At 63.3% G+C, this 54,769-nt stretch carries 59 protein-coding genes, 1 tRNA gene and 2 pseudogenes (1 of these 62 cut by a window edge); 20 read left to right on the top strand and 42 right to left on the bottom strand.

The annotated features are described in order from the left end of the window. On the top strand, positions 1-196 hold part of the coding region annotated (locus AYJ54_RS52990; protein ID WP_245329189.1) for a response regulator (this coding region is incomplete at its 5' end). 1,240 nt of the annotated region lie to the left of the window's left edge; 196 of 1,436 annotated nt are visible. A 13-nt stretch (positions 197-209) separates the two neighbouring features. Then, on the top strand, positions 210-1,700 hold the full coding sequence (locus tag AYJ54_RS33655) for an HWE histidine kinase domain-containing protein (RefSeq protein ID WP_063705936.1): 1,491 nt from the start codon (positions 210-212) through the stop codon (positions 1,698-1,700). On the opposite strand, the gene AYJ54_RS33650 is transcribed toward AYJ54_RS33655, so the two are convergent. Next, entirely contained in the window at positions 1,697-1,918 is a 222-nt protein-coding gene (locus tag AYJ54_RS33650) for a hypothetical protein (protein ID WP_063705934.1), read from the bottom strand. The two genes, AYJ54_RS33655 and AYJ54_RS33650, sit on opposite strands and share 4 nt — an antisense overlap. A 144-nt stretch (positions 1,919-2,062) precedes the next feature. On the opposite strand from AYJ54_RS33650, the gene AYJ54_RS33645 reads away from it, so the two are divergent. Together AYJ54_RS33645 and AYJ54_RS33640 are read left to right on the top strand one after the other, a co-directional pair. Continuing rightward, positions 2,063-2,320, top strand: coding sequence for a hypothetical protein (locus AYJ54_RS33645; protein ID WP_063705932.1), 258 nt, complete (start codon positions 2,063-2,065; stop codon positions 2,318-2,320). Positions 2,321-2,415: 95 nt separating this feature from the next. Next, the gene (locus AYJ54_RS33640) at positions 2,416-2,634 is read left to right on the top strand and encodes a hypothetical protein (protein WP_063705930.1); all 219 of its coding nucleotides are present in this window, start codon (positions 2,416-2,418) and stop codon (positions 2,632-2,634) included. Between the two features lie 73 nt (positions 2,635-2,707). Here AYJ54_RS33640 and AYJ54_RS33635 read toward each other — a convergent pair whose 3' ends face one another. The 3 genes from AYJ54_RS33635 to AYJ54_RS33625 are packed head-to-tail and all read right to left on the bottom strand — an operon-like array spanning position 2,708 to position 3,393. Then, positions 2,708-2,908, bottom strand: a complete 201-nt coding sequence (locus tag AYJ54_RS33635; protein ID WP_063705928.1) for a hypothetical protein — start codon at positions 2,906-2,908, stop codon at positions 2,708-2,710. Between the two features lie 35 nt (positions 2,909-2,943). Further along, the gene (locus AYJ54_RS33630) at positions 2,944-3,153 is read right to left on the bottom strand and encodes a hypothetical protein (RefSeq protein WP_063705927.1); all 210 of its coding nucleotides are present in this window, start codon (positions 3,151-3,153) and stop codon (positions 2,944-2,946) included. A gap of 18 nt (positions 3,154-3,171) precedes the next feature. After that, complete coding sequence (locus tag AYJ54_RS33625) at positions 3,172-3,393, bottom strand: hypothetical protein (protein ID WP_063705926.1); 222 nt, start codon at positions 3,391-3,393, stop codon at positions 3,172-3,174. 115 nt (positions 3,394-3,508) lie between these two features. On the opposite strand from AYJ54_RS33625, the gene AYJ54_RS33620 reads away from it, so the two are divergent. Continuing rightward, entirely contained in the window at positions 3,509-3,703 is a 195-nt protein-coding gene (locus tag AYJ54_RS33620; protein WP_063705925.1) for a DUF3072 domain-containing protein, read from the top strand. 84 nt (positions 3,704-3,787) lie between these two features. Continuing rightward, positions 3,788-4,039: a DUF6496 domain-containing protein gene (locus AYJ54_RS33615; protein WP_063705923.1), complete on the top strand. Its 252-nt coding sequence runs from the start codon at positions 3,788-3,790 to the stop codon at positions 4,037-4,039. 55 nt (positions 4,040-4,094) lie between these two features. Here the strand turns inward: AYJ54_RS33615 and AYJ54_RS33610 are convergent, their stop codons facing one another. Next, a complete protein-coding gene (locus tag AYJ54_RS33610) occupies positions 4,095-4,457 on the bottom strand; it encodes a hypothetical protein (protein WP_063705922.1) in 363 nt (120 codons plus the stop codon). 436 nt (positions 4,458-4,893) lie between these two features. On the opposite strand from AYJ54_RS33610, the gene AYJ54_RS33605 reads away from it, so the two are divergent. Then, entirely contained in the window at positions 4,894-5,085 is a 192-nt protein-coding gene (locus AYJ54_RS33605) for a hypothetical protein (RefSeq protein ID WP_063705920.1), read from the top strand. 70 nt (positions 5,086-5,155) lie between these two features. On the opposite strand, the gene AYJ54_RS33600 is transcribed toward AYJ54_RS33605, so the two are convergent. Next, positions 5,156-6,706, bottom strand: a complete 1,551-nt coding sequence (locus AYJ54_RS33600) for a Do family serine endopeptidase (RefSeq protein WP_063705918.1) — start codon at positions 6,704-6,706, stop codon at positions 5,156-5,158. Positions 6,707-6,909: 203 nt separating this feature from the next. Between AYJ54_RS33600 and AYJ54_RS33595 the strand changes: the two genes are divergently transcribed. Beyond that, the gene (locus AYJ54_RS33595; protein WP_063705916.1) at positions 6,910-7,746 is read left to right on the top strand and encodes a universal stress protein; all 837 of its coding nucleotides are present in this window, start codon (positions 6,910-6,912) and stop codon (positions 7,744-7,746) included. 22 nt (positions 7,747-7,768) lie between these two features. Here AYJ54_RS33595 and AYJ54_RS33590 read toward each other — a convergent pair whose 3' ends face one another. The 10 genes from AYJ54_RS33590 to AYJ54_RS33545 all read right to left on the bottom strand — a co-directional run bounded on the left by AYJ54_RS33590 (position 7,769) and on the right by AYJ54_RS33545 (position 18,066). Continuing rightward, entirely contained in the window at positions 7,769-7,981 is a 213-nt protein-coding gene (locus tag AYJ54_RS33590) for a hypothetical protein (protein WP_063705914.1), read from the bottom strand. A gap of 292 nt (positions 7,982-8,273) precedes the next feature. Beyond that, on the bottom strand, positions 8,274-9,011 hold the full coding sequence (rpe, locus tag AYJ54_RS33585) for a ribulose-phosphate 3-epimerase (RefSeq protein WP_063705912.1): 738 nt from the start codon (positions 9,009-9,011) through the stop codon (positions 8,274-8,276). Continuing rightward, a complete protein-coding gene (gene cbbX, locus AYJ54_RS33580) occupies positions 9,008-9,937 on the bottom strand; it encodes a CbbX protein (RefSeq protein WP_063706113.1) in 930 nt (309 codons plus the stop codon). Before cbbX ends, rpe begins: the two co-directional genes overlap by 4 nt. 103 nt (positions 9,938-10,040) lie before the next feature. After that, positions 10,041-10,448 carry a ribulose bisphosphate carboxylase small subunit gene (locus AYJ54_RS33575; RefSeq protein ID WP_063705910.1) on the bottom strand — a complete coding sequence of 136 codons (408 nt, stop codon included), beginning with the start codon at positions 10,446-10,448 and terminating at the stop codon, positions 10,041-10,043. An 11-nt stretch (positions 10,449-10,459) separates the two neighbouring features. Continuing rightward, positions 10,460-11,920 (bottom strand): form I ribulose bisphosphate carboxylase large subunit, encoded by a 1,461-nt coding sequence (locus tag AYJ54_RS33570; protein WP_063705908.1) that lies wholly within the window; start codon positions 11,918-11,920, stop codon positions 10,460-10,462. 40 nt (positions 11,921-11,960) lie between these two features. After that, the gene (fba, locus tag AYJ54_RS33565) at positions 11,961-13,046 is read right to left on the bottom strand and encodes a class II fructose-bisphosphate aldolase (RefSeq protein ID WP_063705906.1); all 1,086 of its coding nucleotides are present in this window, start codon (positions 13,044-13,046) and stop codon (positions 11,961-11,963) included. 31 nt (positions 13,047-13,077) lie between these two features. Next, complete coding sequence (gene gap, locus AYJ54_RS33560; protein WP_063705904.1) at positions 13,078-14,085, bottom strand: type I glyceraldehyde-3-phosphate dehydrogenase; 1,008 nt, start codon at positions 14,083-14,085, stop codon at positions 13,078-13,080. Then, a complete protein-coding gene (gene tkt / locus AYJ54_RS33555; protein ID WP_063705902.1) occupies positions 14,082-16,112 on the bottom strand; it encodes a transketolase in 2,031 nt (676 codons plus the stop codon). Before tkt ends, gap begins: the two co-directional genes overlap by 4 nt. A gap of 28 nt (positions 16,113-16,140) precedes the next feature. Further along, on the bottom strand, positions 16,141-17,016 hold the full coding sequence (locus AYJ54_RS33550) for a phosphoribulokinase (protein WP_063705900.1): 876 nt from the start codon (positions 17,014-17,016) through the stop codon (positions 16,141-16,143). Between the two features lie 12 nt (positions 17,017-17,028). Continuing rightward, positions 17,029-18,066, bottom strand: a complete 1,038-nt coding sequence (locus AYJ54_RS33545) for a class 1 fructose-bisphosphatase (RefSeq protein ID WP_063705898.1) — start codon at positions 18,064-18,066, stop codon at positions 17,029-17,031. 117 nt (positions 18,067-18,183) lie between these two features. Between AYJ54_RS33545 and AYJ54_RS33540 the strand changes: the two genes are divergently transcribed. After that, positions 18,184-19,161, top strand: a complete 978-nt coding sequence (locus AYJ54_RS33540) for a LysR family transcriptional regulator (protein WP_063705896.1) — start codon at positions 18,184-18,186, stop codon at positions 19,159-19,161. A gap of 150 nt (positions 19,162-19,311) precedes the next feature. On the opposite strand, the gene AYJ54_RS33535 is transcribed toward AYJ54_RS33540, so the two are convergent. The 5 genes from AYJ54_RS33535 to AYJ54_RS33515 form a co-directional block, all read right to left on the bottom strand. Beyond that, on the bottom strand, positions 19,312-19,509 hold the full coding sequence (locus AYJ54_RS33535) for a hypothetical protein (RefSeq protein ID WP_063706111.1): 198 nt from the start codon (positions 19,507-19,509) through the stop codon (positions 19,312-19,314). A 60-nt stretch (positions 19,510-19,569) separates the two neighbouring features. Next, complete coding sequence (locus AYJ54_RS33530; protein ID WP_245329188.1) at positions 19,570-20,067, bottom strand: DUF4118 domain-containing protein; 498 nt, start codon at positions 20,065-20,067, stop codon at positions 19,570-19,572. A gap of 141 nt (positions 20,068-20,208) precedes the next feature. Next, the gene (locus AYJ54_RS33525) at positions 20,209-21,405 is read right to left on the bottom strand and encodes an MFS transporter (RefSeq protein WP_063705895.1); all 1,197 of its coding nucleotides are present in this window, start codon (positions 21,403-21,405) and stop codon (positions 20,209-20,211) included. A 62-nt stretch (positions 21,406-21,467) separates the two neighbouring features. Beyond that, positions 21,468-22,088: a TetR/AcrR family transcriptional regulator gene (locus AYJ54_RS33520; protein ID WP_063705893.1), complete on the bottom strand. Its 621-nt coding sequence runs from the start codon at positions 22,086-22,088 to the stop codon at positions 21,468-21,470. Between the two features lie 151 nt (positions 22,089-22,239). Further along, complete coding sequence (locus AYJ54_RS33515) at positions 22,240-22,689, bottom strand: hypothetical protein (RefSeq protein ID WP_063705892.1); 450 nt, start codon at positions 22,687-22,689, stop codon at positions 22,240-22,242. 282 nt (positions 22,690-22,971) lie between these two features. Between AYJ54_RS33515 and AYJ54_RS33510 the strand changes: the two genes are divergently transcribed. Then, positions 22,972-23,298: a hypothetical protein gene (locus AYJ54_RS33510; protein ID WP_063705890.1), complete on the top strand. Its 327-nt coding sequence runs from the start codon at positions 22,972-22,974 to the stop codon at positions 23,296-23,298. A 189-nt stretch (positions 23,299-23,487) separates the two neighbouring features. Then, positions 23,488-23,649 (top strand): hypothetical protein, encoded by a 162-nt coding sequence (locus AYJ54_RS33505; protein WP_245329186.1) that lies wholly within the window; start codon positions 23,488-23,490, stop codon positions 23,647-23,649. A gap of 535 nt (positions 23,650-24,184) precedes the next feature. Here the strand turns inward: AYJ54_RS33505 and AYJ54_RS33500 are convergent. From AYJ54_RS33500 to AYJ54_RS33450, 11 genes are all read right to left on the bottom strand, one after another. Beyond that, on the bottom strand, positions 24,185-24,886 hold the full coding sequence (locus AYJ54_RS33500; RefSeq protein WP_063705886.1) for an SDR family NAD(P)-dependent oxidoreductase: 702 nt from the start codon (positions 24,884-24,886) through the stop codon (positions 24,185-24,187). A gap of 39 nt (positions 24,887-24,925) precedes the next feature. Next, the gene (locus AYJ54_RS33495) at positions 24,926-25,732 is read right to left on the bottom strand and encodes a glutathione S-transferase family protein (protein ID WP_063705884.1); all 807 of its coding nucleotides are present in this window, start codon (positions 25,730-25,732) and stop codon (positions 24,926-24,928) included. Between the two features lie 80 nt (positions 25,733-25,812). After that, positions 25,813-27,012 (bottom strand): ABC transporter substrate-binding protein, encoded by a 1,200-nt coding sequence (locus AYJ54_RS33490; RefSeq protein ID WP_063706109.1) that lies wholly within the window; start codon positions 27,010-27,012, stop codon positions 25,813-25,815. Between the two features lie 66 nt (positions 27,013-27,078). Then, on the bottom strand, positions 27,079-28,239 hold the full coding sequence (locus AYJ54_RS33485; RefSeq protein WP_063706107.1) for an iron-containing alcohol dehydrogenase: 1,161 nt from the start codon (positions 28,237-28,239) through the stop codon (positions 27,079-27,081). 54 nt (positions 28,240-28,293) lie between these two features. Further along, positions 28,294-29,304 carry an NAD(P)H-dependent flavin oxidoreductase gene (locus tag AYJ54_RS33480; protein WP_063705882.1) on the bottom strand — a complete coding sequence of 337 codons (1,011 nt, stop codon included), beginning with the start codon at positions 29,302-29,304 and terminating at the stop codon, positions 28,294-28,296. 20 nt (positions 29,305-29,324) lie between these two features. Beyond that, positions 29,325-30,512: an acetyl-CoA C-acyltransferase gene (locus AYJ54_RS33475; RefSeq protein WP_063705880.1), complete on the bottom strand. Its 1,188-nt coding sequence runs from the start codon at positions 30,510-30,512 to the stop codon at positions 29,325-29,327. Positions 30,513-30,526: 14 nt separating this feature from the next. Next, complete coding sequence (locus tag AYJ54_RS33470; RefSeq protein WP_063705878.1) at positions 30,527-31,657, bottom strand: acyl-CoA dehydrogenase family protein; 1,131 nt, start codon at positions 31,655-31,657, stop codon at positions 30,527-30,529. Between the two features lie 23 nt (positions 31,658-31,680). Next, the gene (locus AYJ54_RS33465; RefSeq protein ID WP_063705877.1) at positions 31,681-32,862 is read right to left on the bottom strand and encodes an acyl-CoA dehydrogenase family protein; all 1,182 of its coding nucleotides are present in this window, start codon (positions 32,860-32,862) and stop codon (positions 31,681-31,683) included. Between the two features lie 11 nt (positions 32,863-32,873). Next, positions 32,874-33,611 carry an SDR family oxidoreductase gene (locus tag AYJ54_RS33460; protein WP_063705875.1) on the bottom strand — a complete coding sequence of 246 codons (738 nt, stop codon included), beginning with the start codon at positions 33,609-33,611 and terminating at the stop codon, positions 32,874-32,876. A gap of 59 nt (positions 33,612-33,670) precedes the next feature. Beyond that, on the bottom strand, positions 33,671-35,221 hold the full coding sequence (locus tag AYJ54_RS33455) for a class I adenylate-forming enzyme family protein (RefSeq protein ID WP_063705873.1): 1,551 nt from the start codon (positions 35,219-35,221) through the stop codon (positions 33,671-33,673). Positions 35,222-35,280: 59 nt separating this feature from the next. Further along, complete coding sequence (locus tag AYJ54_RS33450; protein ID WP_063705871.1) at positions 35,281-35,919, bottom strand: 2-hydroxychromene-2-carboxylate isomerase; 639 nt, start codon at positions 35,917-35,919, stop codon at positions 35,281-35,283. A 197-nt stretch (positions 35,920-36,116) separates the two neighbouring features. On the opposite strand from AYJ54_RS33450, the gene AYJ54_RS33445 reads away from it, so the two are divergent. Beyond that, on the top strand, positions 36,117-36,629 hold the full coding sequence (locus AYJ54_RS33445; protein ID WP_063705870.1) for a winged helix-turn-helix transcriptional regulator: 513 nt from the start codon (positions 36,117-36,119) through the stop codon (positions 36,627-36,629). Positions 36,630-36,944: 315 nt separating this feature from the next. Here AYJ54_RS33445 and AYJ54_RS33440 read toward each other — a convergent pair whose 3' ends face one another. The 6 genes from AYJ54_RS33440 to AYJ54_RS33415 are packed head-to-tail and all read right to left on the bottom strand — an operon-like array spanning position 36,945 to position 42,810. Further along, positions 36,945-37,994 carry a LacI family DNA-binding transcriptional regulator gene (locus tag AYJ54_RS33440; RefSeq protein ID WP_063706106.1) on the bottom strand — a complete coding sequence of 350 codons (1,050 nt, stop codon included), beginning with the start codon at positions 37,992-37,994 and terminating at the stop codon, positions 36,945-36,947. Then, complete coding sequence (locus AYJ54_RS33435; RefSeq protein WP_063705868.1) at positions 37,991-38,635, bottom strand: ThuA domain-containing protein; 645 nt, start codon at positions 38,633-38,635, stop codon at positions 37,991-37,993. The genes AYJ54_RS33440 and AYJ54_RS33435 overlap by 4 nt, the downstream gene beginning before the upstream one ends. A gap of 10 nt (positions 38,636-38,645) precedes the next feature. Next, a complete protein-coding gene (locus AYJ54_RS33430; protein ID WP_063705866.1) occupies positions 38,646-39,743 on the bottom strand; it encodes a Gfo/Idh/MocA family protein in 1,098 nt (365 codons plus the stop codon). A gap of 22 nt (positions 39,744-39,765) precedes the next feature. Further along, positions 39,766-40,614 carry a carbohydrate ABC transporter permease gene (locus AYJ54_RS33425; protein ID WP_063705864.1) on the bottom strand — a complete coding sequence of 283 codons (849 nt, stop codon included), beginning with the start codon at positions 40,612-40,614 and terminating at the stop codon, positions 39,766-39,768. Next, a complete protein-coding gene (locus AYJ54_RS33420; RefSeq protein ID WP_136624112.1) occupies positions 40,607-41,548 on the bottom strand; it encodes a carbohydrate ABC transporter permease in 942 nt (313 codons plus the stop codon). The genes AYJ54_RS33425 and AYJ54_RS33420 overlap by 8 nt, the downstream gene beginning before the upstream one ends. Positions 41,549-41,550: 2 nt before the next feature. Beyond that, positions 41,551-42,810, bottom strand: coding sequence for an extracellular solute-binding protein (locus AYJ54_RS33415; protein WP_063705862.1), 1,260 nt, complete (start codon positions 42,808-42,810; stop codon positions 41,551-41,553). A 165-nt stretch (positions 42,811-42,975) separates the two neighbouring features. Here AYJ54_RS33415 and AYJ54_RS33410 point away from each other — a divergent pair, with 165 nt between their 5' ends. Then, positions 42,976-43,734 carry an SDR family NAD(P)-dependent oxidoreductase gene (locus tag AYJ54_RS33410; RefSeq protein ID WP_063705860.1) on the top strand — a complete coding sequence of 253 codons (759 nt, stop codon included), beginning with the start codon at positions 42,976-42,978 and terminating at the stop codon, positions 43,732-43,734. A gap of 544 nt (positions 43,735-44,278) precedes the next feature. On the opposite strand, the gene AYJ54_RS33405 is transcribed toward AYJ54_RS33410, so the two are convergent. The 4 genes and pseudogenes from AYJ54_RS33405 to AYJ54_RS33390 form a co-directional block, all read right to left on the bottom strand. Continuing rightward, positions 44,279-46,255, bottom strand: coding sequence for a DUF3732 domain-containing protein (locus AYJ54_RS33405; RefSeq protein WP_063705858.1), 1,977 nt, complete (start codon positions 46,253-46,255; stop codon positions 44,279-44,281). Beyond that, entirely contained in the window at positions 46,255-46,749 is a 495-nt protein-coding gene (locus tag AYJ54_RS52980; protein WP_136624096.1) for a three component ABC system middle component, read from the bottom strand. The genes AYJ54_RS33405 and AYJ54_RS52980 overlap by 1 nt, the downstream gene beginning before the upstream one ends. A 28-nt stretch (positions 46,750-46,777) precedes the next feature. Further along, positions 46,778-47,839, bottom strand: a pseudogene (locus tag AYJ54_RS53785) (ABC-three component system protein); the annotation flags it as partial. 541 nt (positions 47,840-48,380) lie between these two features. Then, positions 48,381-48,457, bottom strand: a tRNA-Pro gene (locus tag AYJ54_RS33390). A gap of 68 nt (positions 48,458-48,525) precedes the next feature. Between AYJ54_RS33390 and AYJ54_RS33385 the strand changes: the two genes are divergently transcribed. From AYJ54_RS33385 to AYJ54_RS33355, 7 genes and pseudogenes are all read left to right on the top strand, one after another. Then, positions 48,526-49,515 carry an L-threonylcarbamoyladenylate synthase gene (locus tag AYJ54_RS33385; RefSeq protein ID WP_063705854.1) on the top strand — a complete coding sequence of 330 codons (990 nt, stop codon included), beginning with the start codon at positions 48,526-48,528 and terminating at the stop codon, positions 49,513-49,515. A 23-nt stretch (positions 49,516-49,538) separates the two neighbouring features. Then, a complete protein-coding gene (locus AYJ54_RS33380; protein WP_063705853.1) occupies positions 49,539-50,966 on the top strand; it encodes an FAD-binding oxidoreductase in 1,428 nt (475 codons plus the stop codon). Further along, a complete protein-coding gene (locus AYJ54_RS33375; protein ID WP_063705851.1) occupies positions 50,963-51,418 on the top strand; it encodes a GNAT family acetyltransferase in 456 nt (151 codons plus the stop codon). Before AYJ54_RS33380 ends, AYJ54_RS33375 begins: the two co-directional genes overlap by 4 nt. A 20-nt stretch (positions 51,419-51,438) precedes the next feature. Further along, positions 51,439-52,020 (top strand): NUDIX hydrolase, encoded by a 582-nt coding sequence (locus AYJ54_RS33370; protein WP_063705849.1) that lies wholly within the window; start codon positions 51,439-51,441, stop codon positions 52,018-52,020. 153 nt (positions 52,021-52,173) lie between these two features. Then, positions 52,174-53,103, top strand: coding sequence for a glycine reductase (locus tag AYJ54_RS33365; protein ID WP_063705847.1), 930 nt, complete (start codon positions 52,174-52,176; stop codon positions 53,101-53,103). A 36-nt stretch (positions 53,104-53,139) separates the two neighbouring features. Further along, on the top strand, positions 53,140-54,333 hold the full coding sequence (locus AYJ54_RS33360; protein ID WP_063705846.1) for a CaiB/BaiF CoA transferase family protein: 1,194 nt from the start codon (positions 53,140-53,142) through the stop codon (positions 54,331-54,333). A gap of 203 nt (positions 54,334-54,536) precedes the next feature. Next, positions 54,537-54,769: pseudogene (locus tag AYJ54_RS33355) on the top strand (IS110 family transposase); the annotation flags it as partial.

The following is a 54,769-nucleotide window of genomic DNA, read 5'->3' as shown; positions in this document are numbered from 1 at the left end:
GATGGATGGCTATCAGACCATCGGCGTGATCCGCGAGAACCCGGCCTTCGCCCGCGTGCCGATCATCGCGCTAACCGCCAAGGCGATGAAGGGCGATCGCGAGAAATGCCTGGAGGCCGGCGCGTCCGATTACCTCGCCAAACCCGTCAACACCGATCAATTGCTGCTTGCGATCCGCATGTGGCTGCATCGCTGAGTGGGATCCGCGAATGGACCACGAAAAGGTCAACATCCTCCTCGTCGACGATCAGCCGGCCAAGCTGCTCGCCTATGAGGTGATCCTGAAGGATCTCGGCGAAAACCTTGTGATCGCCTCCTCCGGCCGCGAGGCGCTGGAGGTCCTGCTGAAGACCGAGGTCGCGGTGATCCTGGTCGACGTCTGCATGCCCGAGCTCGACGGCTTCGAGCTCGCCGCGATGATCCGGGAACATCCGCGCTTCCAGAAGACCGCGATGATCTTCATCTCGGCGATCCAGGTCTCCGACATTGACCGCCTGCGCGGCTACGAGATGGGCGCGGTCGACTACGTGCCGGTGCCGGTCGTGCCGGAAGTGCTGCGCGCGAAGATCAAGGTGTTTGCCGAGCTCTACCGCAAGACGCGCGAGCTCGAACGGCTGAACCAGGAGCTCGAGGACCGCGTGCGTGCCCGCACGGCCGAGCTGGAAAACTCCACGACGAAGCTGCGCGAGAGTGAAGAGCGGCGCAGCATGGCGATTGCTGCCGGCAAGATGGGATCCTGGGACTGGGACTGGATCAACGGCGACTGGATGTGGGACGAAGGCCAGTACCGCATCTTCGGCGTGATGCCGGACACCTTCAACGTCACGTCGGCGAACATCCAGGCCTTGCTGCACCCCGATGACGTCGACCAGTTCCGCCAGGCGATCACCGCGTTCAATACCGGCGCGCGGGCCTATGAGGGAGAGTTCCGCATCAGCCGGCCCGACGGCGAGGTGCGCTGGTGCGTCGGCACGGCGGCCGCAACGGTGGACGGAAGCGGTCGCGTGGTTCGGGTGAGCGGCGTCACCGTCGACATCACCGAGCGCAAGCGCGCCGAAGAGCGGCAGAATCTGCTGGCGCGGGAAGTCGACCATCGCGCCAAGAATGCGCTGGCGCTGGCGCAATCGATCGTACGCCTCACCCGCGCCGACAGCGTCAAGACCTATGTCAACGCCGTTGAGGGGCGCATCAACGCGCTGGCGCGCGTGCATACCATCCTGTCGCTGTCGAGCTGGCAGGGCGCCGAGCTCTCCAAGCTGATCGACGAGGAGCTTGCGCCCTATTCGCTTGGCGGACAGATCAAGCTCGCGGGCCCCGAGGTTCAGTTGCTGCCGGCCACGGCGCAGACGCTGGCGCTGGCGCTGCACGAGCTATTCACCAATTCGGCGAAGTATGGCGCGCTCTCGACGCGGTCAGGACGGCTCGCAATCGGCTGGCAGGTCGAGAACGACGTCCTTACGCTGACATGGGAGGAATCCGGCGGCCCGCTGGTCAGGACGCCGAAATCTCGCGGCTTCGGCACGAGAAGCCTGCTGGCCAGCGTCGAATCCCAGCTCGGCGGGCAAGCACGGTTCGACTGGCGTGCTGAGGGCCTGTTGTGCCGGCTGGAGGTGCCGTTGACGCGGAGGACCCCGACGTCGAGCGCATCAGCTAAATTCGACGCGGCCGCCTCCGGGGCACTTCAACGGGCGTCGGGTTAGCGCAGGGCAGCCGTCTTCATTCGCTGCACCGGCTGCGCTTCGTCGGCGACGCGTCCTTCCAGCCAGGCTTCCGTTTGTGCGAGATCGCGCAACGCCATCGCGTAACGGCGGGCCGCACTTCGGTCCGCGCCGCGCGGCAGCTTGCGCGCCTTGCGCAGCATTTCGGCGGCCGCGTTGCGATAGGCCAGCGAGCGATACAGAAAGACCACCTTTCCCATGATTACATGTCCCTTTCCTTGTCGCGGTCATCCTCGCAAGCCCGGCATGAACGCCGGATGAAGCCTGGCGTGACAATTCGTTCATGAGTGGGGAACCCGCGATCATCCGCCGCGTTTTTTCATGGAGTACATGGGGGCGGTTCCATGCGCACGAAAAAGCCGTCCGGCCTGATTTCCCGCACCGGTGCCATCAAGGTGATGACGCATGCGATGATGGGCGCAGCGCTGGGGCTTCTCTTCGGCCTGGTCCTCATGCTGGTCAACCCTGCCGTCGCCACGCTGCTCAATAACGGCGGAAGTCCCGCCATCTTCGTTTTCGTCGTCACACTCGTGACGACGTTCGCAATCGGCGCCGCACTGACGGGGGCCGTGTTCATCCTCGTTGAGGACAAGGAATTTTGAAGCCCACGTGAAGGCTGCGGCGCGCTTTGCGCGGAACTCCTGCCGGGAGTGGCGGTTGGCTGTCTGCGTCAATCTAACTCAGGGAGTTCCCTCGCATGAAGACAACCAAGCTCGCTCTCGCCGTGATGTTGGCAACCGGCCTCGCCGCCACGCCGTTCGCCGTGCAGGCCAAGTCGCACAAGGCGAAGCACGAGTCTTCGACCACGTCCTCACAGACCACGGGCGCCAACACGAAATCCAGCGGCACCGCCAATCCGTCCAACCAGGGCAATGCCGGACCCGGAACGAACCAGGGCGGCAGCATGAGCAAATAGGCGGCCCACGCCTCATGCAAAGGCCCCGCGAGCGCGGGGCCTTTTTTGATCTGATATTCGAGCGGCACTCCTTCTAAGGCCACATCGTCGGCGCATGGCTCAGCGCATCCCGCCCGGCCTGCTTCAAATCCGCGAGGGAGCAATCCTTCCTTCGCGCGGCTTCACGCAATCTCGCGGCAACGCGCTGGCGGATAGCGGTCTCGGACGCGGGAACGTCCGCGCAGACATCATCAAGCACCATGCGCAGCAAGGCGGTCATGTCGGCATCCGGCATCGACGGTCTCCGGCGTGTCGCGTTGCGCGCACGCTTTAGCTGCGTCGGATGTCAGGGATGTTAAGCTGATCGCCCGCGCAATTTGCCTTCACGAGATGATCGAGCTGGGCCCGCTTGCGCGAGATCAGGAGCTGGGCCGCAGCGTCATCCAGGCCCTCGCGCTGCAATTGCCTGATCGCGGAGCCCAGTTCGAGAATTTCGGCGCGCAGCTTCAGAATCCCGTACGCGTCCGGGTCTTCGTCCACCGCGCGCCTCCAATAGTCTCAGCGGCGCGCGATCGCGCGCGCCGGTTTGCCGTCCTTCTTCACTGAACGAAGACGCATCCGGTCGGCGATATCGGGCAAAACATCCCCGCCACCGGCGGCCTTCCATTCGCTGATCAAGACGTTGATTTTGCTCCGCAGGCCGATCTGCTCGAGCGCCGGTTCGGTGCAGTCGCGATCGCGGTTGAGGAGGTCGCGAACGGACGCCTCGACATCGGCCATCTCCCGCCGCAAGGCACTGATTTTGCGTCGAATTTCATTAATTCTGTTGTCCATGGTTTATTAGAACAAAATAAGAACATATAGTCAAGTCACGATTTCAGGATGGAGAACGGGCATGCAGGTTCAAGGTAAATACAACGCTCATGTCTTGCTGACGGAGCAGATGACGAGAGCCCAGGGATTCAAGCTGAAGCGGCTGAGCGAGGAGGCCTACCAGCCCGCGCAATATGCGCGCGACCTGTCCTTTGCCGAGGCGGCGCGGCGCATCCAGGCGTTGGAGGCGGAGATCGAGCTGGCGAATTCCTTCTAAACCGCGAGCTGTCGTCGGCGCTTCGCGCCCGTGCGGAACCATGCCCGTATGGAACCGTTCTCCTTCGGCCCAAGGAGAACATTCATGGCACGTAAAGCAAAGAAGCGGCGCTATTCGCGCAGCTCCGGTAGCGACGTCGCAAGCGAGATGCGGCGCTACAAGAAGGGCACGGCGAAGAGTGGCCGCGGCGGTCGTGGCGGACGGGTGAAGAGCCGCAAGCAGGCGATCGCGATCGGACTGTCGAAGGCGCGCAAGAAGGGCAAGAAGGTCCCGAAGAAGACCACGAGGAAGACGTCGAAGAAGAGGAAGACGTCGAAGAAGAAGCGCTCACGCTAGAACGATGTTCGGCGAGGCGCGCACAGGCGGCGCGCGCCGCCGGAGATCGCCTCCCTCAGATCATGCTACCCGGCATGAAGCAGCGAATCGAAATGCCGAATGCAGTCTTGACCGGCCATACCATGGTACGGCCGGCGCGGTTCGGCTCGGTGATGACGGCCTCGTCGGGCACCTCGACCCATTGCCCCTCGAGACGCACCCGATAGTGCCCGTGGTGGGATTCCCAGTCGGGATCGGCAACGGCAACGCCGTCCGCATCCGAGCAGCACGGGCCAAGATGGCTGCGCAAACTGTCGAACCACGATTTGAGCGGAGAATCGGTGTAGCGCCCGTCGTCGCGCCCCATCGCGCCGTGGGCGCTCAACACCAATAGCGCGACCAGCAGCGCGCCCCTGCCCAAGACCCTCAATCGATCCATCGTCGGCACCGATCCATGCAGACGTCAGGTTCCACAAAGCGGCAGTTTGATCGAAGCTCCGCCGGAGAACCATCGTGCGCCAGCAAGCCGCGATCAGCAACTCGCATCATGCAGCAAGTGAACGTTGGGTTTTGGGCGGAACCCTGTCCTGACGGGTTTCGTTAACGCGAATGTTATCGGCCGGAGCCGGCTTGTCCCCGCAAATGGAGCGGCGACCCCTCCTAGTCAGGGCCGTCACGCCGCATCGGATCCCCATCAAGGATTTCGCGAAGAAACCCGCACCGTCCCGGAAACGCTTGCCTGCGGCAGCCGTTGCTCTCCCGTGAAGACAACGGAGACAGCACATGAACTGGAAACGAATAGTCGCAGCCGCAGTCCTCACCACCGCAATGGCAGCGCCCGCCCTGGCGCAGGATCCGATCGCGCGCTCACGAGCGTGAGGCATCATCACGGACACGTCTACTACCATGAGAGCCCGGGCTTCTGGCCCGGCGAGGTCGCCGCTGGTGTGGTCGGCGGGGCTATCGGAACGGCTGGCGCAATCGTGACGGCTCCCTTCCGCGGCGGGTTCGTCTGCGAGCCCGGCATGACCTATATCGGCGCGGACGGCCTGCGACACGCCTGTTAGCAAGCCAGCAAAGACACGAAAGAGGCGGCCGCTCGGCCGCCTCTTCTTTTTTGCGCGCGATTGCCTTGGCTCAGGCGAGCGGCACGGCGACGAACCGGGTGGCGTCGGCGCTCTTCACCTGCAACAGCACGCTGCGCTTGCCGGACGACTTCGCCTGCATCAGCTCCGAGCGGACGTCGCCGACATTGGCGACGGCCTTGCCGCCGACATTGAGGATGACGTCGCCGGTCTGGATGCCGCGCTGGGCAGCCGGCCCCTGCGGGTCGACCTCGGTGACGACGACGCCCTTCTGGCCTGCACCCTTTACCTCGCCGGCCGGCGCCAGACTGAGGCCCAGGCGCGGCGTGCCGGCGTCCGGCTGCACCTTGCCGTCAGTGGTGGCCTTGGCCTGCCGCTCGTTCGGCACCTCGCCGAGCGCGAGGGGCACGGTCTTGCTCTCGCCCTTGTGCCAGACGTCGAGCTTCACCGAGCTGCCGGGTGCCATCGTGCCGATGGTACGGGCGAGGTCACGGGAATCCTTGACCGCGGTGCCGTTGACGGCGGTGATGACATCGCCCGCCTCGATGCCGGCCTTGGCCGCGGGGCTGCCGTCCTGCGGATTGTCGACGATCGCGCCCCTCGCCTCCTTCAGGCCGAGGCTGTCGGCGATGTCGGAGGTCACGGGCTGCACCTGCACGCCGAGCCAGCCGCGGGTAACCGCACCCTTGTCCTTCAGCTGCGCGACGACGAGCTTGGCGGTCGCCGCCGGAATGTCGAAGCCGATGCCGACCGAGCCGCCCGAGGGCGAGAAGATCGCGGTGTTCACGCCGATCACGTTGCCGTTCATGTCGAAGGCCGGACCGCCGGAATTGCCCTTGTTGATGGGGGCGTCGATCTGGATGAAATCGTCATAGGGGCCGTTGCCGATGTCACGGCCGCTTGCCGAGACGATGCCGGCGGTCACGGTGCCACCGAGGCCGAAGGGATTGCCGACCGCGACCACCCAGTCGCCGATCCGCGGCTTCTGGTCGGAGAATTTGACGAACGGGAAGTCCTTCTTGCCCTCGACCTTGATCAGCGCCAGATCGGTCTTCGGATCGGTGCCGACCACCTTCGCGGTGTAGATCGTGCCGTCGTCGGTCGTCACCTGCACGGACTCGGCGTGGTCGACGACGTGGTTGTTGGTCACCGCGTAACCGTCAGCTGAAATGAAGAAGCCGGAGCCCTCGCCCGTGACCATCTGGTGGCGCTGGCGCGGCATGCCGTTCATTCCGTTGGGCATGCCATTGGGCAAGCGGAAGCCGAACTGCCGCGAGAACTGGTCGAACGGCGAATCCTCATCGGACTGCATCCGGTCCTGCTGCAGCATCGCGTTCTTGTCGTTGTCCTGGTCGATCTTCACGCGCACCGAGATCACCGCGGGCTTCACCTTGGAAACGAGATCGGCGAAGCCGGACGGCGTCGCAGCCGTTTCCGCGGCCTGAGCCGGGGCAATCAGGGAGGCCGCATGGAAGGGCGAAGAGCCGGGAGCGGAGACCAGCACGGCGACGCCGAGCGCGGCCACGGTACCGAGCAGCGCGAGCCGGCGCGGCCGGAGAATGGTGCGAGACTTGGGGATGTCGAAATTGACGGGATCGTTCATGTCGAAATGTCCATGTTGGAAGGTGTCGCCTTGCACCCAACATGGGCGTCGCAACCTTACGACGTCCCGTCCTCGTGATTAAATCTTGGCAAAGAACGTGCGATGGGGGCCGCCGGCAAAATCGCATTTGATGCAGCTCAACCCGAGCCTGCCGATCCGTGGAAGATTGTTGGCCATTGCGAGAGGCCACCGGAGGTGCTGCCATGATCAAAGACATCCTCGTCCACATCCCGACCGAGCGCCCGATGCGCGCAGCGATTGACGGCGCCGTTTCGCTGGCGGCGAGCTTCAACGCCCGTCTCGACGCGGTCTCGGTCGGCTATGTCGCAACCAACACGGCCTATCTGGTAGATGGCGGCGCTGCGGTGGCTTCCGTCTTCGAGATGGAACGCGAGCGCGCGATGGAGCGGGCCCTGACGGCGCTCGCCGTGTTCGAGGCCGAGGCGAAGAGCGTCGGCATCTCCTATGCCTGCCATCCGGTGGCCGCGATGCCCGCGGACGCGGCAGGTTCGGTCGGCGCAATGGCCCGGCTCTACGACCTCAGCATCGTGCTTCAGCCGGATCGGAGCCAGGGTTCATTCGACAACGACCTGTCCCGCGAAATCCTGTTCCAGGCCGGCGGGCCGGTACTGTTCCTGCCGCATATTTTCCGCGGCGCGCTCAAGGCGAGACGGATCGGCATCTGCTGGGACGGCAGCCGGGTCGCCGCCCGCGCTGTGCGCGATGCGGTGCCGTTCCTGGCGAAGGCCGAGGAGATCGTCGTCATTGCGCTCAACGAGGCGGATGCGGTTCCCGCCGAAGCCTCGACAAAGGATCTGGCAAGGCATCTCGCGCGGCACGGTCTATCGACCAGAACCATTGGCCTGTCGGCCGCTCGTGCGGACATTCAGCCGACCATCCTGTCACTGGCAGCGGACGAGGATCTCAACCTTCTGGTTATGGGCGGCTACGGTCACTCCCGATTGCAGGAGAGTTTTCTGGGTGGCGTCACGCGCGCCATGCTCGAAGCCATGACGGTTCCGACGCTGATGTCGCATTAGCGGAAGCGATGCTCCGACTTCGTCACGCAGCGGCCGGAGCTTCCCATGTCGGGGCAGCCGGCTTGTCATCTTCGGCTTTCGCATTGCATGCGTCGAAGTGAGCCCTCAGTTCGATCTCGGCGAGATGTTCGAAATGCTCGGCCTGGCCGAGGAGCTCCCAGGTCTGGAGTGGCCGATAGGCCGCCTGCTGGCGGCAGAGGGACGCAAGCGCCCGGTAGCGACGTACGTTCTCCATGAGACCCTCCCTCGCAATCACTTGGCTTATTATCCCGATTTGCGTCAGGCCGATGGCGGTTATGCAAAAGATTTTTAGTGAGCCCGGCGCAACAACCTGGGTTAATTTCCTGCAAACGCCGACGTGAAATTAAGTTCCTGTCCGTGTGGGCATGGGACGTGGCACTGGCACGCAAGGCCTTGCGAGCCAGGCGCGACGACGCCGCTCCTCACTTCCGCCGAGCGCCTTAGCAGTCGCGACCTTGACGCCGACTTTGAGCAGATGCTCCTCGTTGCAGTGGGACACCCGTTCTCTAAGGGGTGAGCGCCTTGTCAGCGCCCCGCGCGGGCTGGGTGGAAATATCTTGCAGGCTCGGAACCCGACCGGCCTCTGCGGCGAGACGAATGGCCGCGATGTTGCGGGCGTAGTCGGCGCTGTCGTTGCCACGAAACACCGCCGATCCCGCCACCAGCGTATCGGCGCCCGCGGCGGCAACAGCAGCGGCGTTGTCGCAAGTGATGCCGCCGTCCACCTCGACCCGGATCGGCCGGTCGCCAATCATGCTTCGAATCCGTCTGATCTTCTCGATCTGGGCGTCGAGGAACGACTGCCCGCCGAAGCCTGGATTGACCGTCATCACCAGGATGAGGTCGATGCGATCGAGCACATATTCGATCGCGGCTTCCGGCGTCGCCGGGCACAGGCTGACGCCGGCTTTCTTGCCGAGCGCGCCGATCGCCTGCAATGAGCGATCGAGATGCGGGCCGGCCTCGGCATGCACCGTGATGATATCCGCGCCGGCCTTGGCAAAGGCCTCGATATAGGGATCCACCGGCGCGATCATGAGATGGACGTCAAACGTCTTGCGCGTGAATGGCCGGATCGCCTTGATGACGTCGGCGCCGAAGCTGATGTTGGGCACGAAATGCCCGTCCATCACATCGCAATGGATCCAGTCAGCGCCGGCCGTGTCGACTGCGGCGATCTCCTCGCCAAGCCTCGCGAAATTCGCGGCCAGGATCGAAGGCGCGATGATGATCTCCCTGGTCATGGCTTTGCACTCCGTGCGTCGGCCGCAGCCCCGCCGCTGAACACGCGGCTCGCCAGCACGTCGGCGGCGTCGATGGTTTCGAGGTCGGCGATGTCGAGCATGCGGTCGAGATCGGACACCAGGCGGTCGGCCTGGCGCAGCCGGATGCGGTCGACGGCGTTGCGGATCGAGCGCGCGTTGGAGAAGAATGGCTGCGTCCGGCGCAGCGCAATGTACTTCTCAAGCGCATCACGCGCCGCGGCCGACAGGCGATAGCCGCGCTCTTCGAGCATCAGCTCGGCGATGAAGAGCAGCTCCGCTTCGGAATAATCCGGGAATTCGATGTGGTGGGCGATGCGCGAGCGGAAGCCGGGGTTGGAGGCAAAGAAGCTCGTCATCCGCTCGCCGTAGCCGGCGAGGATCACGACGAGGTCCTCGCGCTGGTTCTCCATCACCTGGAGCAGGATCTCGATCGCCTCCTGGCCGTAGTCGCGCTCGTTGTCGGGCCGGTGGAGATAGTAGGCCTCGTCGATGAACAGCACGCCGCCCATCGCCTTCTTCAATATCTCTTTTGTCTTCGGCGCGGTGTGACCGATATATTGGCCGACGAGATCGTCACGTGTCACCGAAATCACCTGCCCGCGCCGCACGAAGCCGAGGCCGTGCAGGATCTTTGCCATGCGCAGCGCGACCGTCGTCTTGCCCGTGCCGGGATTGCCGGTGAACGACATGTGCAGCGTCGGCGGCGCGGCCGCCAGTCCTGCGCGCTGCCGCATGCGTTCGACCAGCAAGAGCGAGGCGATCTGGCGCACCCGGTTCTTGACCGGCTTCAGGCCGATCAGCTCCTGCTCGAGCTGTTGCAGCGTGGTCGTGATCCCGGCCGCTTCGGCCTCCTTGCGCAAGTCGAAGGCGGTCTCCGTGGTGGTCGCGTTCGGCACATCAAGCATCGGCATCTCGAAGAAAAGGGCTTCGCCGCGGGGGGGGGAGCGGCGAAGCAGTGGTCCGCCAAGGAAACGGAGCAGGGAGTGCTCCGCGCGGAAAGGAAGAGGGTTACGGTACGGCGTGCTGGGTGGCCTTGCGCACGGTCGTGTACCGGATCGAGCGCCCGGCCGCCTCCTGCCGCACCAGCTCGAACTCGGCCTCCTGCGGCGGCCGGTTGACGAGGAAGGAGATCCGCACCGACTCCCAGCCATGGCTGGAATCGAAGCCGCTGATGCGGATGTAACGGTCGCCATACACCCTTCGGCATTCGGCAAGCTCCATCATCACGCCGGCGGCGTCCTGGAGATCGAACATCGGCAGGCCCCACATCTCCCAATAGGTGTTGCGCGGGTGCGGATCGTCGGTGAACTCGATGTTCACCGCCCAGCCATTGGCGAGGCAGTACTGCACTTGGCTGTAGATCTGGTCGTCGGTCAGATCGGGCAGGAACGAGAAGCAGCCTTGGGTCAGCTTCATGTCAGATCTCCTCAAGCGGTTTCCAGCGCGGTCGGCACGAAGTCCGGCGTGTCGGTGGATTGATAGTTGAAGGTGACGTCCTTCCAGACGTCGAGCGCGGCCTTCAGCGGCGTGCAGGTCTCGGCCGCCTTGGCCAGGATTTCCGGGCCCTCATGGACGTAGTCGCGGCCCTCGTTGCGGGCGAGGATCATCGCTTCCAGCGCCACGCGGTTGGCGGTGGCACCAGCCTGGATGCCCATGGGATGGCCGATGGTGCCACCGCCGAATTGCAGCACGACATCCTCGCCGAGCAGATCGAGCAGCTGGTGCATCTGGCCGGCATGGATGCCGCCTGATGCCACCGGCATCAACTTGTTGAGGCTCGCCCAGGACTGGTCGAAGAAGATGCCATGCTCGAGCTTCATCGGGTTGAAATCCTCGCGGCAGACGTCGTAGTAGCCGCGCGTGGTGTTGGGATCGCCCTCGAGCTTGCCGACCACGGTGCCGGCATGGATGTGGTCGACACCGGCAAGCCGCATCCACTTGGCGATGACGCGGAACGAGACGCCATGGCTCTTCTGCCGCGTATAGGTCGAATGACCGGCACGGTGCAGATGCAGGATCATGTCATTGCGGCGCGCCCATTTCGCCATGGACTGAATCGCGGTGTAGCCGATCACGAGATCGATCATGACCACGACCGAGCCCAGCTCTTTCGCGAACTCCGCGCGCTCGTACATGTCTTCCATCGTGGCCGCGGTGATGTTGAGATAGGTGCCCTTTACCTCGCCCGAAGCCGCCTGGGCGCGGTTGACGCCCTCCATGCAATAGAGGAAACGGTCGCGCCAATGCATGAAGGGCTGCGAGTTGATGTTCTCGTCGTCCTTGGTGAAGTCGAGCCCGCCCTTCAGCGCCTCGTAAACCACGCGGCCGTAGTTGCGTCCCGAAAGGCCAAGCTTCGGCTTGATCGTCGCGCCCAGCAGCGGGCGGCCGAACTTGTCGAGCCGCTCGCGCTCGACCACGATGCCGGTCGCGGGCCCCTGGAACGTCTTCACATAGGCGACCGGGAAGCGCATGTCCTCGAGCCGCAGCGCCTTCAGCGGCTTGAAGCCGAAGACGTTGCCGATGATCGAAGCCGAGAGGTTCGCGATCGAGCCCGACTCGAACAGGTCGAGGTCATAGGCGATGTAGGCGAAATACGAGCCCGGCGAACCCGGCACCGGATCGACGCGATAGCATTTCGCGCGATACTTCTCGGCGGCCGTCAGGCGATCGGTCCACACCACCGTCCAGGTCGCGGTCGAGGATTCACCGGCAACCGCGGCCGACGCCTCGATCGGGTCGACGCCATCCTGCGGCGTCACGCGGAACAGCGCGATGACATCGGTGTCCTTCGGCACATAGTCGGGCTCCCAATAGCCCATGCGCTTGTATTCCATGACGCCCGAGCGATAGCGCTCCTTGCCGCTGACCGTGCCGGTGTGTACGTTCATGTTGGCCTCCTTAAATCTCTCTCTCGTTTCTCTGTCCTGCTCAGGCCGCGACGGGCTCGCGGGCGCCGATCTGCGGGTCGAGTTCGCCGGCGCGGTACCGCCGCGCCATCTCGCTCATCGGGATCACCTTGATCCTGCTCGCGTGGCCCGCGGTACCGAACTGCTCGAAGCGTTCGCGGCACAGTTCGCGCATCGCATCCATCGCGGGTTTGAGGAACTTTCGCGGGTCGAATTCGGAGCGCGCTTGCGCAGCCACTTTGCGGAACACCGCGGTCATCGCGAGACGACAGTCGGTGTCGATATTGACCTTGCGGACGCCGCTCTTGATGCCGCGGACGATCTCCTCGACCGGCACGCCCCAGGTCTGCGGCATCTCGCCGCCGAACTGGTTGAACATGTCCTGGAGCGGCTGCGGCACCGAGGAGGAGCCGTGCATCACAAGATGCGTGTTCGGCAGCCGGCGGTGGATCTCCTCGACCACCCGCATCGCCAGAATGTCGCCGTCCGGCTTGCGGCTGAACTTGTAGGCGCCGTGCGAGGTGCCCATCGCAATCGCCAACGCATCGACCTTGGTGGCGCGGACGAAATCCACCGCCTGGTCGGGATCGGTCAGCAACTGGTCGTGGCTGACCTTGCCCTCGACGCCGTGACCGTCCTCCTGCTCGCCGCCGCCATGCTCGAGCGAGCCGAGCACGCCGAGCTCGCCTTCCACGGACGCGCCGACCCAATGGGCGAGATCGACCACGCGTCGGGTGATCGCGACATTGTAGTCGTAGTCGGCCGCAGTCTTGGCGTCGGCCTTCAGCGATCCGTCCATCATCACCGAGGTGAAGCCGTGGGCGATGGCGCTGGCGCAGGTCGCCTCGTCATTGCCGTGGTCCTGGTGCATGCAGAGCGGAATGTCCGGATAGGTCCGCTCCAGCGCATCGATCATGTGCGAGAGCATGAGATCGCCGGCATAGCTGCGCGCGCCGCGCGAGGCCTGCATGATGACGGGCGCGTCGACCTCGGCCGCCGCCTGCATGATTGCGATCCCTTGCTCCATGTTGTTGATGTTGAACGCCGGCACCGCGTAGCCATGGTGGGCTGCGTGGTCGAGCAGTTGTCGAAGGGTAATGCGTGCCAAGGGAGTTCTCCGTTTCTCGTTTTCCGTCAGCTCAGATCAGCCGGCCCATCGCAGCGGCGGTGTCGGCCATGCGGTTGGAAAAGCCCCATTCGTTGTCGTACCAGCTCATCACCCGCACCAGATTGCCATCCATGACCTTGGTCTGGTCGAGATGGACGATGCTGGAGCGCGGATCGTGGTTGAAATCGCTCGAGACATTGGGCGCGTCGGTGACGCCCAAAATGTCCTTCAGCCGTCCGCTGGCGGCGGCCCGCACCGCGTCGTTGATCTCCCTTGCGCTCGTTGCGCGCCTGGCGACGAACTTGAAATCGACCGCCGAGACGTTCGGCGTCGGCACGCGGATCGCGACGCCATCGAGCCTGCCCTTGAGCTCCGGCAGCACCAGGCCCACGGCCTTGGCCGCGCCGGTCGAGGTCGGGATCATCGACAGCGCCGCGGCGCGGGCGCGATAGAGGTCCTTGTGGAAGGTATCGAGCGTCGGCTGGTCACCGGTGTAGGAGTGGATCGTGGTCATGAACCCCTTCTCGATGCCGACGGCCTCGTCCAGCACCTGCGCGAGTGGTGCGAGGCAATTGGTCGAGCACGAGGCGTTGGAGACCACGATGTGGTCGCCGGTCAGCTTGAGATGATTGACGCCGAACACGACGGTGAGATCGACCTCGCTCGCCGGTGCGGAGATCAGCACGCGCTTTGCACCGGCCTGGAGATGCGCGGCGGCCTTGTCGCGCGAGGTGAACAGGCCAGTGCATTCGAGCGCGATATCCACGCCGAGCGCGCGATGCGGCAGTTGCGTGGGATCCTTGATCGCCGTCACCTTGATCGGACCTCCGCCGACGTCGATCGCATCGCCATCGACCTTGACCTCGCCGGGAAAGCGGCCGTGAACCGAGTCGAACCGCAACAGATGCGCGTTGGTCTCGACCGAACCGAGATCGTTGATCGCGACAATCTCGATGTCGTTGCGGCCGGACTCAACGATCGCGCGCAGCACGTTGCGGCCGATCCGGCCAAATCCGTTGATGGCGACACGCAAGCTCATGCTGCTTTTCCCTCGTTCCGACGTGCGACCGAGCGCCTGGCCGCTTCTGCAATGCTCTGTGGGGTGATGCCGAATTCGCGGTACAGCACCGGCGCCGGGGCCGAAGCACCGAAGCCGCGCATGCCAACGAATTCGCCGTCGGTGCCGAGCCAACGCGGCCAGTCGCCGGGCACAGCCGCCTCGATGCCGACGCGCGGCACAGTGCCGAGGACAGTGGCGCGGTAGTCCTCCGGCTGCTCCTCGAACAGCGCGAAGCAGGGCGCGGAGACGACGGCCGCGCGGATATGCTCGGTCGCGAGCAGGCGGGCAGCCTCGAGCGCGATCGACACTTCCGACCCGGTCGCGATCAGCGTGACATCGCGGCCACCATCCGGCGTGACGACGAGATAGGCGCCGCGCGCGGTACGATTCCTGCCACGTGCATCGCTGCGGAAGGTCGGCAGCGCCTGCCGCGACAGGCACAGCACGGACGGACGATCTTCGGCTCCAAGAGCGCACTCCCAGGCTTCCAGCGTCTCGACCGCGTCGGCCGGGCGGAACACGAGAAGGTTCGGAATGACACGCAACGCCGCGAGATGCTCGACCGGCTGATGCGTCGGACCGTCTTCGCCAAGCCCGATGGAGTCATGGGTCATGACGTGGATGACGCGCAGCCGCATCAAGGCCGCAAGGCGAATGGCCGGCCGGCTGTAGTCGGAGAAGGCGAGGAACGTGCCGCCATAGGGGATGAAGCCACCATGCAGCGCGAGGCCGTTCATCGCAGCCGCCATGCCATGCTCGCGAATGCCGAAATGGATGTAGTCGCCGGCGAACGTGCCGCGCTTGACCGGGGCTTGGCCCTTGGCGTGGGTCAGGTTCGAATGCGTCAGGTCCGCCGAGCCGCCGACAAATCCGGGAATCGTTGCGGCGATGCCGTCGAGCACCTGTTGCGAGGCCTGCCGCGTCGCGATCTTCGGTCGCTCCGTGGCAAAACGCTCGCGCAATTTTGCCGACGCCTGGGCATAGGCGCTCGGCAGGGCAACAGCCTTGCCCTCGATGAACAATTCGCGCTGCTCAGGCGTCGCGCATTCGTAGCGATCGAGCCAGGCGAGGCGCGCGACCTGGCCGCGCTGCCCGATCATCCGCCACGCCTTCAGGACCGGAATCGGCACCACGAAGGGCTGATAGTCCCAACCCAGCGTCCGCCGCGCGGCTGCGCTCTGCTCGGTGCCGAGCGGGGCGCCATGCGCCTTCTCGGTGCCCTGCCGGTCCGGCGCGCCATAGCCGATGATGGTGCGGCAGGCGATCAGCGACGGTTTTGCAGTCTCGCGTTCTTCGGCAATCGCCTGCGCGATCGCCTCGGGATCATGCCCGTCGACGCGACGCACCGACCAGCCGGAGGCGGCAAAGCGCGCGAGCTGGTCATCCGAGGTCGCAAGCGACGTCGGACCATCGATGGAGATGCCGTTGTCGTCGAACAGCACGATCAAGCGGTTGAGCTGGAGATGGCCGGCGAGCGAGATCGCCTCCTGGCTGACGCCCTCCATCAGGCAGCCATCGCCGGCGATCACGTAAGTGAAGTGATCGACGAGGCCGTCGCCATGGCGCGCATTGGCCATGCGCTCGGCGAGCGCCATCCCGACGGCGGTCGCGATCCCCTGCCCCAGCGGTCCCGTCGTGGTCTCGACGCCCGGCGTGTGACCATATTCGGGGTGACCCGGCGTCTTCGAGCCCCACTGTCGGAAGGCCTTGAGGTCGTCAATGCTGACATCACCGCCAGTGAGATGGAGGAGCGCATAGAGCAGCATCGAGCCGTGGCCCGCCGACAGCACGAAGCGGTCGCGATCCGGCCAGTTGGGATGCGCCGAGTCGAATTTGAGGAAGCGCGAGAACAGCACGGTCGCAACGTCAGCCATGCCCATCGGCAGGCCGGGATGGCCGGACTGCGCGGTCTCGATGGCATCGACCGCGAGGAAGCGGACGGCATTGGCGAGATCGTTATGCGCGACCGCAGTGAGGTCGGCTTCGGCATGAACCGAGATGTTCATCAGAGGCTCCCGATGTTGTTGTTGCGCATCACTTCAGGCTTCGCTTGCGCTCGATGAGCTGCATGATCAGCGGCGTCAGGATGAGCTGCATTGCCAGATCGAGTTTTGCTCCCGGGCAGACGATCGAATTGGCACGCGACATCCAACTGTGCGGCAGCATCGAGAGCAGATAGGGGAAGTCGATGCCGCGCGGATTCTTGAAGCGGATCACGACCATCGATTCGTCGGGCGTCGGGATCCAGCGCGCGATGAACGGATTGGAGGTGTCCACCGTCGGCACGCGCTGGAAGTTGATGTCGGTCTCGGTGAATTGCGGGCAGATGTAGTGGATGTAATCCGGCATCCTCCGCAGGATGGTGTCGGTGACGGCCTCGGTCGAATAGCCCCGTGCGCTGCGGTCGCGGTGCAGCTTCTGGATCCATTCGAGATTGATGACGGGCACGACGCCGATCTTCAGGTCGGCATAGCGCGCGACATTGACCTTGTCGGTGACGACGGCGCCGTGCAGGCCCTCGTAGAACAGGAGGTCCGAATTCTCGGGCAGCCGCTCCCAATCGGTGAAGGTGCCGGGCGGCGTGCCATGCAACGCGGACTCCTCGGCGTCGTGGACGTAGTGCCGCGTCACCGCGGTGCCGGTCTCGCCATAGTCACGGAACGCCCGCTCCAGCTCCTCGAACAGATTGGTCTCGGGGCTGAAATGGCTGAAATGCTTGTTGCCGCGCTCGGCCTCCGTTGCCATCTGCGTGCGCATCTCGGCGCGGTCGTAGCGATGGAACGCATCGCCTTCGATGTAGACGGCGTTGACGCGCTCACGGAAGAATATCTGCTCAAAGGTCTTCTTGACCGAGGTCGTGCCTGCGCCGGAGGAGCCGGTGATGGAAATGATCGGATGCTTCCTGGACATGCATCACCTCGCTCAGAGCCGGAAGAAGCCGCGCCGCGCGAACAGCGGGGCGGAGACGCTCGCGACCAGCAGCGGATCGCAATGCAATTCCTCGACGCGCCGCACCTCGTTGCTCGAGCCCATGATCAGCGGCACGCGCTGGTGCAGATCGCGCGCGGCAAGGTCGAGGATGCGCTCGCGCCCGGTCGAGGCGGAACCGCCGGCCTGCTCGATGATGAAGGCCATCGGATGTGCCTCATAGGTGAGGCGCAAGCGGCCGTCGCCATAGCCGGGCCGCGCGTCGGAGGGATAGAGGAAGACGCCGCCACGGGTGAGGATGCGATAGGCCTCCGCGACCAGCGAGCCGATCCAGCGCATGTTGAAATTATGGTTGGCAGGTCCCTCGACGCCGGCGAGGCACTCGTCGATGAAGGCGCGCACCGGCGGGTCCCAGTGTCGGCGGTTGGAGCCGTTGATCGCGAATTCCTCGCAGGACTCGCCGATCTGCACGCTGCTACGCGCGAGGCGGAAGCAGCCGGACTTGCGGTCATGGGTGAAGATGTCGACGCCGTCGCCGAGCGTCAGCACCAGCGAGGTCTGCGGGCCGTAGGTGATGAACCCCGCCGCGAGCTGCGCCGAACCGCGCTGATGAAAGGCGAGTCCGGGATCGTCCGGCGTCGGCAGGATCGAGAAGATCGTGCCCACGGTCATATTGATGTCGATGTTGGACGAGCCGTCGAGCGGATCGATCGCGACGCAGATGCTGCCCTCGCGATCGCCGAGCTGCGGCTCGCGCATCTCCTCCGATGCAAGCGCCGCGATCGGCAGCTTGCCGAGGCAACGACGCAGGATCGCGTCCGCCTGGACATCGAGATCGCGCTGGAGATCGCCGTCACTGTTGCGGCCCGTCGTTAGGCCAGAGGCGTCGGCGAGCTGCCCGCTGCTCGTGAGATCGGCGATCTCGAGCGAGGCCGCCGCGATGGCGTCAACCGCCGCGGCCACGGCCAGCGCGTGGGGAGCGGTCTCTGAATACCGTTGAAGGTGGTCGTCCAGCCTGAGTTGCCCGGTCATTTGCGCTCATCCCCTTGCTGGCGCCGCCTCCATTCCCTCCCCGTGGAGGTCGGTGCGGTCCGTCCCAGCACAATGAGATTGACAGGGTCGATCTAATAAGGAAAATTTCTATTCATAATGAGCATCAAAGAATTTTCTTATAATGTCCCCGGCCATGCGGCGGCCCAGCTCCGGCATCTGACGATCCGGCAGCTCCGCTCGCTCGCCGCGCTCTCGGCCAAGGGCAGCGTCACGGCGGCCTCCAGCCATCTCGGGCTGACCCAGCCGGCCGTGACCCAGCAGCTCCGGCAGCTGCAGGACCTTGCGGGTCTGCCGCTGGTGCAGCGGACCGGCGACGGTATGCTGCTGACGGAAGCGGGCAAGGAGGTGCTGGCGCTGGCCGAGCGGGTCGAGGCCGCGATCGCGGACTGCCAGGGCTCGCTTGACCTGCTCGCGGGCCGGACCGGCGGCACGGTGCAACTCGGCGCCGTCTCCACCGCGAAATACTTCGTGCCACATGCGATCGCGGCGTTCTCGAAGCGATATCCGAAGATCGACATCAAGCTGACCATCGGCAACCGCGAGGAGATCCGCGAGGCCATGCATGGCTATGATCTCGATTTCGCGGTGATGGGTCGGCCACCGGCCGATGTCACGGTCGACGTCCGCCAACTCGGACGCAATCCGCACATCATCGTCGCGCGCAAGGGGCACTGGCTGGAGAAGGACTCCGGCCTCAACCTGACCGACCTCGTGCACGAGACCTTCCTCACCCGCGAGCCGGGATCGGGCACGCGCACGCTGATGGAAGGCATGTTCCAGAAGTCCGATCTCGAGCCGATCATCGGCATGGAGATGAGCAGCAACGAGACCATCAAGCAGGCGGTCATCGCCGGGCTCGGCATCGCCTTCATCTCGGCCCACACGGTGGCGCATGAGCTCGCCGAAGGCCGGCTCATCGTGCTTGATGTCGCGGGCCTGCCCATCGTCCGGCAGTGGTACGTGATCCGTCGCAGCGACAAGGTGCTGCTACCGCCAGCGCAGGCGATGTTCGATTTTCTCGGCTCGGAGGGATCGAACTATCTGCCCGAAGTGCCGGAGTTCGGCGGGCGATAGCCGTCAGGCGTTCAGCTCATCAGCTTCATGGCGATGGTCGCTGGATGATCCGACAGTGCTGAATTATTGGGACGGCAACACAGATGGACCGCAGGTGCCCAAATGGGAAGGGCGAAAAGCCCTGAAGGCAGTCGGTCCGATGGTTAATTTTCAGGCCGCGAGCGGGACGACGTGTTCCGTGCGGGCCGCGAAATAAGCTTCAAGCTCCTCGAGCGCGCGCGCTTCCCACTCGCTGGCCTGCTCCAGCAGCGACCAGCTCTGGCACGGCCGAAACGCGGCGGTCTGGCGATACAGGGACGCGATTCCGCGATAGCGGCGCACATTCTCCAAAATAGCCTGGCCGTTCATCTCCGAAAACTCCCTCGTCATTCCCACGAGAGAACCTGCGGCCAAACAATTTTCGAAAAGTTAGCGGCGCAGGGCAACCGGGCGGATGGTTGCCGAACTGTTGCGGGAGGGCAACGCGCGCTCTCGCGACAACGGCGTTTCTTGCGAATTCGTCGCCGCGCTCTCGCCCGTCGGCTTCAGCCCGCCACGGCTGACGATCGCGATCGTCTCCCGGCAAAGGTCGGCAAGGCCGATCAGGAGCACGGCGAGCAGGAAGAACAGGTTGATGGAGTCCGCATAGGCGCTGGTCAGCGGGCTGAACTCGAAGAAGGGCGGCATGAACGCCCACCACACCAGCGGAATGGTCAGCAGCGCGGCGAATGCTGCTGCCGGCGCGCCGGCTATGATCCCGACCACGAAGATGCTGGGGAGGAACGCCGCGAAGTAAAGCTCCGCGCCGAGCGTGACGCAAATGCCTTGAAGGGTGGCCGACACTGCCACGATCGCAAAGCCGAGCAGAAACGCCTGCCACGACCATGGCCGTACCCTCGGTACGCCAAACAGTCCCCCACGCCTCATTGGCCTCCCCCTGCCGCCTGTCTCTACCAGGCCCTATTTGAGACCAAAGTACTACAGCCGCGCCAGAACCGCGAGGCGGAAATGGCGCAGCCGGTGGCTTGGTAAATCGACCGCAGCGCACAATCGGGCACGCCGTCAGGGTCACTCCGTGGCGGCGTAGATCAAGGCCGCCACAGGCAGGGCAAGGCCAATCCACGAGGCGAGCATCCAGCCACCCTGCGCGAAGGCCCAGGCGCCGAGCGCGGAGCCGGCGGCGCCCGCCGCGAAGAACGTGGCCATGTAGAGGCCGTTGAGACGGCTGCGGTGCTCATGCCCGAGCGCGAAGATGGCGCGGAAACCCAGCACGACATTGCCCTGCACACCGAAGTCGATCGCGATGGCGGCGACGACCAGGCCGGCAAGATTGAGCCCCGACCCGGGCGCGCCGATATGCGCGACGAGGAAGCCCAGGGCGACCAGCAGCATCGAGATCAAGGTCGCAACGCGGCTGTGGCCGCGATCGGCAAGCCGTCCCGCGACCGGAGCGGCCACGACGCCCGCGACGCCGGCGAGTGCGAACAGCGCAATGCCGCGCTGGGAGAAGCCGAATTCTGGGCTGGCGAGCAGCAGCGGCGTCACGGTCCAGAACAGGCTGAAGGCCGCGAACAGAAATGCCTGGTAGAGCGCGCGGCGCCGGAGCAGCGGCGTGGTCCGCACCAGATGCGGCATGGACAGCAGCAACGCGCCATAGTGCATGCGCGCCACGGGCTTGCGCTCCGGCAGCGTCATCCAGAGCACGGCAGCGAGCGCGATCATCAGCGCCGTGGAGCAGAAGAAGACAGCGTGCCACGACAGCGCCGCGGTGACGAAGCTCGACGCGGGCCGCGCCAGCATGACGCCGAGCATCAGGCCGGTCGAGACGTTGCCGACGACGCGGCCGCGAATAGCTTCCGGCGCGAGATGGGCGGCATAGGGAATGATGATCTGCACTGCGACCGAACCGAGCCCGATGAAGAGCGCGGCGATCAGGAACGGCAGCGCCTGCGTCGAGAAGGCGGCGGCGAGCAGCGCCGCGGCCCCGAGGCCGATCACCGTGCAGATCAGCTTGCGGTTTTCGATGAGATCGCCGAGCGGGACGATCAGAAGCAGCCCGATGCCGTAGCCGATCTGCGTCATGGTCACGATCAGCCCCGCCGCGGCGTGCGACAGGCCGAGCGCGGCACTGATCGGGCCGATCAGCGGCTGGGCGTAGTAGATGTTGGCGGCGACCATGCCACAGGCCGCCGCCAGCAGGAAGGTCAGTCGGTGCGACACCGCACGCGCGTCCGGCGCGGCGTCGATCGTGGCATTCATCGTCATTTACTTGTCTCCAGATATCGGGAACGATCATTCCCTAATTAGGCATGGGAATTAGCGTGGGATCAGGCGAGCAGCTTCATCGCGACGTCGACGATGCGCTCGCCATCGAGCGGCAGCCGCGCCTTGCCGACGACGCGCAGGCCCTGGGTGATGCAGATCATCAGCCGCGCGGTATCGCCGGCCTCGACCGTGCGAGGAATCGAGCCGTCGGCCTGTCCTTCACGGATCAGGCCGGCGACGAAATTCTCGTTGGTTTTGAGCTGCGCGATGACGCGCGCCCCGATCTCGGGATCGAGCGCCGACAATTCGACCGCGCTGCCGACCACGAGGCAGCCGCGCCGCCCCTCGCTGCCCTGCGAATGCTCGACATAGGAAAGCAGGACGTTGCGTACCCGCTCCCGGCCGTTCGCGCCTAGCGCCGCAGCGCTGCGGGTCTGCTCCTGGCGCCGCGCGGTGTAACGCTCGAAGGCGGCGAGGAATACCGCTCGCTTGTCCTGGAAAGCCTTGTAGACACTGCCCGTCGCCAGCCGCATCGCCGCGGTGAGGTCGCCGATCGAGGTGGCATGATAGCCGCGCTCGCGAAACACCCGCACCGCCCTGTCGAGGGCGGTGTCCATATCGAACTCCCGGGGACGGCCGGGCGGACGGGCAACAGGCTGCGATCGGCGGGCGGTTTTTTGCATTGCGGGATAATAGGGAATGCTTGTTCCCGAATAAAGACACTTGATTGTGAGGGCCGGGAGGCCCTCGGTGGGGTTCGGCAATAATGTCCGACGCGCCCCTGGTGGCAACCGCTCCGCTTAACCGCTTATCGGCAAGCAGTTGTGGCGTCCATCACCACCATCCCGCCGACAGGCGCTGTTGTCCATAGAACTGCCCATAGAACATCGTCTGATCTCGCGCCATCGCGCGCGGCACAGAATGCCGATAGTGCCGTTGTGCGACATTCCTGCGTGATGCCGGCGGCGCGGCGCGCTTCGGCTCCACGGGCGGCTGGGCAGCCATCGCAAACGCCTCACGCGTGCTGGGCTGCGCGGCCTGTCTCTCCGGCGCAGGCGGGGACGGCGCCGTAGCCGCGGTAACGTCAGGTGCCGGAACTTGCGGCGCGCTGGTGTCGAAGACGATCTTCTCCGGCCATTGTTGCGCGGAATGAATCCGTACGACCGCCAGATCCTGCCCGGCCTGGGCGGCAGCATTTTCGGGGCTGCCCGTGTAGCGGTCAGCGAGAAACAGGAGAGCGAGCAGAACGCCGCCCGTGAAGATGAAGTAACGGAGAAGCGGCATAAGTCCCCCGATCACCTCGTCATCGAGGCCGGCACGGCAACGGGAAAGGATGGCGATGGTTCCCGATGCGAGTTCACCTCGACTGCGCGGTACGCTGCCCGGCAAGGAACCAACCTCTGCGATCGCCATTTTCCCTGGAAGCAAGGAGCGGAATCATGTCCAGGCACCTGACGCGAGGCGATCTGGCGCGCGGAGTGGCCGGCGCGGTTTCCACGCTGGTCCTTTGCGCGACGGCGGTTTTCACCATCGCCAGCCATTTCGCTTTGTGAGGAAGACGTTCGCATGACATCCGACCCCGAGGAGTCGGTGACGCTGCAAGGCTACGGCGAGATGACGCTGCGCACGGCGATCGCGACGCTGATGGCGCTCGCGCCGCGTGATCGTCCCGACGCCGCCATTTTCCGCGTGCGCGACGGCTCGCGCTTGGCTGGAAGCGAGATCGCCGAGCTCGCCTCGGACTGGGGCATCACCCCGACCGCCGAAATCAGGTCGCCGAGCCTCGTCCCCGACCAGCACTGGCCCGACATCCTTCGCGGCATGGTGCGCGAGGCGCCGCTGCCCTCGCTGATGGTGGCATTCCTGCTCGGCGTGCTGGTGGCGCGACGGTAGGGATTTTGACGCGAATAATCGTTGCTAAACTGCAACGGTTCCCGTCAAACAAACACTGAACAAAAGAAATTCCCATTCCAGCCATGAACCCCGCTCACAACGCTGTGAGACAAGCGGGGAATCTTCATGCGTGCGCAACGAATCTGGAAAGTGAATGGATCTGGCAAGATTGGACAGCTGCAATCCAGAATGGACGATCTGAACAAGCGTCTCAATGAACTCGAGAGTCAGCACCCCGAGAGCTGGAAAATCGAGGAGCTCAAATCGAGCGCGCTCAACCTATCGCGTGAGATCGACGATATCCGCTGCGCCGAGGCGACGGCGGCGCTGAGCGAACTGCTGCGGAAGTAAATGAGAGTTGGTGATTGGAGTGGCAGGATTCGAACCTGCCGACCCCTGCGTCCCGAACGCAAGTAGGGAACGAAAAGGTCAACAAAAACAATGAAACTAGCTCGCTATTGACCACGTCTATCGCCCACGTCTATCGCCCACGTCTATCGCCGTTTGTTCACGGCGTTTCGGTGGTCAATCGGTGGTCAGCCTGGACCTGCTCGACTGAGGAAAAGCCGAAGACCTGCCGATTAAGGGCGTATGATGTGCTAGAAAAGTCAGCGGCTATTCCGACAAATGGGTCGATAAACCTGCATTGACGCGGCGATCACTTTTCTCTTTGTCGGAATGACGGGCCTCGCTCGGCGAGCACGACGAGCTAACATCCAGACAGCTGTCTCCCGAGCTCCGAAGGCAGATCACCGATGATGCCCTTGGAGGACACCACGGTCGGCGAATTCCTCGAGAGCATCCTCAAAGATATTCGAGGCGCCCTGTCGCATACGACCACGAATTTCACGGATCCGACCAGCTCCGACCACGTCATACCCCGCGATTACCAATTTTCTCCGAAGGGCCGCAGCTCGACATTGAATGACCACGCGCTGCGATCCTGGTGAACGACATGCCAGATCTCCTCTGCAATCGCTTGCGGCGTGATGAAGAAGTCGTCCGGGCGCTCCGGGTAGCGTTTCCTCGTCCATTCCAGGTCAATCACCGCATCAACCACGACATAGGCGACGTGCACGCCTTGCGGCCCGAGCTCGCGCGCGATCGCTTCGGCCAGAATCCGCTGCGCCGCTTTGGTCGGCGCAAAGCCGGCGAAACCGGGCTTGCCCCTGAGCGCCGACGTATTCCCAGTGGCGACAATGGCGCCTTTACCGGAGCTGACCATCGCCGGCGTAAAGCGCCTCGCCAGGTACAGCAGCCCCATCGTGTTGACCTGGAAGTTGCGGCTGAGGACCTGCGGATCGATCTCCCGGAACGTGCCGAATGCTCCGCCAACCGCATTGTGAATGACCACGCCGGGTTGGCCGAGATCGCGTTCCACGGAGGTCGCTACCGCTTCGACCTGCGCCGGATCCGACACATCGCATCGATAGCCCCTCGCGTTCGGCAGTTCCTTCTCGAGCGCGGCAAGACGCTCCTCGTTCCTGGCGAGAAGGGCCACGCGGTAGCCGCCATCAGCAAATTTCCTCGCGAGCGCCGAACCCGTGCCAGGTCCAACGCCGGTTATCAGGCAAACGGGCACGGTCATGCGATCAAACCTCCTGGTTGGAGCGGACAGCCCTCATGTTCAGGCCGCCGCCTTTGACAGCAATTTTTCGACATATGGCTTGAGGTCCGGCCTGAAGTGCTCGTGATCGACCAGCCGGGCGAAGTGCGCGAACACCAGCGGGTAGTCGCTTTGGACTTCCGGATACAGGATTCTGTCGAGCCCGTGCTCGCTCAACTGCTCGGCCCGCGCGTGCTCGTTCATGAACAACGCAAGCTCGGCAGCAAAGCAGATGTCCGCCAGCGTGATGCCATTTCCCACTAGCGTTTCCCGTCGCGGAGACAACGCCTGCTCAAGCCCCGAGGCATAGATCGCGAAGGCCTCTTTGGCACGGGCGTGAATCGTCGCATTGACCGTCCCACCCGACAGCGCGAGGAGATAGGTCTGCGCATCCCTGGCGAAGACGAGGCTGACATCCAGAAAGCTGTCGATCCTGGAGGCTTCATAGGCATCATGGCCGTAAAGCGGGAATGTCGCTTCGCCCAAGCGCGCCACCGCCCGCATGATGCTGTTCGACTCGAAGATGCCGATCTTTCCATTGGGCCCGAAAGCGGCAGGCACATTGCCGAATGGTTGCGCTTCAAGGAAGGCATTGGTCTTGAAGAGCTGCGCACCGGTCAGCCCAATCCGCCCCGTGCGTGCAAGGGATGACAGCGATTGACGTTCGTGCTCGGCCAAGGGACGCGCATCGTAGTCCCACAGCCAGTCCCTCAACTCCTTGCCAGATGCTCCTCTGATCTCGACGTCCACGGCACAGAACCTGGCAGCGATAGTCGCCTTCGAGACACGCGGGTTCGGCAGATAAGAAAATATTCGCAAGTCAGCCATCGTGGATTGCTCCTGATGAACCTTGCGCCGACAGGCGGACGCTCAAGTCTCCGCTTTAAGGTGTCAAGGCGACGGACATCCTACTCCGCGCTACCATCGAGAACTTCACCGAACTGCTCCCAGCCCGTGCGCGTCCATCGCTGAAGCTGCAGTTGCGTCCAGATCATGTTGTTGCTGTCGCTGGTGTTGATCCGAACACCAGGCAGCGCTGTCGGCAGCACGAGGTTCTTAAGCGACTTGGCTTGCCTGATGATGTTTTCACGCGAAAGGTCGTCGCCGCATTGTTTGAGGATTTGCTCCAGCACCATTCCCTGCTGGTATCCGGTCATATAGCTGGTATTGGTGATATCGGAGCCGGCCAGGTATCGTTCGAAGAAGATGCGATAGACCTTCACTCCCTCGTCATCCGCCCATTTCTGATCGCTTGGGTCCTTGTTCGGGGTACCGACGATCACGCCGACCGCGTTCTCCAATCCCGCCGGCTTCAGCGTGCCCGCGATCGTTGATGAAGGGAAGTTGATCAAGATCACTGGTTTCCAACCGCTCTCCGCCGCACGACGGATGGCCTGCGCGGCAAATTTCGGCGTACCTGCGATGAACAGCGCTTGCGCGCCTGAGCTCTTGAGCGTGACCACCTGCGAGTCGACCGTCGGCTCCGTCACCTCGTAACTGGCGGTCACCACGCGCTTGTCGAAATCAGCGCCCAGCACGGTCTTGAAGGCGTTCACGTAGTCACGACCAAGATCGTCGTTCTGGAACAGAATCGCGTATTTCGCCGTGGGCAAAGCACGTAGCAGATATTTTGCGTAAATTTTCCCCTCAGTGTCATAGCTGACAAGTCCGGTGGTCGTCAGCGGATAGTCCTTGACGCTTGTAAATTTGCTCGCGCCGGTCACGATCGCGATCGTCGGCACACGTTTCGCCGCAAGGTATTTTGCCACGGCGGAATTGCCCGCCGTGCCGAGCTGGCTGAATATGAAGGCGACTTCGTCGCTCTCCACCAGCCTGCGCGCGTGCTCGAATGCCTTGGGCGGGCTATAAGCATCATCGAGCATGACATATTCGATCTTGCGTCCGTTGATTCCTCCGCGGTCGTTGATCGATTGCACATAGGCGCGCACGCCCTGCCCGACCTGGCCGATCGAGGAAGCCGGTCCACTCAACGGAAATATGCCACCGATCTTGATTTCCGTCGCCGTGACGCCGGGCGTGTCGCCCGCCCAGCAAGGAACCGACATTGCAATCAGGAGTACGCAGGCCAGTCGGATGCCCCAAAACATCGTGCATTCCTCCATTGTTTGCGCGCTTTGCCGACAGCAAAGCCCGAGGCTTATTCTCCAACCAAGTCAGGCGGCAAACCTAAGTATCTTGACGATGTCGCCGGGCTCGCGGATCGGCTGCGGATTCGCCCGCGCAAAGATTGAAAGCATTGCGTTCTTTCCGATCAATTCGAAACGGTCCTCGGCAACGCCGACCTCGGCGAGCGTCCGGGGAAGGCCGAGCTCCGCGACAAATTCTGCGAAAGCCTCGCCGGCATCGCGCCCCGGCGCACCGAGCGCCGCGGCAACCGCCGTCTGAGCGGCTTCCGTGGCGGGGCGGTTGTAACGCAATACGCTCGGCATCATCACGGCGGTGCAGAAATAGTGCGGCACGTCGCAGGTGCCCCCGAGCACATGCCCGATGGCGTGGCTCGCGCCCATCGGCACCCTCGCCTGCAATCCGAAGGCCGACAGCCACGAGCCCAATTGACAGTTCAGTCGTGCCGCTTCGTCGTCCGGATTGCTCCTGGTGCGCCGAAGACCATCATGCAGGTAGCGCAGTCCCTGTTGACACACGGCGTCGACGAGCACGTTCGGACGGCTGGAACAGATCGCCTCGATCCCGTGATCCATGGCCCGTGTGCCGGAGCCGAGCCAGAGTTTCTCCGGCGTATTTTTGGTCATAGCGGGGTCGAGGATGATGCTGCGCGGCATCATCATGGGGTGGTTGAATATCTGCTTCAGCTTGCGGCGGGTATCGGTGACCAGCGCGCCGGAATTGTATTCGCCACCGGACAGCGTGCTCGGGATGGCGATCATACGCACCTTGGGGGTGCGGAACTGTCCAAAGCGGCGCTCCGGCGTTGTCTCGAAGCCGTCAAGCCCGTTCTGCTCGAAAATCTCGTGCTCCATGCACATCAACACGATCTTCGCCGCGTCGACCACCGAGCCCCCGCCGATCGCAACGACCAAGTCGGCCTTCGCCTCCTTCGCCCGCTTGGCAATCAACACCACCGCTTCGCGCGTCGTGTGCTGTGGGACTCCGTCGAAAGTCTCCGCGTGGCGCTCTCCCAGGCCTTTGCGGATCTTTTCGATCTCATCGGTCTTGCTGTTCATGGTGCGGCTAACGATCAGGTAGACGCGCTTTGCGCCAAGCCGCTCCGCTTCCTCGCGCAGCGCCTCGGCCGCAGGCTTGCCGTAGATCACCGATTCCATCGTCGGGTATTGATAACTGCCCGCGATAAGCATGCTTTCCCTCCCATCGATGTTGTTGTTCGGCATTCCCGCGGGGCGCTGAGCCCCTCATGCGACGGCGCGCACCGAGGTGTCGTCAATGTCCCCATCAAGGAACCCGGTCAGCCGCTGGCGTATGATCTGCTCGGCCTCGGTCATGATGCGGTCGATCAGCTCCTTCACCGTCGGGATGTCGTTGATCAGGCCGACCACCATTCCGCAGCTCCAGGCGCCCGCGTCCATTTCACCGTTCACCATGACCTTGGGATAGACCCCGGCAACCTGTTCGTGGATGTCATCGATCTTCAGGCTTGCGCCCTTCTCGCGCTCGACTTCGAGCAACTGATCGACACCCTTGTTCTTGAGCACACGCTCGGTGTTGCGCAGCGCGCGCATGACCAGCACCGTGTCGAGCTCGGTTGCCTTGACCAATGCCTGCTTCACGTTGTCGTGGACCGGCGCTTCCTTGGTGGCGACGAAACGGGTGCCCATGTTCATCCCGGCCGCGCCCATCGACAGCGCCGCGACGAGGCTCCGCGCATCCGCCATGCCGCCCGAAGCCACGAATGGGATCTTCAATTCGTCCGCCGCACGCGGCAGCAGGATCATGTTGGGGATATCGTCCTCGCCGGGGTGACCGCCGCACTCGAAGCCGTCGACGCTCACCGCATCGCAGCCGATCTTCTCGGCCTTGAGCGAATGCCGCACCGAGGTGCATTTGTGGATCACCTTGATCCCGGCGGCCTTCAGTGCCGGCATGTACTGCTCGGGGCTCCGGCCCGCGGTCTCGACCGCCTTCACGCCGCCTTCTTCGATCGCGGCGATGTATTCGGGATAGGGTGGCGCGGTAAAGCTCGGCAGGAAGGTCAGGTTCACGCCGAACGGCTTGTCGGTCATGTCGCGGCAGCGCGCGATTTCCTTCGCCAGCAGTTCCGGAGTTTTCTGAGTCAGGCCGGTGATGATGCCGAGACCGCCGGCATTGGACACTGCTGCGGCAAGCTCGGCAAAGCCGACATAGTGCATGCCACCCTGGATGATCGGATGCTGGATGCCGAATAGTTCAGTGATTGCCGTCTTCACGTGTGATCTCCGCCTTTGGATCAGTGGACGATTTCAAACAGGCCGGCCGCGCCCATGCCGCCGCCGATGCACATGGTCACCACGCCGTATTTCGCCTTGCGCCTCCGGCCCTCGATCAGGAGGTGCCCCGTGAGCCGCGAACCGGTCATGCCGTAGGGATGACCGATCGCGATCGAACCGCCATTGACGTTGAGCTTGTCCGGATCGATGCCGAGCTTGTCGCGGCAATAGATCACCTGCACCGCATAGGCCTCGTTGAGCTCCCAGAGATCGATGTCGTCGATCTTCAGATTGTGGCGCTTCAGAAGCCGCGGGATCGCAGCGACCGGGCCGACGCCCATCTCGTCCGGCTCGACGCCGGCCGCGACAAAGCCGCGGAAGATGCCGAGCGGCGTCAGGCCCTTCTTGGCCGCGATCTTGTCGCTCATGATCACGCAGGCCGAGGCGCCGTCCGAGAGCTGGCTGGCATTGCCGGCGCTGATCGTCTTGCCCTCGAACACCGGCTTGATCTTGGCGAGACCGTCGGCGGTCGTATCGGGGCGCGGGCCTTCGTCCTTGGCCAGCGTCACCTGCTGATAGCTGATCTCCTTGGTATCCTTGTCGAGCACGGCCATCTTGGTCGTGATCGGCACGATCTCGTCGTTGAACCGGCCGCCCTGCAGGGCGGCGCCGACGCGGCGCTGGCATTCGAGGCTGTATTCGTCCTGCTTGTCCCGGCCGATCTTGTAGCGCTCGGCAACGACCTCCGCGGTCTCCAGCATCGACATGTACATTTCCGGCTTCATCGCCATCAGCTCTTCGTCGACGGCGTGGAACTTGTTCATGTGATCGTTCTGCACCAGGCTAATCGACTCGATGCCGCCGCCGATCGCGATCTCGACGCCGTCGAGCATCACCGAGCGCGCCGCAACCGCGATCGCCTGCAGGCCCGAGGCGCATTGGCGATCAATTGTGGTGCCGGCAACCGTGACGGGGAGACCGGCACGGATCGCGCCCTTGCGGGCAACGTTCATTACCATGGTGCCCTGCTGCATGGCACAGCCCATCACCACGTCCTCGACCTCGCCGGGCGCGATACCGGCGCGTTTCACGGCCTCGGCCATCACATGGCCCGCGAGGGTCGGTCCATCGGTGTTGTTGAGAGCGCCGCGATAGGCCTTGCCGACGCCGGTGCGCGCGGTGGAAATGATGACTGCATCAGTTGTCATGCTTGCCTCTCTGCTTAAGCCGCTGTGTCGAGCCGCGCGTAGCGCAGCAAGTGATAGGCGGGATCGCCGAACTGGATGTTGATGGAGGAAATGCGCTTGAAGTAGTGACCGATGTTGAGCTCGTCTGTCATGCCCATGCCGCCATGCAGCTGCACGGCCTGGTCGGCGACGAACTTGCCGGCATAACCGATCTTCGATTTTGCGCCTGACGCCAGCCGCGAGACGCCGGCCTCGCCCGCGCTAATGCTGAGATTGAGATGCTGCATCAGAGAGAGCGCCTCCTGATGCGCAATGAACATGTCGACCATCCGGTGCTGCAGCACCTGAAACGAGCCGATCGTGGTTCCGAACTGCTTTCGCGTCTTTGAATAGTCCAGCGTGGCCGAGTTCAGCTCCCCGATCGCGCCCACGGCTTCGGCACAGAGTGCGCCGATTGCCCGATCGCGGCAGGCTTCCAGCGCGGCGACGCCCTCGCCTTCCCTGCCAAGCAGCTGACCGCGTGCATTGTTCAAACTGACCTCAGCGGCGCGGCGCCCGTCGATGGTCTTGAAGCTTTGCAGATGCAGATTGGCCGCACGGCGATCGACCACGAACAGGCTGACGCCACCGCGATCATCGCGGGAACTTGAGATCCGGGCTGAGACTATGAGATAGTCCGCCCAGGGGGCCGCGATCACAGCTGCTTTCTCGCCACTCAGAACATAGTCGCCGCCGTCACGGCGCGCGGTGGTCGTCACCGCCGCCAGATCGAAGCGCGAGCCCTTTTCGGCCCAGGCCAGCGCCCAGATCTTCGTGCCCGCGATGATGTCGGGGATAAAGCCCCTCTTCTGCGCGTCGGATCCCGCCTGCGCGATCAAGCCGCCGGCAAGCACGACCGTTTCCATGAACGGCTCGACCACGAGGTGGCGGCCGAACTCCTGCATAATGATCATAGTCGACAGCGGCCCGCCGCCGAGACCGCCGACGTCCTCGGAGAATGGCGCAGCGAGCAGGCCGAACTCGGCAAAGGCTCCCCATTGCTTGCGGCTTAAGCCGTCCTCGCTCGCGACGATCTTGCGGCGCGCGTCGAAGTCATACTGGTTGCGCAGCAGCCGCTGGACGCTGGATCGCAACAATTCCTGCTCTTCCGTGAACTGGATATCCATCCGATCCTCTTCTGGCGCTGTTGCTAGAGACCGAGAACTGCTTTGGCGATGATGTTGCGCTGGATCTCGTTCGATCCGCCGTAGATCGAGAGCTTGCGCGAATTGAGATATTTCTCCGACGCCGTGTGGCCGTAGTCGGGGCCTGGCATGAAGTGGTTGGCGCTGACCGGATGCTCGCGGATCGCAAGTCCGTAATTGCCCGTGGCGCGGTGCGTGAGTTCGGTGATGTTCTGGAAGATCTCGGTGCCGCGGATCTTGAACAGTGATGCCGCCGGTCCCGGATCGATGCCGCGGGCCATCTGGGCCACGACACGAAGCTCGGTCGCTTCCAGCGCCAGCACGTCGAGCTCGACGCGCGCGATGTCCCTGACGAATTCGAGATGGGCCGGATCGTCTTCGGGGATCTCCGCCTTCACGATCTTCTTCAGCCGCTCGATGTAGCGCGTGGAACGGCCGATGCCGGCCATGCTGGTGCGCTCATTGCCGAGCAGGAATTTGGCGTAGGTCCAGCCCTTGTTCTCCTCACCGATCAGGTTCTCGACGGGGACGCGGACGTTTTCCAGGAAGACGTCGTTGACCTCATGGGAGCCGTCGATGGTGATGATTGGACGCACAGTGACGCCCGGCGACTTCATGTCGATCAGCACGAACGAGATGCCGGACTGTGGTTTGGCGGTCGGATCGGTCCGCACCAGACAAAATATCCAGTCGGCATGCTGCGCCAGCGTGGTCCAGGTCTTGTGGCCGTTGACGATGTAATGATCGCCGTCGCGCACCGCCTTGGTGCGGACGGTGGCGAGGTCGGAGCCGGAGCCCGGCTCCGAATAACCCTGGCACCACCAGTCCTCGCCGGAGAGGATTCGCGGCAGAAACTTCTTCTTCTGCGCTTCGTTGCCGAACGTATAGATGACCGGGCCGACCATGGTGACGCTGAACGCCAACGGCGGCAGCGTGCCGGCGCGGGTCGTCTCCTGTTCGAAGATGAAACGCCGGGTGATCGACCAGCCGGGTCCGCCATATTCCTTCGGCCACAGCGGCGCGATCCAGCCCTTCTTGTGCAGGATGCGATGCCAGAGCAGCATCTGCTCCTTCGAGAGATCGGTCTCGGGATTTGGAACGCGCATCTCCGCCGGATAATTCCCGGCGATGAAGGCGCGCACTTCGTCGCGGAAGGCCGCATCCTCCGGTGACAACGCGAGTTCCATCGGACCTGCTCCTACCACTTCTCGCCAAACGGGCGGATTTCCAGCTCGAAAGTCCAGGCGCTCTTCGGTTGCTGATAGAGCTGCCAGTAGGACGCCGCGACCGACGACGGCGGCATCAGGAGATCGGGATTGTCGAGCGCATTGGGACCGAGCGCCTCGACGCGGCGCTGCCGCACCCATTCGGTATCAACACCGGAGTCGATGATGAGATGCGCGACGTGGATGTTCTTCGGTCCCAACTCGCGCGCCATCGCCTGCGCCACTGCGCGCAGGCCGAACTTGGCGCTGGCGAAGGCGGCATAGCCGCTGCCGCCGCGCAGGGATGCCGTGGCGCCGGTGAAGAAGATGTTGCCGCCGCCGCGTAGCAGCATCAGCCGCGCCGCTTCGCGTCCGGCCAGGAAGCCGGAATAGCAGGCCATTTCCCAGACCTTCCGGAACACGCGCTCGGTGGTCTCCAGGATCGGGAAGTTGACGTTGGCGCCGATGTTGAAGATGCAGACCTCGAGCGGCGCATGCTTGTCGGCGTCATTGAGGAAGGAGATGATCTCTTCTTCCTTGCGCGCATCGAGCGAGCGCGCGTGGATCTCGCCGCCAGCGGCCTCGACCTCCTTGACCAGCGGCGCGAGCTTGTCGCCATTACGGCGGCCGGCGAAGATCGTAAAGCCTTCGGAGGCAAATTTCTTGGCGATCTCGCCGCCGATGTAGTCGCCGGCACCAATGACAGCTACTGTCGCACTTCTCTTCTGCATGGCTTTCTCCGGCCTCTTGTTTGACTGAACTCTTCCCGAATGCGGCGCCGACTGGATGCTCACCCTTGGCCGCGCAGCGACTCCGCCAGCTTGTGCTTCAGGATCTTGCCCGTCGAAGTCGCCGGAAGCGCATCCAGCAGGATGATTTCCGAGGGACGCTTGTAGGAGGTGAGCTGCGGCGCGACATGAGCCATCAGATCCTGCGCGGTGGCCTTCGAGCCCTTGATCAGCTGCACAAAGGCTACGACCTCTTCATTGCCCTCCACTGGCCGCCCGACGACGGCGCACTGCACCACCGCATCGTGCGTACTCAGCACTGCCTCTATCTCGGCCGGATAGACGTTAAATCCGGAGCGGATGATCATCTCCTTGGTCCGGCCGACGATGTAGAGGCAGTCGCCCTCGAAGCGAGCGAGATCACCGGTGTTAAACCAACCGTCGGCATCGATCGCCTTCGCCGTCAGGTCAGGGGCGCGGTAGTAGCCGCGCATTACATTCGGGCCACGAACATGGAGCTCGCCGACCTCACCGTTGGCCACGGTCTTGCCGTTCCGAGCGACGAGCTTTGCCTCAAGGCCCGGGAGTACCGTTCCTACTGCGTGGTCGGCCCTCGGGCTATCGGGCCGGACCCCGGAAATGCCCGGCGAGCACTCGGTGATGCCATAGCCGTTGAGGAGTGGCAGGCCAAGTTCCTGCTCGACGCGAGATTTGAGCTCCAGATCGAGCGGCGCTCCCGCCACGGCGATCAGGCGAAGCGCACCGCGATCGAACTTCGGCAGGCCTGCATTGCGCCGGTATTCGAGCAGACGCTGGTACGTCGCGGGCACGCCGTTGAGGATGGTAATGCCCTCGTCCGCCATCGCCTTCACGAGGGCGGCCGGATCATACTTTGCGACCAGGCGCACCGTGCCGCCGAACATCAAAGTCATGGTGAGGAGCGAAATGCCGACGATGTGCGAGATCGGCAGCACGCAATATTGCACATCGGCCGATGTCATCTTCCGCCAGCCCGCGGTGCCCCTGGCGCTGAACAGGAGATTGCGGTGAGTCAGCATCACGCCCTTGGGCGTGCCCGTGGTCCCCGACGTGTAGATGAGAACCGCAACTTGGTGCGAGCCATCGAACTCGACCGGCTCTGCCGAAGTCTCCTCGTTCAGCGCGGTCACGCCGATGCCGTGGAGCGGGCCGACATCCTGCACGGGCGCGCCATATCGCGTGGCGTGGTCGACTGCCTCCTGCGACACATCGGCGGTAAAGAAGGCCCGACGAGCGCCACTGTGATCCCTGATCTGGTCAATCTCGCGTGGCGACAGCCTCGGATTGACGACGATCGCCCAGGCATCGAGCCGGCTTGCTGCGAGCAGCAGACAGGCGAGCGGAATGCAGTTTTCGCTGACGATCATCATGCGGTCGCCGGCGCGGATTCCAAGCGCCTGCAGCGCCCTGACGACGCTGCCCGCGCTCCGATCCAGCTCGCGATACGTCAAGCTTGTCTTGTCATCGATCAGAGCAAGCCGATCCGGCGTCGCGTCGACGTACCGGTCGATCACCTCGTGGATCCGGTTTGGCAAGCCTTCCAGATGTTCTGCCGCCGTCTGCGTCGAAGCCACCACTGAAACCTCCCTGCAACGGCCCTTCGGGCCCTATTCTTTCTTGCGCGCGGTTCGGATCAGGCGGTCTTGCGCCGTTCCGTGGCCAGTTGCGCCACGATCTCGTCCTCCACCTCGCGCAGCTTGTCCTTTCCAAAGAAAATCTCGCTCCCGACGTAAAAGGTCGGCGATCCAAACGAGCCGCGGGCCACCGCGTCGCTGGTGTTCTCGATCAGCTTCTTCTTGACGTCGTCCTGCTGAGCGCGCGCGATAATGCGGTCGATATCGAGTCCAGAGGACAGGAACGCCTCGCGGAACACCTGCGGATCGTCCATCTTCTTGGGCTCGACCCACATGTGGTGATAGGCGGCGCGGAAATAGGGTTCGAACATTCCCTCGAACTGCGCCGCGACAACGCCGCGCATCAGCATCAGCGTGTTCACCGGGAAGAACGGGTTCGACTTGAATTTCGTGATGTTGTGGCGCCGCAGAAAGCGCTCGGTCTCCAGCGCATTGTATTCAGGCTTGTTCTTGATGCCGTGGAGGGACTCGGCTGGCGACATATTGCCGGTCGCCTTGTAGACGCCGCCGAGCAACACGGGAACGTAGTCGAACTTCACGCCAGTCCTGCGCTCGATCTCCGGCAGCACCAGTTCGGCGAGATAGGCGTTCGGACTACCAAAATCGAAATGGAACTCGACTTTCAGCGGAGCGGCCATGGCATTCGCCTCCCTTTCGATGTGCGGCGATCACGTGTCACCTGCATTTGATGTGCTTCGTTGATACAGTTCTATTTTAGAACGGTCAATCTGAATTCTGGTAATTGGCGCTGGAATCCGAGCAACTCATTGAAACGTGATCAGTTCTGATTTAGAATTGGTTGGACTTCTCCGCTTGCAGACCATTGGAGACATTGATGAAATGGGACGCGCTCGAGGACGAACCGTGTTCGCTCGCCCGCACTGTGGCAGTGATCGGTGACCGCTGGAGCCTGCTCATCCTGCGCGAATGCTTTCTGCGCATCCGCAGGTTCGATGTATTCCAGGCGTCGCTGGGAATTACCCGGCATCTTCTCGCCGACAGGCTGAAGAAGCTGGTGCGCTTTGGCGTGCTTCGCCGGATTCCTTACCAGGAGTCGCCAAAGCGTTACGAATACATCCTGACGCAGAAGGGCCTCGACCTCTATCCGATCATCATGTCGATCGTGCACTGGGGCAACATCCACATGGTCGACTCGCGCGGAAGGCCGATGCTGCATGAGCACAAGAACTGCGGAAGGATGTTCGATCCCGTGATGGTCTGCTCGGAATGCGGTGAGCCGCTGACGGCCAAAGCCGTTCATGTGCATCCCGGCCCCGGCGCGCGACGATCGTCGCCGGTACATGCGAAGGCGCAAACGCCCTCCAGGAGAACCGTTCGGTCTGGTTAGGCCCGTGCAGCGAATTCAATCACATCGTGGACAAGCGTAGCGGGGAAGCGTCTCGCCCCCCGACCCTATTGTTCTCGTGCTTTGGCAATCAGCCGCCGGCCGATCGGTAGACTTAATCTGCACAACAAACATCCTCCGAAGCCGCTCATTGCGCGAACGGCTTGAGCAAGGCCCGGCAAAAAGGAAGGAGCACCTCTCGATGAGCGAGGAGAGACGCTCTATTGCGGCAACAGCCGCTGATGCAGCTTGTCGGAACGTCTTAAGGATCAGCTATAAGGCTTGATCTTGCTTTGGTGGGCGCACCAGGGCTCGAAGTTACGGCAGATTGTCCCGCAGAAAAATGTCGATGCGGATGCGCTCCTGGTCGGGGCTGATCGACTCACCCGAACAATGCGCGAGCAGGACTCGCGCTGCAGATCGCGCCTCGTGGCCGGGATCCTGGTTGATGATCGCATCGAGCGTGCCGCGGACCAGGAAACGCCGCGTGTACTGGGTCAGCTCATGGGTGATCCAGACCACCTCGCGCGCGCGGCCCGAGGCCTCAAGAGCATCGGCGATGCCACGGTTTCCGGCACCGCAGCAGTATATGCCGCGGAGATCGGCATGGCGCGCGAGCAGCGCGGCAGTGAGCTCCCGCGTGCGCTCGCTGTCGTCGCGGCCCTCGATGACCGGTAGCGCGAGCAGGTTCGGATACTCGCTGGACAGGATCTGGTGGAAGCCGAACTGCCGCTCGATGTGATCGCGCAGCGACAACGATCCCGCGATCACGGCGACCGTCCCCTCGCGGCCGGCGAGGAAACGTCCCATCAGCGTTGCCGCAGTCCGCCCCGCGGCTGGGTTGTCGATACCAACATAGCGCAGGCGGCGCGAGCTCGGCGCGTCCGACACCAGGGTCACCACAGCGACCCCGCGCGTGGCGAGTTCGTCGATCGCGGCGCGCACCCTGGGATGGTCGAGCGCGATGACGGCGACACCCTGATAGGCCGGCGACAGGTTCTCCAGCGCACCGGCGAGCACGTCCGGATCGAACACGTCGACATGGAGGATCTCGATAAAGCCGCGCTGGCCGGCGAGCCAGTCCGCGGTGCGCTGCACCTGCTCGGTCAGGTTGGTCATGAAACTGTTGCTGCCGGTTGGCAGCACGAAGGCGAAGCGAAAACTCTGCCCACGTGCGAGCCGTGCGGCCGCGACGTCGGCGCGGTAGCCAAGCTTGGCGACGGCGGCTTCCACGCGTGCAACGGTTTTGGCGCGCACGCCCTCGCGCCGGTTGACGACGCGGTCGACGGTGGCGAGCGAAACGCCCGCCGCACGCGCAACGTCCTCGAGCGTGGCGCGGACCGCCGGCTGCGTCGCACCAGCTGTCATTCGCGCGCCGCCCACAGCATGCCGCGGGTCATCAACGTTCGGATCTCCGGTACGTCGAGCTCGTAGGCGCGATGGCCGAGCGAGGAATAGAACACCCTGCCCGCGCCGTATCGCTTCTTCCAGACCACCGGCATCACCACGCCCTCGATCCAGGATGCGTGCTCGCCGGTGAAGGTCGTCGTCGCCAACACCTCGTTGGCGGGGTCGACATGCATATAGTACTGCTCGGAACGATGCTCAAAACTCTTCAGACCCTGAATGATGGGATCATCCGGCTTCGTCAAGTCGACCTTGTAGTCGATGATGTTGCCGGGATGCGCGACCCACTGCCCGCCGCACAGGAACTGGTAGTCGACGGAATCGCGAAACGCATCGCACATGCCGCCATGATGGCCGGCGAGCCCAACGCCGCTACGCACCGCCGCGCAGAGATTGAGCGCTTCCGCCTTCTCGATCTTCGACATGGTGTAGATCGGGATGATCAGCGACAGATCGTGGATCGCGGGATCGGCGAACGCCGCGGTCGTGGTCTCGATCCGCACCTCGAAGCCTTCCGCCCTCAGCCAGCCGCGGATCATCGAGGCACAGAGATCGGGATCATGTCCCGGCCAACCGCCCCATACAATCATTGCCTTGCGCATGTTTCTGTCCTCAGCCGATCTGTCCGGTTTCGCATCCGGCCGGCAGCATCGCCGGCCGCTCGACGCGGTTCTCGATCTTGACGCGCCGCCCTTCGTCGGCGGAGGTCTGGAACGCCTCCATCACCTCCAGCACATGGAAAGCGAGCGCGCCGCTGGCGCGATGCGGCCGGTTGTTCAGAATCGCGGAGGCCATGTCGGCGACGCCGATGGAACGGAACTCGCCGTCAACATGACCGTGAGTCAACGGCACCGCCTCCCATTCGCCGCCGGTCTTTGCCACCTGCACCTCGCCGCCGAACCGGTTCGGGTCCGGCACCAACATGCTGCCCTTGTCGCCGTAGATCTCGATCGGCGCGTGCCGGTGCTTCGGCACGTCGAAGCTCATGGCGATCGAGACCACCGCCCCGCTCTCGAATTCGAGCGTGCCCGCGACATGGGTCGAAACCTCGACCGGGATCAGCGTGCCGTTCATCGGCTGGCTGGTGACCAGGCGCTCTGATTTCGGGCGCGCGGTCGAGCCCATAACGCTCGCGACCGGGCCGAGCAGCTGCACAAGATCGGTGATGTAGTACGGACCCATGTCAAGCATCGGTCCGCCGCCGCGCAAGTAGTAGAATCCTGGCGCCGGATGCCAGCGCTCATGGCCGGGACAGCCGAAGAAGGCGCTGCCCGCCACAGGCGTGCCGATCGCGCCGTCGTCGATCAGCTTGCGTGCGGTCTGGTGCCCGCCGCCAAGGAACGTGTCGGGCGCGCAGCCGACGCGCAGGTTCTTCTGCGCGGCGAGATCCATCACCTTGCGGGCCTCTGCGACGTTGATGCCGAGCGGCTTCTCGCAATGGACGTGCTTGCCGGCGTTCAGCACCGCGAGGCTGACGTCGGTGTGGGCGAGCGGCACCGTGAGATTGATGACGATCTCGACGTCATCGCGCTTGAGCAGTCGATCGACCCGCATCGCCGGCAGCCCGAAGGCAGCGCCCTGCCGCTCTGCGACATCGCTGCGCATATCGGCGAGCACCTTGATCTCCATGACCGGGAAGCGCTGGGCCGCCTTCAGGTAAGCGGTGCTGATATTGCCGCAGCCAATGATTCCGATGCCGACTTTTCTCATTGTGATCTCCGTGAGGTACCGTTCATCCCTTGACCGCGCCTGCGGTGAGGCCGGCGACGATGTGCTTCTGCGCCAGAAGGAAGAGAATGATCGTCGGCAGGATGGTCAGCGTGATGAAGGCCAGGATCAGGTGCCACTCGGACGAATACTCGCCTTGATAAACCATGATGCCGAGCGGCCAGGGATAAAGCGCATCGGTGTTGAGCATCACCAGCGGCAACAGGTAGGCGTTCCAGCTGTTGACGAAGGTGATGGTACCAACGGTCGCGAGGATCGGCCGCGACAACGGCAGCGTCACGTAGCGGAAGAATTTGATGTAGCTGCAGCCATCGACCAGCGCAGCCTCGAGCAGTTCGTACGGAATGTCCTTGAAGAAGCGCCGCAGCAGCAGCACGCTCATCGCGAGGCTGAAGGCCACCTGCGGCAGCGCAACGCCCAAATAGGTATCGAGCAGCCCGAGATCGCGCACCTTGATGAACAGCGGCAGCACCGCGGTCGCCGCCGGAAACAGCAGGCCGAGCGTCAGGTAGCTCAGCAACATCGAGCTGCCGTAGAACTTGATATGGGCGAAGGTGAACGCCGCCATCGAGGCGACGATCAGGGTCAATGTCACCGTGAGCGTCGAGATGATCAGCGAGTTGCGCAGGAGCTGCCAGTAGCGCGCGGAGAACAGGATGTCGGCATAATTCTGCCATTCCCAGTGACGCGGCAGGCCGAACGGATTGACGCGCAATTCGCCGAGCGATTTGAAGCCCCCGAGCAAGGTCGCGAGCAGCGGCACCAGCACGAAGATCGCTACCACGGCAAGGAACGACGCCTTGAACAATACGGCGGGATCGAACGGCGTGCGGGTGGTCTCGGCGTTACTCATCGCGCATGAACCATCGCTTGTACGTGAAGGCAAAGGTCACACATATCGCGAACAGAATGACACCGATGGCACTGCCATAGCCGACCCGCATGCGGGAGATGCCGTTGTTGTAGAGGAAGCTCACCATCGTGTTCGAGGAATCCGCAGGTCCCCCGCGCGTCAGCGGCATGACGAGGTCGAACAGCTGCAGCGAGCCGACGATGGCGAAGAACACGGAGAGCCGTATCGTCGGATAGAGCAAGGGGATGACGACGTGGCGCAGGGTTTGCGACCGCGTCGCGCCATCGATGCGCGCGGCCTCGATGAGGCTCTTGTCGAGGCCCTGGAGCGCCGCGATGAACAGCATCATGTGGAAGCCAAAGTACTTCCAGACGATCACGATCAGCACGGCCAGCATCGCCGTGTCGGTCGAGGCCAGTAGATGCGGCGGCTCGGCGCCGAAGGTGCGCCAGATCGAGGCGACGAGACCGTAGTCGCCGTCATAGACGAAGCTGAAGATCAGCCCGGTCGCGATCTCGGCCAGGATATAGGGCATGAAGAACAGCATGCGCAGCGCCACCGCGCCGCGGAAGCGCTCCGCCAGCATCAAGGCCAGCGTCAGCGCAAGCGGCAGCTGGATCGCGAGCGAGACCGCGATGATCAGACCGTTGTTGCGCAGCGCAAGCCAGAAGGCGCGCGTCTCCAATACAAAGCGGTAATTGTCGAAGCCAATCCAGTTGGCCGGCCTGCCGAACCCGTTCCAGTTGAAGGCCGAGTACCAGGCGGCCTCACCGATCGGCAGCACCACGAACAGCGTGAACAGCAGCAACGCCGGCGGCAAGAACAGGATCAGGACCGTGAAGCGGCCATCCCAGCTCGGGCCGCGAACCGCGAGCGGCGAGAACGATGTCTCCGCAACGCCCATCGCCGGCGAGCTTGCGATCCGCGGTTCCACCGTCAGTTGCCCTGCTTCCACGCCGCTTCGATCGCCTTGGCGGCGTCCTGCGGGCTCATGCTGCCACCGGCGATCTCCGCGGTGACGTCGTTGACGACGCGACCGACCGAGGGGCCGAGGCTTTGGTCATAGAAGTTCTGGTGGTAGTTCGACTTCGCCAGATTGGCCGCGATCAGCTTCATGAAGGAGTTGTTGAGGCCAGCGTCGGCGCCCTGCACCACCGGGATAATGAAGTTGCCCGCCGCAAGCCGCGTCTGCACGTCCTTGGAGACGAAGTACTTTAAGAAATCGACTGCCTCCTTCGGCGAGCCCTTGGTGATCAGCCAGCCGGTGATGCCGCCGAGCGTATCGGTCGGCGCGCCCTTGCCGCCGGCCACGACCGGAAAATCGAACCAACAGATCTTGTCTTCGCTCAATCCGACCTTGTCGGCGGCGAGCGCGCGCTGCAAATGATAGACCGTGCTGATCGCGAGCGTCATCGCCGCCTTGCCGTCGCCGAAATAGCCGACGGCCTGAGGGTTCTTGAAGCCGAGAAAACCGTTCTGGAACGGCTGGAGATCAACGAGCTGCTTGAACAGCTCGCCGGATTTCTGGAAGGTCTCGGCAGCGAAGCCGCCGTTATCGCCGCGCAGCGCCGCGTCGAACGCCGCCTTGCCGCCTATGCGCACCGCAAGATGCGTCCAGTAGAAGTGCAGCGGCCATTTGTCGGCGCCGCCGACCACGATCGGCGTCACGCCCGCCGCTTTCAGCGTCTTCACCGCGGCGAGTAGATCGTCCCAGGTCTTGATCCCTGCAGGATCGACCTTCGCCTTGGCCATCAGCTCCTTGTTGCAGAGGAAGCCGACCTGCGACAGCGCGATCGGCAGGCCGTAGACGCGGCCGTTGCTGGTGAAGGCGGCGAGCGCCGCCGGCGTGAGGCTGTCGCTGTAACCCTTCACCTGATCGGTGATGTCGTCGAGGACGCCAGCCTCGATCTGCGTCTTCAGGACGCCGCCGGCCCAGCTGTAGATGATGTTCGGCCGGTCCTTGGATTGCAGGATGGTCGGCAGCTTGGCCTTGTAGGCCTCGTTTTCGAGGAACTGCATCTCGACCTTGACGCCCGGATGCGACGCCTCATAGACGCGCGCGACCTCCTCCCAGATCTTTACCTGGGCCGGGTTCGCCTCGATGTGCAACCATTTCACAGTCGTGTCGGCTGCAGCGACGTTGGCCCAAAGCAGGCATGCGACAGCGGCGAGTCCCAGCTTCCCGAGCAGTCTCATCACATCCTCCCAACCGGCTTCTATTTTTTGGCTGCAATCCTGCCTTCAATTTTTGAGGTACGCAACTAAAATTCTGATCTATGCACCTCACCCGGGGAGTAGCTAAGGTCTGCGGAAGAGTCGGGCGGCGCGTCGCACCGCCCGCACGCAAGTCGAGAGGTACTCATGGCCGCCGTTTACTCCGACCTCGCCGGCAAGGTCGTTCTCGTCACCGGTGGTGCATCGGGAATTGGCGCTGCGATCGTGCGGCGTTTTGCGCAGCAGAAGTCCAATGTCGTGTTCTTCGACATCAAGGCCGACGAGGGCCAACGCCTGGCGCGCGAGCTGTCGGATCAAGGCCTCGCCGCGCATTTCCAGCGCGTCGACCTGACCGATATCGCCGCGTTACGCGCCGGCGTCGCGGAGGCGCGCAACGCGCACGGCGCGATCAACATCCTCATCAACAATGCCGCGCATGACGAACGGCACAGCACCGAGGAGATGACGCCGGAGTCTTGGGACGACCGCATCGCGGTGAACCTGAAGCACCAGTTCTTTGCTGCGCAAGCCGCGTTGCCGGACATGAAGGCGGCGAATGCCGGCGTCATCATCAATTTCGGCTCGGTGTCGTGGATCGCCGGACAAGGCGGCATGGCCGCCTACACCGCCAGCAAATCAGGCGTGATCGGTCTCACACGCTCTCTCGCGCGCGATTACGGTCCCTACAATATCCGCGTGAACGCGATAGCGCCGGGCTGGATCATGACTGAGCGCCAGCTCGAGAAATGGATGACGCCGCAGGGGGAGGTCGAGCTGATGCAGCGGCAATGCCTGAAGCGCAAGCTCGTGCCCGACGAGGTCGCGAAGTTCACCGTCTTCCTCGCCTCCGACGAGGCTTCCGCCTGCACCGCTCAGCACTACATCGTCGATGGCGGCTGGGTGTGAGATGCTTTGAGGATGGTGGGCGCACCAGGGCTCGAACCTGCCTCCGGCACACCACAGCAACGTGGCTGATGCAGCGTGGCGTGCCCATCTGGGAGGCAGTCGGGTTCCTGAGTATGTCGCCAGAGGTCCTGCAGGACACTTACGGGCACCGCCGCCCTGACTATCTGCAAGGGGCAGCAACAGCTATCGGCCAAAAAGGGCCGGCACGTTTCGGTGGTTGACTCGGGATCGACCAACGATCAGAAGAAAAAACCTAATGATTTCTGGTCGGAGTGGCAGGATTCGAACGGCGACCCCTGCGTCCCGAACTAGAATCCCCGCCTATAATTTGTTGATTTTACTGGTATTTTTGCCCTTCGCTTGGGTACGCTTTTCTTCTTTTGTTCACGTTCATTCTGTACCCAATCTGTACCCCACGAGCGCTGCTCCTAGAGATAGAATGAGCCTCCTTCTACAATTTTAAAGACAACATACATGATCGCATTTTGCGGATCGGCAATCTGACCATCCTTGAAGATCCCATGCGCCTACGTGGTCGCCCTTATCATCCTTGCGGCTGGTACCATTCACGCGGCACGAGCGCGTAGGGTCCGCGCCATTCCTCGATCAGCCGCACGCCTGGTAGGCTACCCCAAACGTCCTCGCCTGCATGATCGAGAATAATGATCTGCAAGCGCCCCTTATGCGCGACGGCTTGCTGTCCTAGGAGGGCAAAAACCTTGCGCACCGCTTGGATGTCCTCTTCATCGCGAAATTGTGGGTCGATGTTCTGGTCGTCATCCCGGATGGCAGCACGCTTTGGGAAGTAGACTTGACTGGGCTGGTCGTAGACGAGGAGATAGGGCACGCAGTGATTGGTCTCCGATAGGAAGAACTCCTGCAGCGCGAGGGTCGTTGCAATATGATAAGCAAGCCAATTGGCGCCGCTACCGATCTCCCAAAGGAAGTCGCTGCGTGTTCCGCGAACGACCTTGATCGTCAGATCGTCGATCGCAAGCTGCACGGGCGCGTCCTTCCACTCAGCGTCGAGTTGAGGAACGAAGCGGTTGACCGCACTTTCGACACGCGCAGTGGCATTTCGCAGTTTCCGCTGAACGCCGGCCTCTGAGATGGTCCGCTGTAACTCGTCCGCGCGAGCCCGTAGTTTGGCAATTTCATCTCGCAGGGTGGACGACTGATCCGCACGGTCATAGAGCACGAGGGCCTGCTCCACGCGCCCGAGGAACCTCTCCGTCCGGTCGAAATGATCAGCCGCAACTTGCGCGGCCTCGGAGCGGCGTTCGAGGTTTGCAATCTCCGCCCGGGTCTCGTTGAGAGCATTAAGGGCTTCTTCTGTTGCCACTCGGACGCGATGCGTTTCTTTGTCGAGCGTGTCAGACAAGGTCGGCTGCGCCCGAAGCTTGACTTCGATTTCCTCCAGATTATCACACAGCAAAAGCAATTCGTCTCGGCCACCACGTCCCACGGCTACGAGACTCTCGGACGGAGTGGCCACCGTCAGTTCCTTAAGCCATTTGGCAAGAGCAAGCCTGTCACGCTGAATATGAATAGATGATCCAAATGCGTCTGCGCTTTCTCGGAGCCGACGCAATTCGTTCAGCCGCTGCCGATGTTCGGCGAGCGCCGCAGCTTGGGCGGTCTCCTGCGTCCTGAGGTCGTCAAGCCGTCCAAGGGTCGTATCAAGTCCGCGCAACGAAGGTCGAGCATTCGATCCCTTCGATTTTGCAATTTCACGGAGCAGGTCAAGAACATCAGACCATTCGGCGGGCAGTACGCGACTCGCGTCGAGAACTCCCAGCTCGATCGCTTGGCGGATCCATGCTTGCGCCTCGGCCTGCCAAGCCGTGTTCGCGGCTACAAGAGCGCGCAGTTCGCTTTCCTTCCGGCGCAGGGTGCGATTCACCTGGTCGAGCTCGAATCGCGCTTGCAGAACTTCGGCGGTTACCGCGTTCAAGACATAAGGAAAAATGGTCTTGAGCTTCTCCCGATGTTCGTTTGTGTCGGCCTTGAAAAACATCACGTCTGGATTTGCGACGATATTCTGAGGCTGAAAAGTGAAGGCCATCAGATCGCGGAAGCTGGGCCTCGACTTGAAACCGTCTTCCGACGATGGATCGAAGCCGAGGTTCGTCAGACCGGCCAGTCGGTTCAGCGAGGCCTTCACACTGTCGAGGTTATGGTTCTTCCCCTCGATGCGACGGGGTACATCGACGTTCGGCCCCTCGAGGAAATACATATCACCCGTGCTTTGCTGATCCCCGGGTGCTCGCCGGGCCAGAAGTTTCTGCCCCTCAATTGTATTGATGACGATGCCGAACCATGTGCAGTTTTCGCGAATAACGCCGACCGGCACTGTGCATTTTTCCGAGCCAAGGCAATAATCGATGATGGGGATGACGGCGGACTTACCCGTCTTTGAAGCGCCGCTAATGACGTTGACGACGCCGAGATCAAAATCGACGACCCGGGGTTCAGCATCCAGGCGAGGCCAAAGGATGAGTTTGCTCAATTGGAAATACATTAAAAGTCTACCATTAGCGTAGTGGCGATCTGGTGCAGCGAAAATTGTGAGCACCAATAGCCGAGCTTCTCGGGAGCGCGGGCGAGTGGCGTGATGCGGTCGGGTAATGTCGGGAGGCGAAACTGTTCATCCGCAGTGTTAGCGCGCACGGTCGCGTTGCTGGTGTTGATCGAGAGCAAGCGGTGCTCCGTGCCCATGGCGAGGGATTGCAAGCTTAGCCGGCGCAACAAGAGTGTACGATTATGTATTGCCATCAGATTTTCACGCTCTTCGGCCAGCTTAGCGGCGAATAACGCCAGTCCGGATGCACGCTGCGTTGATGAGATTTTGCTGAGCGTGTGCCGGTGCAATACAAGCGGCAGGACGAGGAAAAAAAGATGGAAGGGAGCCTGGCGCCCGTCGTTCGATTGGTAGCCTATACCGAAGCGCCAAAGAAGATACGCGCCAAGCGCGGGATTCTGAATAACTTCTAATTCTGAAAGCGGTCTCTTCATGACCCGTGTCGCCAAGTAAGGCCGCATAATCCGGGTGCCATCCGAGCCTCAATAGGTTGGCAAGGTCATTGAACGATCCATGCACAAAGTGACTTGGGACACTGCGGGCGTCGAGGGTCGCTTCGATCCTCGCGCACTGCCGATAGAGCAAGCGTCCGCGAACCTTGACATCTTTTTCGCCGTGAAGATCAGCTACCTCACCTGCAATCGACCCATGGCGTGCGATCAGGAAGTCATCCCAGTCAGAGAGATTCTCTTCGAAAATAAGACCGGCTTCTGCCCAAGTTGTTTTATCAGCGGAGGTGCGAAGATAATCGCTAACCGCTCTCACCATTTCTGGCGTTTCCACACCGATTAGTTCCAGTTGCTGGATGAAAACGGGACGCGACTCTATGAGAGCCTTCAGCTCGGCGGGTGCTGGAGCGGTGGTGAATGATGTCAAGAGCGCGGGAGTATTGGTCTTTTGAACAAACAGACGAAAATCATTCTTGAACTGATCACCGTCGAGGATTGGCTCACGCTTGTCGCGAATCCTCCGATCCGCTCGCTCCTTAGCTAAACCGATGCCATAAGCACAGATGTCGTCCCACAGAGCCGGATTTACCGTGGCTGCAATAAGAGCGCAAATTTCCGCGACTGGATCATCGGTATCCGAGATGAAGCTGAAATTCGAGACAATTGTCTGCTGGTGCTCCGGCGGAGCGTCCAGGAAATTATTGAGATACGTGTCGCACTCGCGCGACGCTTTCAGCCGCGCCGCCTTGCTTTTTATGTTGTCGAGGACAGCGGTAATCTCTTCGGTGGTGGTTGCCGAATGCAATGCGTGAACAAACTCTCCGGTCCTCTGTGGAGTGACATACAGAGTGAAGCGCGTCTTGTTCGCAGGAAGCCTGCCAGCCGCAAGTGCATCCGCCCAGTTGGAAAAGGTCTTCCAGAGTTCTATCGACCAGTCCGATACAGGATTTTTCCGGGTCGCGCTTTTCGTCTGCTCTACATCCACCGAGCCGTCGGGATGATGCACCGCAACGTCGTCAAGCAGCTCAAGCGACACTTGAGCGCCGGGTGGACAAAGCAAAAGATGCCTGCACATGCGTACAGGCTGCAGGCCAAACCCAAGATAAGGTCCTGGTGCGGAATGTTTGACCGGTTTCAGAGCGACATTCATAGCCCACCGCGCGGAACGATAGGTCTCGTCAGAAAATGCGTCGAGACCGACCGAAGCCGCTGTTTCCCCGACGAAATCCTAGGGACACAACCAGCGCGTTACAAGGCCCTACACTCGTCTAATACGTGCCGCACTTGAGCGAAGCGAAAGCAAACGGCTTGCTCGAATTCAAGCAAAGGTAGTCGCAGTAGCGCGCTCTGGGAAAATGCAAAGGCGGCTTGTTCGACATCCACGAGGTAGGTAGGAGCAGTACCTGAGCGCCCTGCGTGCAACACGCACTGCATGCCGCAGAGCCACGCACAAAGGGTGCGAAACACCCCAAATGCGGTGCGAAACACACCGTTCAGCTTTGATTTTTCTTAGTGGGAGTCCCGAGATTTGCTATTGCTGTACCCCAATCTGTACCCTGCGGTCAGATTGAACAAACAAGCAACAATAAAATCTAAAGTATTTCAACGCTTTAGAATGGTCGGAGTGGCAGGATTCGAACCTGCGACCCCTGCGTCCCGAACGCAGTGCTCTACCGGGCTGAGCCACACTCCGACAAGAAGGCGGCTTATAGCGTCGGGTTTGGCGCACCGCAAGCGGCGGATTTGAGGATTTTTGTCCCAGTGAAAACGGGTCTTGAGACGCTGATTCTACCGGCCGGCGAGGCCGCCTCGGAGGCCGCCGCCCGGACGCTTGCCGCAGGCGGGCTGGTCGCGTTTCCGACCGAGACGGTCTATGGGCTCGGGGCGGACGCCGCCAATGCGACCGCGATCGCCCATCTCTACGCCGCCAAGGGGCGGCCGGCCTTCAATCCGCTGATCGCGCATGTCGCCGACCTCACCGCGGCCCGGCGGATCGGCCGATTCGATGCCCGCGCCTTGAGGCTTGCGGAGGCGTTCTGGCCGGGGCCGCTGACGCTGGTGGTGCCGAAGACGGACGCCTGCCCGGTGGCCGATCTCGCCACCGCGGGCCTCGACACGGTCGCGATCCGCATCCCCGCCCACCCGGTCGCCGAGGCGATCTTGCACGCCTTCGGCGGCGCGGTGGTGGCGCCGTCTGCAAACATCTCCGGCCACGTCTCGCCGACGCTGGCCGCCCATGTCGAAAGCGACCTTTCGGGGCGCATCGACCTGATCGTCGACGGCGGGCCGGTCGAGGTCGGCGTCGAATCGACGATTCTCGGCTGCTTCGAGGCACCAATGCTGCTCCGGCCGGGCGGGCTTTCGCGTGAGCGGATCGAGGCCGTGCTGGGCGCGCCGCTTTCGCGGCCGCCCGCAGACGTCGAGAGTGACGATTCGCAGCCGCTCGCGCCCGGCATGCTGGCCTCGCACTACGCGCCGCGCGCAACGGTGCGGCTCGATGCGCGTGAGGTGGCATCGGACGAAGCCCTGTTGGCATTCGGCCCCGCGCACCTGCCCGGCCTGGAGGCCGCGGCAGCCGTCATGAATCTGTCACCCACGGCTGATCTCGATGAAGCCGCCGCGAACTTGTTCGGCTATCTTCGTCTCCTCGATGCCAAGACCCCGCGGGCGATCGCGGTGATGCCGATTCCCGAGGAAGGTTTGGGCGAAGCCATCAATGACCGGCTGCGCCGCGCGGCCGTGGCGCGCTAGGAAGCGGAATGAAAGAAGACGAGATGAATATCAATAAACCTGCCACCCCTCCGCTTGCGCCCGAGCTCATTGAAAAGTTTCGCAAGATCGTCGGCGACAGGCACGCGATCACCGATGCGGCCGACATCGAGGCCTACGTCACCGAGGAGCGCAATTTGTTCCACGGCCGCTCGCCGCTGGTGTTGCGTCCGGGCTCAACCGCTGAAGTCTCCGCGATCTGCAAGCTCGCCTCCGAGCACAGGATCGCGCTGGTGCCGCAGGGCGGCAACACCGGCCTCGTCGGCGGCCAGACCCCGCACAATGGCGAGGTCGTGGTGTCGCTGCGCCGTCTCGACAAGATCCGCGAGGTTGATACGGCCTCAAACACCATGACCTGCGAGGCCGGCGTGGTGCTGCAGATCGCGCAGCAGAAGGCGGCAGAGGTCGACCGGCTGTTTCCATTGTCGCTGGGCGCGGAAGGAAGCTGCACCATCGGCGGCAATCTCTCGACCAATGCCGGCGGCACGGCCGCGCTCGCCTACGGCGTCGCGCGCGAGATGGCGTTGGGGCTCGAGGTGGTGCTGGCGGACGGGCGCGTGCTCAACGTGCTGTCGAAGCTGAAGAAGGACAACACCGGCTACAATTTGCATAACCTCTTCATCGGCGCGGAGGGCACGCTCGGCATCATCACGGCCGCGACGCTCAAGCTGTTTCCGAAGCCGCGGGCGATCGAGACCGCGTTCGTCGGGCTGAAGTCGCCGGATGCGGCGCTGAAGCTGCTCACGATCGCGCAGGGCGAAGCTGCGAATGCGCTCACGAGCTTCGAGCTACTCTCGGAGATGGCGGTCGACTTCTCGATCCGCCACGGCATCGACGTGCGCGATCCGCTCGAGCAGAAGCACCCCTGGTACGTGCTGATGGAGTTGTCCTCGCCGGGCGACGACGCCCGCGCGCCGCTCGAATCAATCCTCGGCCGCGCCATGGAGGAGGAGATCGTCGACGACGCCGTGATCGCGGCCAATCTCACCCAGCGCGCCGCCTTCTGGAAGCTGCGCGACGAGATGTCGGCGGCGCAGAAGCCGGAGGGCGGCTCGATCAAGCACGACATCTCCGTGCCGGTCGCCGCCGTGCCCGCCTTCATCGCGGAAGCCGATGCCGCCGTGGTGAAGCTGATCCCGGGCGCGCGGCCGGTGCCTTTCGGTCATCTCGGTGACGGTAATCTGCACTACAACGTCAGCCAGCCCGTCGGCGCCGACAGTGCGGACTTCCTCGCGCGCTGGCACGAGATGAACGCCGTGGTGTTCGAGATCGTGCTGCGCATGGGTGGCTCGATCTCGGCCGAGCACGGCATCGGCGTGCTCAAGCGCGATGAATTGCCTGACGTGAAGGACAAGACCGCGATCGAGCTGATGCGCGCGATCAAGGCGATGCTTGACCCCCTTGGAATTATGAACCCCGGTAAAGTGCTGTGAACGCCCCTCTCTCCCCTGCCCCGCTCGCGATCGCCCCGATCAACGATACCGATGTCGAAACGGTCGTCACGTTGTGGCAGCGTTGCGGCCTCACCCGGCCGTGGAACGATCCGCATTCCGACATTGCGCTGGCCCGGCGCCGCGACAATTCCACGATCCTGATCGGCCGCAACAGTGGTGCGATCGTCGCGACCGCCATGGTCGGCCATGACGGCCATCGCGGCTGGGTCTACTATGTCGCCGTCGATCCCGACTGCCGCAAGCGCGGCTATGGCCGCGTCATCATGGCGGCGGTGGAGGATTGGTTGCGCCAGGCCGGCATCGCAAAACTCCAGCTCCTGGTCCGCCGTGAGAATGCACAGGCAAACGCGTTCTACCTGTCGCTGGGGTTCGCGGAATCCACCTCGGTGATGTTCGCGAAGTGGCTCGACGGCCGGGATCCGACTCCCTAGCTCTTACCTGGAAGACAGCGATGACCCTTTCCGATCGCGTCCGCATCAAGGATGTCCGCGTGCTCTCGGACAATTGGACTGTCCTGAAAAACACGACGCTCGAATACCGGCGCGCCAATGGCGAGTGGCAGACGCAGCACCGGGAAACCTATGAACGCGACAATTGCGCGACCGTGCTGCCTTACAATCTCGGCCAGCGCACGGTGATCCTGGTGCGGCAGTTCCGTCTGCCGGCGTACATCCGCGGCTACGATGATCTTCTGATCGAAGCCGCCGCCGGCGTCCTGGACAATGCATCCCCGGAAGCGCGCATCCGCGCCGAGGCCGAGGAGGAAACCGGCTATCGCCTCCATCACGTGCAAAAGATATTCGAGGCGTTCATGAGCCCCGGCGCGTTGACCGAAAAGGCGTATTTCTTCATCGCCGAGTATGAGCCCGAGATGCGGGTCAGCGACGGCGGCGGCCTTGCTCATGAAGGTGAAGACATCGAGGTGCTGGAACTCTCGATCGACGAGGCGCTCGCGATGATCGCGGACGGACGGATCGTGGATGCCAAGACCATCATGCTGCTACAATATGCGGCGCTGCATCTATTTCGGTAGGCGACGCGAGCTCATCTTCACCTGAGGGAGCGCGCCTGCTTCGTGGCAAGCATTGCTCCATGCAATTCAGACCTGCGCCGCCCGGCCCCCCGTTGAGCAATCCGCCGACTATCTCTAGTCTGGCGTCAACAGGAACCAGAGGAGACGCGCCCCATGTCCGCTCCGCGCGACGACGAATTCGGCTTTGCGCCCGACTACGACTCTCCCGTCCCCTATATGCAGCGCACGCGCGACTACTACACGGCGATCGGCTACACCACGCCCTATCGCTGGGCGCATTACGTCGAGGCGCCGTTCCAGCCGCTGAAGAGGCCGCTGGCGCAGTCGCGGGTGACGATCATCACCACGGCCGCTCCTTTCGATCCCACCAAGGGCGACCAGGGGCCGGGCGCAGCCTATAACGGCAGCGCGAAATTCTATCAGGTCTATGACGGTGACACCTCCAAGCAGCACGACCTGCGCATCTCGCACATCGGCTACGATCGCAAACACACCTCGGCCACCGATAGCGGCACCTGGTTTCCGCTGCCGCAGCTCCTGAAGGCGTCCGCCGCCGGTCGCATCGGCGAAGTGAGCCAGCGCTTCTTCGGCGCACCGACCAACCGCAGTCATCGCGTCACCCTCGACACCGATGCGCCGGAAATACTGGCGCGCTGCCTAGCCGACAAGGTCGACGTCGCCGTGCTGGTGCCGAACTGCCCAGTCTGCCACCAGACCACGGCGCTGGTGGCGCGGCACCTGGAGCGGAATGGCATTCCGACCGTGATCATGGGCTGCGCCAGGGACATCGTCGAGCACGCCGCCGTGCCGCGCTTTTTGTTCAGTGACTTCCCGCTCGGCAATTCCGCCGGCAAGCCGCACGACGTCGCCTCGCAGGCACAGACGCTCGAGCTGGCGCTCAGGCTGCTGGAAACTGCAAGCGGCCCGCAGACCACCATGCAGTCGCCGCTGCGTTGGAGCGAGGACGCCTCCTGGAAGCTCGACTACAACAACGTCGCGCAGCTTTCGCCCGAAGAGCTCGCGCGGCGGCGCGCCGAGTTCGACAAGCAGAAGGAGATCGCGCGCGGCAACCGGGCGGCCTGACGTCCTCCGACAACAACAATCAAGAGGGAGGGAGACGTGACGCGACCGTTCGAGGGCGTGAAGATCCTGGATTTCACGCAAGTGCTGGCCGGCCCCTATGCAAGCTACCACCTTGCGCTGCTGGGGGCCGACGTCATCAAGGTCGAGCGGCGCGAGGGCGAGGACATGCGCCGCACACCACTCTCCCGGGAATGGGCCGAGCGCGGGCTGGCGCCGGCATTCCAGGCCATCAACGGCAACAAGCGCAGCCTGACGCTCGATCTGCAAAAGCCCGACGCCATCGCCATCGTGAAGAAGCTCGCGGCCGAGGTCGACGTCGTCATGGAGAATTTTCGGCCGGGCGTGATGGACAAGCTCGGCATCGGCTATGAGGCGCTCTCCGCGATCAATCCGAAACTGATCTACTGTGCGGTGTCAGGCTTCGGCCAGACCGGTCCGGACCGCCTGCGGCCCGGCTATGACGGCAAGATGCAGGCGCTGTCAGGGATGATGGCAATCACCGGTCATCCCGAGACCGGGCCGACGCGCGCGGGCTTTGCCGTGTGCGACGTGCTGTCTGGCGCAACGGCCGCGTTCGCGGTGTCCAGCGCGCTGTACCAGCGCGACCGCACCGGCAGGGGACAGCTCGTCGACGTCTCCATGCTGGAAGCGACGCTGGCATTTCTCTCCGGCCAGATCGCCGACTGGTCGGTCGCCGGCCATCGTCAGCAGCTCTCGGGCAACCAGTCGGTCAGCCGCAGGACCACAGCAAACCTGTTCAAGTGCGGCGACGGCTACATCCTGCTCGCCGTCAACAACGAGAAGCAGTATCGCGCGCTGATGAGCGCGCTCGGCCGCGAGGACACGCTTTCTGATCCGCGCTTTGCCGACTGGTTCGCGCGCAACGAGAACGAGGGCGCGCTGCGCGCCATCATCGAACAGGCGCTCGCGGCCAGGCCCGCGCGCGAATGGGAGACGATTTTGGAAGACGCCGGCGCGCCCTGCGCCAGCATCTGGAAGATCGAGGAGGTCATCGACCATCCGCAGATCGTGGCACGCGGCGCCCTTCAGGAGCTCGACACCCCCTACGGCCGCCTGCGCTTCGCCGGCAGCGGCTTTCGGCTCGCGCATGGCGGCGGCAAGCTCGACCGCATGGCGCCGGAGCTCGGGGCAGATACGGACGCGGTGCTGGGTGAGTTGGGGTTCGATGCGGCGGAGATCGCGGCGCTGAGGGCGCGGGAGATTGTTTGAGGACGTAGCCACAAACTCTCCTCGTCGTCCCGGGGCGCGCGAAGCGCGAGCCCGGGACCCAACCACGGGGTTGAGTTTGGCGAAGACAGGTAACCACCATCTCGCGCCACAACTACTCCCTGGGGTTGATGGTGTGGACGGCCCCCTACGGCATCAGTGTGCCAGAATGAGGTTGTTGCAAATCTCAGACAAGGGAGCCGTCCGTGAGCCAGATTATCCGCATTGGGATGGATACGTCGAAGTATATTTTTCAATTGCATGGGGTTGATGCATCGGAATCGGTCGTGCTTCGCAAGCGGCTGAGCCGCAAGGCGATGCGGGCGTTCTTTGCCAAGCTGCCGCCGACGGTGGTGGCGATCGAGGCCTGCGGGGCTGCCCACCACCTGGCGCGAGAGCTTGGCAAGCTGGGGCACACGGCCAAGCTGATCGCGCCGCA

Source organism: Bradyrhizobium centrolobii (assembly GCF_001641635.1).
In the GTDB taxonomy this organism is placed as follows: Bacteria; Pseudomonadota; Alphaproteobacteria; order Rhizobiales; family Xanthobacteraceae; genus Bradyrhizobium; species Bradyrhizobium centrolobii.
Note: the sequence above shows the minus strand (reverse complement) of the source record. Positions and strands in the feature narration are given on the sequence as shown.

What these genes read in the sequence shown, in the direction of transcription:
- AYJ54_RS33620 (WP_063705925.1), top strand. Translation starts at nt 3,509, where the DNA reads ATGCAGGTTCAAGGTAAATACAACGCTCATGTCTTGCTGACGGAGCAG.
- AYJ54_RS33470 (WP_063705878.1), bottom strand. Translation starts at nt 31,657, where the DNA reads ATGGATATCCAGTTCACGGAAGAGCAGGAATTGTTGCGATCCAGCGTC.
- AYJ54_RS33425 (WP_063705864.1), bottom strand. Translation starts at nt 40,614, where the DNA reads ATGAGTAACGCCGAGACCACCCGCACGCCGTTCGATCCCGCCGTATTG.
- AYJ54_RS33525 (WP_063705895.1), bottom strand. Translation starts at nt 21,405, where the DNA reads ATGACGATGAATGCCACGATCGACGCCGCGCCGGACGCGCGTGCGGTG.
- AYJ54_RS52980 (WP_136624096.1), bottom strand. Translation starts at nt 46,749, where the DNA reads ATGAAGAGACCGCTTTCAGAATTAGAAGTTATTCAGAATCCCGCGCTT.
- AYJ54_RS33540 (WP_063705896.1), top strand. Translation starts at nt 18,184, where the DNA reads ATGAGCATCAAAGAATTTTCTTATAATGTCCCCGGCCATGCGGCGGCC.
- AYJ54_RS33435 (WP_063705868.1), bottom strand. Translation starts at nt 38,635, where the DNA reads ATGCGCAAGGCAATGATTGTATGGGGCGGTTGGCCGGGACATGATCCC.
- AYJ54_RS33615 (WP_063705923.1), top strand. Translation starts at nt 3,788, where the DNA reads ATGGCACGTAAAGCAAAGAAGCGGCGCTATTCGCGCAGCTCCGGTAGC.
- AYJ54_RS33595 (WP_063705916.1), top strand. Translation starts at nt 6,910, where the DNA reads ATGATCAAAGACATCCTCGTCCACATCCCGACCGAGCGCCCGATGCGC.
- AYJ54_RS33515 (WP_063705892.1), bottom strand. Translation starts at nt 22,689, where the DNA reads ATGCCGCTTCTCCGTTACTTCATCTTCACGGGCGGCGTTCTGCTCGCT.
- AYJ54_RS33365 (WP_063705847.1), top strand. Translation starts at nt 52,174, where the DNA reads ATGTCCGCTCCGCGCGACGACGAATTCGGCTTTGCGCCCGACTACGAC.
- AYJ54_RS33545 (WP_063705898.1), bottom strand. Translation starts at nt 18,066, where the DNA reads ATGACCGGGCAACTCAGGCTGGACGACCACCTTCAACGGTATTCAGAG.
- AYJ54_RS33635 (WP_063705928.1), bottom strand. Translation starts at nt 2,908, where the DNA reads ATGCCGGATGCCGACATGACCGCCTTGCTGCGCATGGTGCTTGATGAT.
- AYJ54_RS33370 (WP_063705849.1), top strand. Translation starts at nt 51,439, where the DNA reads ATGACCCTTTCCGATCGCGTCCGCATCAAGGATGTCCGCGTGCTCTCG.
- AYJ54_RS33450 (WP_063705871.1), bottom strand. Translation starts at nt 35,919, where the DNA reads ATGGCCGCTCCGCTGAAAGTCGAGTTCCATTTCGATTTTGGTAGTCCG.
- AYJ54_RS33485 (WP_063706107.1), bottom strand. Translation starts at nt 28,239, where the DNA reads ATGCTTATCGCGGGCAGTTATCAATACCCGACGATGGAATCGGTGATC.
- AYJ54_RS33405 (WP_063705858.1), bottom strand. Translation starts at nt 46,255, where the DNA reads ATGTATTTCCAATTGAGCAAACTCATCCTTTGGCCTCGCCTGGATGCT.
- AYJ54_RS33600 (WP_063705918.1), bottom strand. Translation starts at nt 6,706, where the DNA reads ATGAACGATCCCGTCAATTTCGACATCCCCAAGTCTCGCACCATTCTC.
- cbbX (WP_063706113.1), bottom strand. Translation starts at nt 9,937, where the DNA reads ATGCTTGATGTGCCGAACGCGACCACCACGGAGACCGCCTTCGACTTG.
- AYJ54_RS33520 (WP_063705893.1), bottom strand. Translation starts at nt 22,088, where the DNA reads ATGCAAAAAACCGCCCGCCGATCGCAGCCTGTTGCCCGTCCGCCCGGC.
- AYJ54_RS33640 (WP_063705930.1), top strand. Translation starts at nt 2,416, where the DNA reads ATGAAGACAACCAAGCTCGCTCTCGCCGTGATGTTGGCAACCGGCCTC.
- AYJ54_RS33570 (WP_063705908.1), bottom strand. Translation starts at nt 11,920, where the DNA reads ATGAACGTACACACCGGCACGGTCAGCGGCAAGGAGCGCTATCGCTCG.
- AYJ54_RS33500 (WP_063705886.1), bottom strand. Translation starts at nt 24,886, where the DNA reads ATGACCGTGCCCGTTTGCCTGATAACCGGCGTTGGACCTGGCACGGGT.
- AYJ54_RS33380 (WP_063705853.1), top strand. Translation starts at nt 49,539, where the DNA reads ATGAATATCAATAAACCTGCCACCCCTCCGCTTGCGCCCGAGCTCATT.
- AYJ54_RS33530 (WP_245329188.1), bottom strand. Translation starts at nt 20,067, where the DNA reads ATGAGGCGTGGGGGACTGTTTGGCGTACCGAGGGTACGGCCATGGTCG.
- AYJ54_RS33410 (WP_063705860.1), top strand. Translation starts at nt 42,976, where the DNA reads ATGGCCGCCGTTTACTCCGACCTCGCCGGCAAGGTCGTTCTCGTCACC.
- AYJ54_RS33535 (WP_063706111.1), bottom strand. Translation starts at nt 19,509, where the DNA reads ATGAACGGCCAGGCTATTTTGGAGAATGTGCGCCGCTATCGCGGAATC.
- AYJ54_RS33625 (WP_063705926.1), bottom strand. Translation starts at nt 3,393, where the DNA reads ATGGCCGATGTCGAGGCGTCCGTTCGCGACCTCCTCAACCGCGATCGC.
- AYJ54_RS33490 (WP_063706109.1), bottom strand. Translation starts at nt 27,012, where the DNA reads ATGTTTTGGGGCATCCGACTGGCCTGCGTACTCCTGATTGCAATGTCG.
- AYJ54_RS33445 (WP_063705870.1), top strand. Translation starts at nt 36,117, where the DNA reads ATGAAATGGGACGCGCTCGAGGACGAACCGTGTTCGCTCGCCCGCACT.
- AYJ54_RS33465 (WP_063705877.1), bottom strand. Translation starts at nt 32,862, where the DNA reads ATGGAACTCGCGTTGTCACCGGAGGATGCGGCCTTCCGCGACGAAGTG.
- AYJ54_RS33460 (WP_063705875.1), bottom strand. Translation starts at nt 33,611, where the DNA reads ATGCAGAAGAGAAGTGCGACAGTAGCTGTCATTGGTGCCGGCGACTAC.
- AYJ54_RS33440 (WP_063706106.1), bottom strand. Translation starts at nt 37,994, where the DNA reads ATGACAGCTGGTGCGACGCAGCCGGCGGTCCGCGCCACGCTCGAGGAC.
- AYJ54_RS33650 (WP_063705934.1), bottom strand. Translation starts at nt 1,918, where the DNA reads ATGGGAAAGGTGGTCTTTCTGTATCGCTCGCTGGCCTATCGCAACGCG.
- rpe (WP_063705912.1), bottom strand. Translation starts at nt 9,011, where the DNA reads ATGACCAGGGAGATCATCATCGCGCCTTCGATCCTGGCCGCGAATTTC.
- AYJ54_RS33610 (WP_063705922.1), bottom strand. Translation starts at nt 4,457, where the DNA reads ATGGATCGATTGAGGGTCTTGGGCAGGGGCGCGCTGCTGGTCGCGCTA.
- AYJ54_RS33510 (WP_063705890.1), top strand. Translation starts at nt 22,972, where the DNA reads ATGACATCCGACCCCGAGGAGTCGGTGACGCTGCAAGGCTACGGCGAG.
- AYJ54_RS33430 (WP_063705866.1), bottom strand. Translation starts at nt 39,743, where the DNA reads ATGAGAAAAGTCGGCATCGGAATCATTGGCTGCGGCAATATCAGCACC.
- AYJ54_RS33495 (WP_063705884.1), bottom strand. Translation starts at nt 25,732, where the DNA reads ATGGCTGACTTGCGAATATTTTCTTATCTGCCGAACCCGCGTGTCTCG.
- AYJ54_RS33505 (WP_245329186.1), top strand. Translation starts at nt 23,488, where the DNA reads ATGGACGATCTGAACAAGCGTCTCAATGAACTCGAGAGTCAGCACCCC.
- AYJ54_RS33475 (WP_063705880.1), bottom strand. Translation starts at nt 30,512, where the DNA reads ATGACAACTGATGCAGTCATCATTTCCACCGCGCGCACCGGCGTCGGC.
- tkt (WP_063705902.1), bottom strand. Translation starts at nt 16,112, where the DNA reads ATGAACATCTCGGTTCATGCCGAAGCCGACCTCACTGCGGTCGCGCAT.
- AYJ54_RS33550 (WP_063705900.1), bottom strand. Translation starts at nt 17,016, where the DNA reads ATGTCCAGGAAGCATCCGATCATTTCCATCACCGGCTCCTCCGGCGCA.
- AYJ54_RS33655 (WP_063705936.1), top strand. Translation starts at nt 210, where the DNA reads ATGGACCACGAAAAGGTCAACATCCTCCTCGTCGACGATCAGCCGGCC.
- AYJ54_RS33645 (WP_063705932.1), top strand. Translation starts at nt 2,063, where the DNA reads ATGCGCACGAAAAAGCCGTCCGGCCTGATTTCCCGCACCGGTGCCATC.
- AYJ54_RS33415 (WP_063705862.1), bottom strand. Translation starts at nt 42,810, where the DNA reads ATGAGACTGCTCGGGAAGCTGGGACTCGCCGCTGTCGCATGCCTGCTT.
- gap (WP_063705904.1), bottom strand. Translation starts at nt 14,085, where the DNA reads ATGAGCTTGCGTGTCGCCATCAACGGATTTGGCCGGATCGGCCGCAAC.
- AYJ54_RS33575 (WP_063705910.1), bottom strand. Translation starts at nt 10,448, where the DNA reads ATGAAGCTGACCCAAGGCTGCTTCTCGTTCCTGCCCGATCTGACCGAC.
- AYJ54_RS33590 (WP_063705914.1), bottom strand. Translation starts at nt 7,981, where the DNA reads ATGGAGAACGTACGTCGCTACCGGGCGCTTGCGTCCCTCTGCCGCCAG.